47 protein-coding genes (1 of these 47 running past the window's edge) are annotated in these 57,671 nt (G+C 41.7%); 30 read left to right on the top strand and 17 right to left on the bottom strand.

Annotation, left to right across the window (positions count from 1 at the left end):
• From LF817_RS15580 to LF817_RS15550, 7 genes are all read left to right on the top strand, one after another.
• Nucleotides 1-716, top strand: partial view of an aspartate aminotransferase family protein gene (locus LF817_RS15580; RefSeq protein ID WP_253936729.1) — the 3' portion only. It extends 634 nt beyond the left edge of the window; 716 of the gene's 1,350 nt are visible here — the last part of the coding sequence; the start codon falls outside the window, past its left edge; the stop codon is at nt 714-716.
• A gap of 4 nt (nt 717-720) precedes the next feature.
• Nucleotides 721-2,232, top strand: a complete 1,512-nt coding sequence (locus LF817_RS15575) for a pyridoxal phosphate-dependent decarboxylase family protein (RefSeq protein WP_253936728.1) — start codon at nt 721-723, stop codon at nt 2,230-2,232.
• Nucleotides 2,229-3,992 carry an IucA/IucC family protein gene (locus tag LF817_RS15570; protein WP_253936727.1) on the top strand — a complete coding sequence of 588 codons (1,764 nt, stop codon included), beginning with the start codon at nt 2,229-2,231 and terminating at the stop codon, nt 3,990-3,992. The genes LF817_RS15575 and LF817_RS15570 overlap by 4 nt, the downstream gene beginning before the upstream one ends.
• A 29-nt stretch (nt 3,993-4,021) precedes the next feature.
• Nucleotides 4,022-4,570, top strand: coding sequence for a GNAT family N-acetyltransferase (locus LF817_RS15565; RefSeq protein ID WP_253936745.1), 549 nt, complete (start codon nt 4,022-4,024; stop codon nt 4,568-4,570).
• Nucleotides 4,545-5,876 carry a lysine N(6)-hydroxylase/L-ornithine N(5)-oxygenase family protein gene (locus LF817_RS15560; protein WP_253936726.1) on the top strand — a complete coding sequence of 444 codons (1,332 nt, stop codon included), beginning with the start codon at nt 4,545-4,547 and terminating at the stop codon, nt 5,874-5,876. Before LF817_RS15565 ends, LF817_RS15560 begins: the two co-directional genes overlap by 26 nt.
• A 617-nt stretch (nt 5,877-6,493) precedes the next feature.
• Entirely contained in the window at nt 6,494-8,311 is a 1,818-nt protein-coding gene (locus tag LF817_RS15555; protein WP_253936725.1) for an IucA/IucC family protein, read from the top strand.
• Nucleotides 8,312-8,846: 535 nt separating this feature from the next.
• On the top strand, nt 8,847-9,869 hold the full coding sequence (locus tag LF817_RS15550; protein WP_253936724.1) for an N-acetylmuramoyl-L-alanine amidase: 1,023 nt from the start codon (nt 8,847-8,849) through the stop codon (nt 9,867-9,869).
• A gap of 184 nt (nt 9,870-10,053) precedes the next feature.
• On the opposite strand, the gene ppdK is transcribed toward LF817_RS15550, so the two are convergent.
• The 3 genes from ppdK to LF817_RS15535 all read right to left on the bottom strand — a co-directional run bounded on the left by ppdK (nt 10,054) and on the right by LF817_RS15535 (nt 14,764).
• Nucleotides 10,054-12,729, bottom strand: coding sequence for a pyruvate, phosphate dikinase (ppdK, locus tag LF817_RS15545; RefSeq protein ID WP_253936744.1), 2,676 nt, complete (start codon nt 12,727-12,729; stop codon nt 10,054-10,056).
• Nucleotides 12,729-13,547 carry a pyruvate, water dikinase regulatory protein gene (locus LF817_RS15540; RefSeq protein WP_253936723.1) on the bottom strand — a complete coding sequence of 273 codons (819 nt, stop codon included), beginning with the start codon at nt 13,545-13,547 and terminating at the stop codon, nt 12,729-12,731. Before LF817_RS15540 ends, ppdK begins: the two co-directional genes overlap by 1 nt.
• Before the next feature lie 491 nt (nt 13,548-14,038).
• The gene (locus tag LF817_RS15535; protein ID WP_253936722.1) at nt 14,039-14,764 is read right to left on the bottom strand and encodes a glycosyltransferase; all 726 of its coding nucleotides are present in this window, start codon (nt 14,762-14,764) and stop codon (nt 14,039-14,041) included.
• A gap of 1,038 nt (nt 14,765-15,802) precedes the next feature.
• Between LF817_RS15535 and LF817_RS15530 the strand changes: the two genes are divergently transcribed.
• Entirely contained in the window at nt 15,803-17,209 is a 1,407-nt protein-coding gene (locus tag LF817_RS15530) for a hemolysin family protein (protein WP_253936721.1), read from the top strand.
• Complete coding sequence (locus tag LF817_RS15525) at nt 17,202-18,224, top strand: CNNM domain-containing protein (RefSeq protein ID WP_253936720.1); 1,023 nt, start codon at nt 17,202-17,204, stop codon at nt 18,222-18,224. The genes LF817_RS15530 and LF817_RS15525 overlap by 8 nt, the downstream gene beginning before the upstream one ends.
• Nucleotides 18,225-18,378: 154 nt before the next feature.
• Here the strand turns inward: LF817_RS15525 and LF817_RS15520 are convergent, their stop codons facing one another.
• On the bottom strand, nt 18,379-18,570 hold the full coding sequence (locus LF817_RS15520; RefSeq protein ID WP_253936719.1) for a hypothetical protein: 192 nt from the start codon (nt 18,568-18,570) through the stop codon (nt 18,379-18,381).
• 105 nt (nt 18,571-18,675) lie between these two features.
• Nucleotides 18,676-20,481: an asparagine synthase-related protein gene (locus LF817_RS15515; protein ID WP_253936718.1), complete on the bottom strand. Its 1,806-nt coding sequence runs from the start codon at nt 20,479-20,481 to the stop codon at nt 18,676-18,678.
• Between the two features lie 469 nt (nt 20,482-20,950).
• Between LF817_RS15515 and LF817_RS15510 the strand changes: the two genes are divergently transcribed.
• The 3 genes from LF817_RS15510 to LF817_RS15500 all read left to right on the top strand — a co-directional run bounded on the left by LF817_RS15510 (nt 20,951) and on the right by LF817_RS15500 (nt 24,142).
• Nucleotides 20,951-22,111, top strand: coding sequence for an acylneuraminate cytidylyltransferase (locus tag LF817_RS15510; RefSeq protein WP_253936717.1), 1,161 nt, complete (start codon nt 20,951-20,953; stop codon nt 22,109-22,111).
• Nucleotides 22,112-22,173: 62 nt separating this feature from the next.
• On the top strand, nt 22,174-23,004 hold the full coding sequence (locus LF817_RS15505; protein WP_253936716.1) for an N-acetylneuraminate synthase family protein: 831 nt from the start codon (nt 22,174-22,176) through the stop codon (nt 23,002-23,004).
• Between the two features lie 13 nt (nt 23,005-23,017).
• The gene (locus tag LF817_RS15500; protein WP_253936715.1) at nt 23,018-24,142 is read left to right on the top strand and encodes a polysaccharide pyruvyl transferase family protein; all 1,125 of its coding nucleotides are present in this window, start codon (nt 23,018-23,020) and stop codon (nt 24,140-24,142) included.
• Nucleotides 24,143-24,298: 156 nt separating this feature from the next.
• On the opposite strand, the gene LF817_RS15495 is transcribed toward LF817_RS15500, so the two are convergent.
• Both LF817_RS15495 and LF817_RS15490 read right to left on the bottom strand, forming a co-directional pair.
• Nucleotides 24,299-25,513 (bottom strand): hypothetical protein, encoded by a 1,215-nt coding sequence (locus LF817_RS15495; RefSeq protein WP_253936714.1) that lies wholly within the window; start codon nt 25,511-25,513, stop codon nt 24,299-24,301.
• A gap of 672 nt (nt 25,514-26,185) precedes the next feature.
• Nucleotides 26,186-26,890 (bottom strand): DUF421 domain-containing protein, encoded by a 705-nt coding sequence (locus LF817_RS15490; protein ID WP_253936713.1) that lies wholly within the window; start codon nt 26,888-26,890, stop codon nt 26,186-26,188.
• Nucleotides 26,891-27,104: 214 nt separating this feature from the next.
• Here LF817_RS15490 and LF817_RS15485 point away from each other — a divergent pair, with 214 nt between their 5' ends.
• From LF817_RS15485 to LF817_RS15470, 4 genes are all read left to right on the top strand, one after another.
• Nucleotides 27,105-28,283: a YecA family protein gene (locus tag LF817_RS15485; RefSeq protein ID WP_253936712.1), complete on the top strand. Its 1,179-nt coding sequence runs from the start codon at nt 27,105-27,107 to the stop codon at nt 28,281-28,283.
• Nucleotides 28,284-28,312: 29 nt separating this feature from the next.
• Complete coding sequence (locus tag LF817_RS15480; RefSeq protein WP_253936711.1) at nt 28,313-28,777, top strand: UPF0158 family protein; 465 nt, start codon at nt 28,313-28,315, stop codon at nt 28,775-28,777.
• A 447-nt stretch (nt 28,778-29,224) separates the two neighbouring features.
• Nucleotides 29,225-29,734, top strand: coding sequence for a pyridoxamine 5'-phosphate oxidase family protein (locus LF817_RS15475; RefSeq protein WP_253936710.1), 510 nt, complete (start codon nt 29,225-29,227; stop codon nt 29,732-29,734).
• A 242-nt stretch (nt 29,735-29,976) separates the two neighbouring features.
• Nucleotides 29,977-30,828, top strand: a complete 852-nt coding sequence (locus LF817_RS15470) for a DegV family protein (RefSeq protein ID WP_253936709.1) — start codon at nt 29,977-29,979, stop codon at nt 30,826-30,828.
• Nucleotides 30,829-31,113: 285 nt separating this feature from the next.
• Here LF817_RS15470 and LF817_RS15465 read toward each other — a convergent pair whose 3' ends face one another.
• Genes LF817_RS15465 through LF817_RS15455 form a run of 3 tightly spaced genes read right to left on the bottom strand, consistent with a single transcriptional unit; the run spans nt 31,114 to nt 33,945 of the window.
• The gene (locus LF817_RS15465; RefSeq protein ID WP_253936708.1) at nt 31,114-31,929 is read right to left on the bottom strand and encodes an ABC transporter ATP-binding protein; all 816 of its coding nucleotides are present in this window, start codon (nt 31,927-31,929) and stop codon (nt 31,114-31,116) included.
• 13 nt (nt 31,930-31,942) lie between these two features.
• The gene (locus tag LF817_RS15460; protein ID WP_253936707.1) at nt 31,943-32,962 is read right to left on the bottom strand and encodes a FecCD family ABC transporter permease; all 1,020 of its coding nucleotides are present in this window, start codon (nt 32,960-32,962) and stop codon (nt 31,943-31,945) included.
• Complete coding sequence (locus tag LF817_RS15455; protein WP_253936743.1) at nt 32,962-33,945, bottom strand: FecCD family ABC transporter permease; 984 nt, start codon at nt 33,943-33,945, stop codon at nt 32,962-32,964. Before LF817_RS15455 ends, LF817_RS15460 begins: the two co-directional genes overlap by 1 nt.
• 214 nt (nt 33,946-34,159) lie before the next feature.
• On the opposite strand from LF817_RS15455, the gene LF817_RS15450 reads away from it, so the two are divergent.
• Nucleotides 34,160-34,921 (top strand): hypothetical protein, encoded by a 762-nt coding sequence (locus tag LF817_RS15450; protein WP_253936706.1) that lies wholly within the window; start codon nt 34,160-34,162, stop codon nt 34,919-34,921.
• Nucleotides 34,922-34,949: 28 nt separating this feature from the next.
• Here the strand turns inward: LF817_RS15450 and LF817_RS15445 are convergent, their stop codons facing one another.
• Together LF817_RS15445 and LF817_RS15440 are read right to left on the bottom strand one after the other, a co-directional pair.
• On the bottom strand, nt 34,950-35,765 hold the full coding sequence (locus LF817_RS15445) for an ABC transporter substrate-binding protein (RefSeq protein WP_371925072.1): 816 nt from the start codon (nt 35,763-35,765) through the stop codon (nt 34,950-34,952).
• On the bottom strand, nt 35,766-35,936 hold the full coding sequence (locus LF817_RS15440) for a hypothetical protein (protein WP_253936705.1): 171 nt from the start codon (nt 35,934-35,936) through the stop codon (nt 35,766-35,768).
• Nucleotides 35,937-36,209: 273 nt separating this feature from the next.
• Between LF817_RS15440 and LF817_RS15435 the strand changes: the two genes are divergently transcribed.
• On the top strand, nt 36,210-36,893 hold the full coding sequence (locus tag LF817_RS15435) for a class I SAM-dependent methyltransferase (RefSeq protein ID WP_253936704.1): 684 nt from the start codon (nt 36,210-36,212) through the stop codon (nt 36,891-36,893).
• An 11-nt stretch (nt 36,894-36,904) separates the two neighbouring features.
• A complete protein-coding gene (locus tag LF817_RS15430; RefSeq protein ID WP_253936703.1) occupies nt 36,905-37,864 on the top strand; it encodes an ABC transporter substrate-binding protein in 960 nt (319 codons plus the stop codon).
• A 490-nt stretch (nt 37,865-38,354) separates the two neighbouring features.
• Here the strand turns inward: LF817_RS15430 and LF817_RS15425 are convergent, their stop codons facing one another.
• The 3 genes from LF817_RS15425 to LF817_RS15415 all read right to left on the bottom strand — a co-directional run bounded on the left by LF817_RS15425 (nt 38,355) and on the right by LF817_RS15415 (nt 41,810).
• Nucleotides 38,355-39,308 (bottom strand): calcium/sodium antiporter, encoded by a 954-nt coding sequence (locus LF817_RS15425; protein ID WP_253936702.1) that lies wholly within the window; start codon nt 39,306-39,308, stop codon nt 38,355-38,357.
• Nucleotides 39,309-39,760: 452 nt separating this feature from the next.
• Nucleotides 39,761-40,888 (bottom strand): toxic anion resistance protein, encoded by a 1,128-nt coding sequence (locus LF817_RS15420; RefSeq protein ID WP_253936701.1) that lies wholly within the window; start codon nt 40,886-40,888, stop codon nt 39,761-39,763.
• 67 nt (nt 40,889-40,955) lie between these two features.
• Nucleotides 40,956-41,810, bottom strand: a complete 855-nt coding sequence (locus LF817_RS15415; RefSeq protein WP_253936700.1) for a hypothetical protein — start codon at nt 41,808-41,810, stop codon at nt 40,956-40,958.
• Nucleotides 41,811-42,188: 378 nt separating this feature from the next.
• Between LF817_RS15415 and LF817_RS15410 the strand changes: the two genes are divergently transcribed.
• The 3 genes from LF817_RS15410 to LF817_RS15400 all read left to right on the top strand — a co-directional run bounded on the left by LF817_RS15410 (nt 42,189) and on the right by LF817_RS15400 (nt 46,617).
• Nucleotides 42,189-44,105, top strand: coding sequence for a heavy metal translocating P-type ATPase (locus LF817_RS15410; protein ID WP_253936741.1), 1,917 nt, complete (start codon nt 42,189-42,191; stop codon nt 44,103-44,105).
• Nucleotides 44,106-44,575: 470 nt separating this feature from the next.
• Complete coding sequence (locus LF817_RS15405) at nt 44,576-45,877, top strand: BMQ_0737 family morphogenetic spore coat protein (RefSeq protein ID WP_253936699.1); 1,302 nt, start codon at nt 44,576-44,578, stop codon at nt 45,875-45,877.
• Nucleotides 45,868-46,617: a hypothetical protein gene (locus tag LF817_RS15400; protein ID WP_253936698.1), complete on the top strand. Its 750-nt coding sequence runs from the start codon at nt 45,868-45,870 to the stop codon at nt 46,615-46,617. Before LF817_RS15405 ends, LF817_RS15400 begins: the two co-directional genes overlap by 10 nt.
• Nucleotides 46,618-46,853: 236 nt before the next feature.
• On the opposite strand, the gene LF817_RS15395 is transcribed toward LF817_RS15400, so the two are convergent.
• Entirely contained in the window at nt 46,854-47,195 is a 342-nt protein-coding gene (locus LF817_RS15395; protein WP_253936697.1) for a winged helix-turn-helix transcriptional regulator, read from the bottom strand.
• Between the two features lie 121 nt (nt 47,196-47,316).
• Here LF817_RS15395 and LF817_RS15390 point away from each other — a divergent pair, with 121 nt between their 5' ends.
• The 4 genes from LF817_RS15390 to LF817_RS15375 all read left to right on the top strand — a co-directional run bounded on the left by LF817_RS15390 (nt 47,317) and on the right by LF817_RS15375 (nt 50,485).
• Nucleotides 47,317-47,811, top strand: a complete 495-nt coding sequence (locus tag LF817_RS15390) for a lactoylglutathione lyase family protein (RefSeq protein ID WP_253936696.1) — start codon at nt 47,317-47,319, stop codon at nt 47,809-47,811.
• A 112-nt stretch (nt 47,812-47,923) separates the two neighbouring features.
• Nucleotides 47,924-48,076 carry a hypothetical protein gene (locus LF817_RS15385; RefSeq protein ID WP_253936695.1) on the top strand — a complete coding sequence of 51 codons (153 nt, stop codon included), beginning with the start codon at nt 47,924-47,926 and terminating at the stop codon, nt 48,074-48,076.
• 155 nt (nt 48,077-48,231) lie between these two features.
• Nucleotides 48,232-49,617 carry an aspartate aminotransferase family protein gene (locus LF817_RS15380; protein WP_253936694.1) on the top strand — a complete coding sequence of 462 codons (1,386 nt, stop codon included), beginning with the start codon at nt 48,232-48,234 and terminating at the stop codon, nt 49,615-49,617.
• A gap of 19 nt (nt 49,618-49,636) precedes the next feature.
• On the top strand, nt 49,637-50,485 hold the full coding sequence (locus LF817_RS15375) for a MurR/RpiR family transcriptional regulator (protein WP_253936740.1): 849 nt from the start codon (nt 49,637-49,639) through the stop codon (nt 50,483-50,485).
• A gap of 296 nt (nt 50,486-50,781) precedes the next feature.
• On the opposite strand, the gene LF817_RS15370 is transcribed toward LF817_RS15375, so the two are convergent.
• Entirely contained in the window at nt 50,782-52,521 is a 1,740-nt protein-coding gene (locus LF817_RS15370) for a glycoside hydrolase family 13 protein (RefSeq protein ID WP_253936693.1), read from the bottom strand.
• 263 nt (nt 52,522-52,784) lie between these two features.
• Here LF817_RS15370 and LF817_RS15365 point away from each other — a divergent pair, with 263 nt between their 5' ends.
• The 4 genes from LF817_RS15365 (at nt 52,785) to LF817_RS15350 (ending at nt 57,547) form a co-directional block, all read left to right on the top strand.
• Complete coding sequence (locus tag LF817_RS15365; RefSeq protein ID WP_253936692.1) at nt 52,785-54,080, top strand: extracellular solute-binding protein; 1,296 nt, start codon at nt 52,785-52,787, stop codon at nt 54,078-54,080.
• A 147-nt stretch (nt 54,081-54,227) separates the two neighbouring features.
• Nucleotides 54,228-55,517, top strand: a complete 1,290-nt coding sequence (locus LF817_RS15360) for a carbohydrate ABC transporter permease (RefSeq protein ID WP_253936691.1) — start codon at nt 54,228-54,230, stop codon at nt 55,515-55,517.
• A 1-nt stretch (nt 55,518) separates the two neighbouring features.
• Nucleotides 55,519-56,358, top strand: a complete 840-nt coding sequence (locus tag LF817_RS15355; RefSeq protein WP_253936690.1) for a sugar ABC transporter permease — start codon at nt 55,519-55,521, stop codon at nt 56,356-56,358.
• 121 nt (nt 56,359-56,479) lie between these two features.
• Entirely contained in the window at nt 56,480-57,547 is a 1,068-nt protein-coding gene (locus tag LF817_RS15350) for a LacI family DNA-binding transcriptional regulator (RefSeq protein WP_253936689.1), read from the top strand.
• Nucleotides 57,548-57,671: the final 124 nt, after the last annotated feature.

The raw sequence follows: 57,671 nt of genomic DNA, 5'->3' as shown, positions 1-57,671 counted from the left end.
GCGGCATTCTTCCTCCGGCAGCGATGATTTTCGAAACCGTGCAGGGAGAAGGAGGAGCTATTCCAGCTTCGGTTAAGTGGTTGAAGGAGATGCGGAGAATTACCAAAGAGCGCGGCATTCCATTAATTATTGATGAAGTTCAGACAGGTATCGGCAGGACAGGAGCGATGTTCTCTTTTGAACATGTCGGAATTGTTCCCGATGCTTTCGTCCTATCGAAAGCGTTAGGCGGAAGTCTTCCGCTGTCAGTCGTGGTATATGACCGTGATCTGGATGCGTGGGAACCAGGAGCTCACATCGGCACCTTCCGCGGAAATCAGATGGCAATGGCTGCAGGAACTGCAACCCTTAAGTACGTGAAAGAGCATCAGCTCGCGTCTCATGCTTCCGATATTGGGCAGAAGCTTTTACAGGCATTGAGAGACATGCAGCAGCATTACCCCGAGCTTGGAGATGTTCGCGGCCGCGGGCTGATGATTGGAGTGGAGATGGTTGATCCATCTGGAAAGGCTTCGCCAGGAGGAGCATATCCAGCAGATGGAGCGCTTGCGAGCCGCATTCAGAAAGAGTGCTTTGACCGCGGGCTGATCATTGAAGTCGGAGGCAGACACGGAGCGGTCGTGCGGTTTTTACCTCCCCTTATTATTACAGACGAACAGGCAGAGGAAGTCATTTCGATTTTTCGTGAAGCGGTAACGGCCGCTCTTTCGGAGTAAGCCTATGGTGACGACAACTAAAAATCATAAAGCCAATTTGTTCGATCTGTTTGTCCTTCAGCAGGGGGAAGAGGGGGCGGAGGCTTTTCGCAAACAAACCGATCTGGTGGCGGATACAGTCGCTGAAGTTTTAAGGGAAACCGACCAGCCTTTTATTGGACGGTCGGTGGAGGAAATTAAACAGCAGCTGCTCCCAGTGATGAGTGTTCCTGAATCGGCCCAGTCGCTCAATGAAGTGCTGCAGGAGATGAAAGGACCCATTTTAGAAAACAGTCTGTATGTGTCTCATGCAAAGAGTATGGCTCATCTCCACTGCCCGCCCCTTTTACCAGGGGTGCTGGCTGAATTAATCATTGGAGCTCTTAATCAGTCGATGGATTCCTGGGATCAGAGTCCTGCCGCTACCTATGTGGAAGAAGAACTCATTCGCTATGTGACAGAGACCGTGAATTATCCGGAAACTGCGGATGGAGTTTTCACAAGCGGCGGTACCCAGTCGAATTATATGGGCATGCTGCTCGCGCGTGATGCCTTTTGCCTGTCGCAATGGAACCATCGTGTCCAAACGGACGGGCTGCCGGAAAACTTTAGGAAAATGAGAGTGCTCTGCTCAGAGAATGCTCATTTCTCTGTTAAAAAATCTATTTCTCAGCTTGGACTTGGGGAACAGGCGGTCATCCCGGTTCCCGTGGATGAGCATCACCAAATGGATCCAAACGAAGCGGTCCGTATCGTTGAAGAGCTGGAATCAAATGGTCTGCTTCCATTTGCCATCGCTGCCACATGCGGAACTACGGATTATGGAAGCGTGGATCCCTTAGAGGACCTTGCCGATGTTTGTAAGGATAAGGGGCTGTGGCTCCATGTAGATGCCGCCTATGGCGGAGGATTGCTGCTCAGTCATGAACACCGGAATAAGCTTGCCGGCTTAGAACGAGCGGATTCGATGGCGCTTGATTTTCATAAATGGCTGTTTCAGCCAATCAGCTGCGGTGTGTTTTTGTTAGAAGACCGGAAGCATCTGCGCCTCCTATCTCATCATGCAGACTATTTAAATCCTGTAGAAGACGAAGCGGACGGCATCCTGAACCTGGTGGATAAAAGTATCCAGACGACGCGGAGGTTTGATGCGCTCAAGGTGTTGATGACGTTGAAAACGATGGGAACCCGATTACTAGGAAGTATGATTGATCGAACGATGGAAGTGGCTCAATATGCGGCAAGTGAGCTTGAGAAACGCCCTTATTTTAAAGTGATTAATTCAAAGCCAGAAATGTCGACCGTCGTGTTCCAGTATCGCACGGAGGAAATCGAATCACCCGGAGAACTGAACCGGAAAATCCAGCAGAAGCTTTTTCAGGACGGCCGGGCGGTGATTGCAAAAACAGCGGTCGATGGAGAAACACACCTTAAATTTACATTGTTAAACCCATGTACGAGCGAAAAAGATGTGGACGAAGTAATCGATGAGATTGAAAAAACAGCAAATGCAATCTTAGGAGGGACTCCTCATTGATAAAAGCAAAAGAAATAGCAGAACAGGCAACCATGCAAAGCTTTCTCAATTGTTACTTAAGAGAAACAGAGAATTATGAATGGACAACAGCGTCTGATTCTCCATCAGGGGAAGACGGGCAAAGAATTTTGCGGATCCCTTTAACCCGGCAGAAGCTGGCCCTCTATGTACCTGTCCAGTATTGGTCTTTAACGGGAAGACATCTATTTGACTTTCCGATCTCTTATCGAGCTGAGGCCTATGATGATGTCCATACCCTCGATTATGTTACGATGACCAGTCTGCTCGTAAAAGAATGGTTGATTGGTCATGGACAGGAATTCTCTGAAGATGAACTGGTGTTGCGCGTGCTGCTCAGCTGCCAAAAGATGAAAGACTATGTCAGCGAGCGAGCAGAGGACCGCCATCGTTTACTAGAGGAAGAGTTTAGCTATATCGAGGCGGAGCAGTCGTTATTGTTCGGACATTTGATGCACCCGACGCCAAAAAGTAAACAGGGGCTGACGGAGGCTGAGGACCGGATGTATTCTCCGGAACATCAAGGCAGATTTCAGCTTCACTATTTTAGCGCGGACCCGGAACTCGTCGAACAGGATTCCAGTCTGGATCGTTCGGCGGCGGAGCTGATTTATGAAGATGCGGCCCAGGCACAAGATGCAGAGAAGTTAGAAGTGGAATGGAAGCAAGGACGCTATTTAATTCCCATGCATCCGCTCCAGGCAAAAGCGGTGCTGCAGGAGGAGGAAGTTCAGCGTCTGCTAACTTCAGGTGCACTTAGGAATGTTGGACCGACTGGTTTGTTTTTTACAGCGACGTCTTCGTTCAGGACGCTTTATAGTGAAGATTCCCGATTTATGTACAAGTTTTCGGTCCCGGTGAAAATCACCAACTCCCTTCGAACCAACCAGCCGAAAGAACTGGCGAGAGGAGTGGAGATTTCCAGGTTGCTAGATACAGAGCTTGGTCGCGAATTAAAAGCCCGTTACCCGCAGTTTCACATTATGCGCGATCCGGCATCGATCAATCTGAAATCTAGTAAAGAGGTATCCGGGTTTGAAGTGTCTATGAGAGAAAATCCATTCTATCCAAACAGCCGGCAGGCCAGCCTTGTGGCCGGACTCGTACAAGACCATGCTTACGGCGGGAAGTCCAGATTGTATGCGACGATCCAGGGCATAGCGGACCGGGAAAAACGGAACGTGGAAGCGGTCAGTCTGGACTGGTTCCAGCAGTATCTAACCATTAGTCTGGAGCCGATACTCTGGCTGTACACGACTTACGGAATTGCTCCGGAAGCTCACCAGCAGAACTCGGTCGTACGGTTAGAGAATGGCTATCCCAAAGAATTCTACTACCGGGATAATCAAGGGTACTACTTCAGCCAATCGAAGGCGGAACAGTTGAAAGCTTTACTGCCTTCTTTAAATGAAAAAAGTGACACCATTTGTGCAGACGAGGTGGCCGATGAGCGGCTCCGCTATTACTTTTTCTTCAATCACTTGTTTGGGTTGATTAATGGGTTTGGTGCTAGCGGACTGATTGAAGAGGAGAGACTGATGGACCATCTACGCCTGCGCCTGAAGGAATACCTTCCTTCTCCACTCATTCGTAGTTTATTGGAAGAAAGCAAACTACCATGTAAAGCGAATCTATTGACGCGTTTGTATGACATGGATGAACTGGTGGGCCCGATGGAGGCACAGTCCGTTTATACGGCGGTGGATAATCCACTCGCGTCAAAGGCAGGGGTTCGTGCATGACGCTTGCATTTGAATGGTACGACGAAACCATACAGCGAACCATCGGTTTCCGCCAAGCTTCCTATAAGGATGTAGAATTGGTGCACCGGTGGATGAACGAAGAGCATGTGCATCCCTTCTGGAATTTAAATATTTCACTCGATCGTTTTAACCTTCACTTTCAAAAGGCACTTGCTGACACTCATCAGACCCTTTACCTCGGCACGATCGACGGGGAAGTGATGAGCTACTGGGAAGCCTACTGGGTGAAAGGAGATGTGATCGACAGCTATTACACAGCGAAAGCCTGGGATCAGGGCGTGCATCTCTTGATTGGAGAGAAGGAATTTCTCGGTTCAGGCTATGCTCTTCCCCTGCTCCGGGCCATGGTTCGCTTTCAGTTCCAGCAAGAAGCTACTACCCGGGTTGTGGCAGAACCGGATATTCGTAATGAAAAAATGATTCATGTTTTTAAAAAGTGCGGCTTCTCACCTATTACTCCAGTAAAGCTGCCTGATAAGGAAGGATTGCTCATGTTTTGTGAACGTGAAGAATTTGAAGCGAGGTGGAAGGATGAACACAGAGAAACAGGTGTATGACGTCATCGGTATCGGACTCGGGCCGTTCAATCTGGGGATGGCTGCGCTGCTCGATCCGGTAGAGGAGATTTCGGCATTATTTCTGGAAAAAGAAGAGGAATTCAATTGGCATCCTCATATGCTGATCGAAGGAACCACGCTGCAGGTCCCATTTTTCGCGGACCTGGTCAGCATGGCTGATGTAACGAGTAAACACAGCTTTTTGAATTATTTGCAGCAGCATAACCGGCTGTATCACTTTTATTTTCTTGAAAAATTCCATATTCCAAGGAAGGAATACAATCACTATTGCCGCTGGGTCAGTGAGCGGCTGGACTCCTGCCGGTTTGGCAGTGAAGTGACTCAGGTAACGACGGTTCCGGTCGCAGGAGAGACGGTTTATCAGGTAACAGCGGAAGACCAGCAAACTGGTCGTGTGTATCGTTATTTCGCTAAACACGTCGTGATGGGGATAGGAACGGAGCCGCGGGTACCGGAAGCCTTCCAGGACGCGCTCGGAGAATCCGTGTTTCACACGTCCGCTTACCTCGCAAGAAAACAGGACTGCAAGCTGGGGCAGTCGGTTGCGGTAATCGGATCGGGACAGAGTGCAGCTGAGGTGTTTTTAGATGTAGCGAAGCGTCAGGAAGAATCAGGCGGATCACTGGAGTGGTACACGAGATCCCCAGGTTTTTTCCCGATGGAGTATTCCAAGCTCGGTCTTGAATATTTTTCACCGGACTATATTGACTTCTTTTATAAACTTCCGCAAGCCCAAAAGGATCAGCTGCTGAACGAACAGGATCTTCTTTATAAAGGAATTAGTGCGGACACGATCGCGGAGATCTACGATCATTTATACGAACGAACTGTAGGCAATATGGATCCTGGCATTCATCTCCAGGCTATGACGGAATTGATAGAAATCGACCAGCAGGGCGAGAGCATTAGATTAAGCGGATATCAGAAGATGACCGGGGAGCCTGTGGAGGTGGAAGCGGATCTAGTTATTTTAGGGACGGGTTATCAGCCGCGTGTGCCGGCTTTTTTCAAAGAAATGAAAGAAGCGATCATTTGGGATGAACAGGGCAGGCTTGTCGTAAACAAAGGCTATGATTTGGCGACTCGTTTACAAACAGCGGGAGAGATTTTTATACAAAATGGAGAGCTCCACACGCACGGAGTCGGAACTCCTGATCTTGGTTTAGGTGCCCATCGGAATGCCGTTATTATTAACCAAATCGCTGGTCGTGAGGTGTATTCTATAGATGAGAAGCACGTGTTTCAGACCTTTGGCACAAAAAAGCAGCCAGTGCCGCTATCTTAATTAGTCTTACACATAAGCTCCGGATTGCGTAAGGATTAGTTTCGAGATGTTGGTAATAAGTGATGGTGGTTGGGAAACCGACTCGCTTTCCGGCTCTGCACGACGCAGGGTCGTTCGACGTTGCCACAGGACGTGGCGATCTTAGTCGAACATCTCTTGTGCTGAGCTTCCTCGGGCTTTTCAAGCCCTGCGGGATCTCACCGATCATGTTTATCCCATAGGAGAGGAGTCTCGCCGTTTTCCCAACCCCCATACGTTAAGTAGAGGCTCGAAACGATATCCATGGTGTAGAGCTTTTAAACGAAGAAAGCTTGATTTGCAGCTTTATTATACAAGTGATCCGCATAATGACAGCTTGCGTTTACCTATGATGATTTCGAGCCTTTTATATCGTAAGGGTCGTTGGGGAAGGGGGAGACTCCCGTGGGAGAAGGGGGTAGGCGAGATCCCACAGGGCGCAGCCCGAGGAAGCTTGCCGGTTCCCCCACAGGAAAGCGAGTCCTTCCCCAACGACCCTAAATTGCTACAAACATCTCGAAATTCAGTCTTACATCATGATAAAAAATCAATAACTACTTGTAACATAACCATTATTTATATAGAAAGAAGGGATCGTCTTGTTGTTTCAAAATGAAATTCATGAACAGTTAAACGCACAGGATTGGAAAGAAGCTAATCAGCAGCTGATCGCAAAGATGTTAGCCGAATATATGTATGAGGATATGATCCAACCGGAAGTTCTTCATTCAGACGGGAAAAAGAGGACATTTGAACTGAGCGTCCCCAGCGGTAAAGCGTACCAGTTTGATGCGGAACAGCGTCTGTTCGATAGCTATGACGTCAGCAAAGAATCTATCGTACAAATCGACCAGGGGGTGGAAAAAGAAGCCGAAAGTGCGATTGAACTACTTGTCGATCTGAAGGAAATCATTGGTATGTCGGCCGAAACGACAGGCCACTTAATTAAAGAACTCAATGCAACCTTAATAGCTGATGTCCATCTGCTGCAGAAGACAGACCGCACGTCAGAGCAACTTTTATCGGCCGATTATGCCGACCTGGAAGGATATATGAAAGGTCATCCATGGATTACATACAACAAAGGAAGAATTGGCTTTGGTTATGACGAATACTTGCGGTTTGCTCCCGAACACCAGCAGGAAGTGCAGCTTTCCTGGATCGCTGTTCATAACGAATTAGCCAGCTTCCAATCGGTCGAGGGGGTCACCTATGAACGTCTCCTGGAGCAGGAGTTAAGTAAAGAGGAAAGAAGAGCTTTCGCTCAAGAAGTGGAGAAAGAAGGCCATAACCCTGAGGATTATTACTTTTTCCCGGTGCATGAATGGCAGTGGAAGAACCAGCTGATCCAGCATTTTCCTGAGGAAATAGCGAAAAAGCAAATCATTGCCATGGGTGAAGGCAACGACGTTTACCTTCCACAGCAGTCGATTCGCACATTTGTGAATAAAAGCTCTACAGATAAGCACCATGTGAAGCTGCCGATGAGTATTTTAAATACGCTGGTTTTTCGGGGCCTCCCATCAGAGCGTACGCTCATTGCCCCGAAGGTAACGGAACTGATTAAAGGAATGTATGAAAAGGATGATTTCTTGAAAAAGGAGTGCCGCGTCATTCTTCCCGGTGAAAATGCCAGCATCAATGTGGACCATAAACATTATTCCGCGGTTAAGGATACCCCGTATCAATACCTGGAAATGTTAGGGGCGATTTGGCGGGAAAGCATTTATACGTATGTAGAAGAAGGGGAGCAAGCAATCACGCTCGCCGCTCTCTTGCACGAAGATCACAAAGGGACGCCTTTCATTCAGGCAATGATGGAGGCGTCGGGACTTGAACCGGAAGAATGGATGAAGAAATTTTATCAAGTGGTAATGGATCCGCTGCTGCATTACCTATATCAGTACGGTACTGTTTTTTCACCACATGGGCAGAACACCATTCTTGTGGTAAAAAATAACCAGCCGCATCGACTGGCAATTAAAGACTTCGTCGATGATGTGAACGTTACCGATCAGCAGTTTCCTGAGCTCGCTGATTTATCAGATGAGATGAAAACGGTTCTGCGTACAGAACCACCGGAAGGTTTGACGCAGTTTATCTTTACAGGACTATTTATCTGTCATCTGCGTTATTTAAGTCATTTATTAGAAAAACAAAATCTACTGAGTGAGAAGACTTTCTGGCAGCTGCTTGCAGAATCCATCCATCATTACCAGGAAAGATTTCCCGAATTGGAAGACCGTTTTAAACTATTTGATTTCTTCAAACCGGAAATGACCAAGCTTTGTCTCAACCGTAACCGCATGGTTGATTATGGCTACGCAGATGGAGATGACCGTCCGCACGCATCGGAATACGGCTGCGTGACGAATGCTCTGGCTTCCTTTAAGAAACCATCAAAACTTACTACGTAGAGAGGAATGACTGTCGGCAAGGGTCGTACAAAAATATGGAGGAACTTCTTTACAACGTTTCTTCATATAATTCCTTCTCTTCATCTTCAACGTCTTTCTCTAACTCATAAGCATACTCAGTTGATTATGGTTTTAAAATCGTTACTAATATCTACAACCCTCTCAAGAGTTCATAAACTTTAGAGAGGTCTTTCTTTTATTCCTAAATTTATAAGGGTCAGATGTAGCAAAGGGGGATTTTGAAATGACTGTTAGCATGTGACAGGATAATGATCTCGAAACTGAGTCTTCAAGTATAGGTCCGAATGGAAGGTTCAGATCAAACAACAATCTTTTATGATGCTAGTAAAACGCTTTATAACCTCCTCAGTTCTTATGAAATTCTGTAAGTCTCTCATTATAAAGAATCGTTTCTCTTATATATGTCACCCCCGTTACAACTTCATGTCTCAATATAATTGGGCCAGGAGGTATATTGGTAGTCTACATTGGTAAAACTGCTAATATATCAGACTAGTAATCGGGGGCATTCTTTATGAAAAATACACTTATAATAATTGTCGGAGTTCTTATCTGCCTATTTATTTTCCAACCAACAGTTGATGCGGATAGTGGGCAATTATATAAAGTCAATGTAGAAACGTTAACGTTGCGGGATGCACCAAACCAAAGTGCAACCGTTCTTGGTTATTTGAAAATCGGCGCAAAAGTCACGGTTTTTCTGCAATCAGATGGTTGGGGGAGTACATATTATAATGGAAAAGAGGCGTGGGTTTCTCTAAACATGCTGGAAGAAAAAAATGGTTTCCCAGATGCCGCAGTGTCAGGAGAGAGTGGGAAAGGGGATCCGCAACTAATAACGGAAGAAAATGAAGAAGAGGAGCCGAAGGCAGAAACTATTCAACAATATAAGGATGAGAAACTCGAAGAACTTGATGAAAAAGAACATACGACTGCCGGAATTACGCATAAGGATAAAAATCTAGAGGGACAAAGGAAGCAAAGTGGTGAAAAGACTTTGGCTGGGTATCACTTTATTATTGACCCAGGCCACGGGGGAAAAGATCCAGGGGCAGTTCGATCAGAGCTATACGAAAAAACAATAACACTATCTACAGCGAAAAAGGTTGATGAACTGTTGCGTGATAAAGGGGCTTCCGTTACATTGACTCGAACAGACGATACGTTTATTCCTGTGGAAGAGCGGGTTCAACTCAGTAATTCGACTACCGCAGATGCATTTATTAGTCTGCATTATAATACATTTAAAGACCAATCTATAAGCGGAATCGACACCTTCTATAATAATGTGGATGAGAGTCAACAGCTTGCAGTAGCCATTCAGAGATCTTTGGTCAATCATGTAAAATTCACTAATCGAGGTTCTAAGCAAGCTTCTTATCAAGTGTTGAGAGAAAACAAACATCCGGCTTTATTAATTGAACTCGGTTTCATTTCCAATCCTGAGGAACGAAAGCTTGTTCGAACAGATACGTATCAAGAAAAAGCTGCAAAGGGAATTGTATCTGGGTTGGAAAACTATTTTAATAATGACTGATTTTTTTATTTAGAGAAATAGAACAGTTAATCCATTGAATGAACGTAGGGAAAATTTTTTCTTTTTATTAATGATCTTATAAATAAATGATCTTTTATAAACATACAAAAGCGCCTCTCTAATGATAGCAATCATAAGAGAGGCGCTTTTTACGTTTAAGGTCCATTATTATGTGAGCTGCATATTAATTATGTTGAGGCACTTTTAGACATTGATTTTGCTCATGCCGTATAGTTGCTTGAGCTGCGGCAAGCCTTGCAGAAGGAACACGGAAAGGGGAGCAGCTTACATAATCCATCCCTAAATCAAAACAGAATTGTATCGATTCTTTTTCACCGCCATGTTCCCCGCAAATCCCTGTTTTAAGAGCAGGTTTTGTTCCCCTTCCCAGTTTCACACCACGTTCTACAAGCTTCCCTACACCTTCTTGGTCTAACGAAACAAATGGATTTCTTTTGAGTACATCATTTTCTACATAATGTTGAAGAAACTTGCCCTCTGCATCGTCTCGGCTGAATCCAAATGTTGTCTGAGTTAAATCGTTGGTTCCAAAAGAGAAGAAGTCTGCCTCTTCGGCAATTTGATCGGCTGTCAGGGCTGCACGAGGTGTTTCAATCATCGTTCCAATCAGGTAATCGAATGCCTTTCCTGTTTCTCCCTGCACTTGTTCAGCAATAGAAATTACCAGTTGACGCATTTCTTTCAATTCATTCACATGGCTGACTAAAGGAATCATGATCTCGGATGTTACATCCATTCCTTTGTCCATCACGTTGGACATCGCATGAAAAATGGCCTTGACTTGCATTTCGTAAATTTCAGGATGCATCATACCTAAGCGACAGCCCCGATGGCCTAACATAGGATTTGATTCTTCTAATAGCTTTACTTTCCGTAAAAGGTTCTGCTTTTCGTGCAGCTTAGATGAATGAGGGTCTGTCAGTTGCAGCGTTGTTACATCAACGAGCAATTCTTCTTTGTCCGGTAAAAACTCGTGGAGTGGTGGATCTAATAAGCGAACGGTGATCGGATGTCCTTGCATCGTTTCAAAAATTTGCTCGAAATCCTGCTGCTGTATAGGCAGGAGTTGATCGAGAGCGTCTTTTCGTTCCTCGATCGTTTCAGAAAGAATCATGCTTTGGACCGTAGGGATGCGTGAGGCATCCATAAACATATGCTCTGTACGGCAAAGTCCAATACCTCCTGCTCCAAATCCCAGGGCTTTCTCCGCATCGACTGGATTATCAGCATTTGCCCTGACGCCCATTTTTGCTTCTTCATCCGCCCAGCGAAGCAGGATCTGGAATTCGTCTGAAAGCTCGGGTTCAATCATTGGAATTTCGCCTAAAAAAATTTCTCCTGTTGAACCATCAATTGTAATGGTATCCCCGTGGTTTACGGTCGCAGTCCCTGCAATAAATTGTTTGGACTCTAAGTGAATCTTTATGGAGTCGCAACCGCATATACAAGCTTTTCCCATACCTCTAGCTACAACGGCGGCATGACTTGTCATTCCACCGCGACTCGTAACGGTAGCCTGGGCAGCAACAATGCCATGGATGTCATCAGGTGTAGTCTCAGGTCGGACAAGGATCACCTTCTTTCCATCCTTGGCTAAGGCTTCCGCTTCATCCGCATCAAAAACAACTTGTCCGGTGGCGGCTCCAGGGGAAGCGGGCAAACCAGCAGCTAGTTGTTCCCTTTTATGTGCAGGATCGATTCGGTGATGGAGCAGCTGATCCAGTTGATCTGGATCCACACGTAAAAGAGCTTCCCGTTGATCCATAATCTTTTCTTTTACCATTTCAACAGCGATTCGAATGGCTGCCTGGGCGGTTCGTTTACCTGTCCGCGTTTGGAGGATAAACAGTTTCCCGCGTTCAACCGTAAATTCAATATCCTGCATATCCTTGTAATGGTTTTCTAACAGCTCGCATGTCTCAACTAATTGTTGATAGAGATCCGGCATTTCGTTCTTGAGGCTGGCAATCGGCTGAGGCGTACGAATACCTGCCACCACGTCTTCTCCTTGAGCATTAATCAAATATTCTCCATAAAGCTTAGACTCACCAGTGGATGGGTTTCGTGTAAAAGCCACACCTGTACCCGAATCGTCTCCCATATTTCCAAATACCATGCTCTGTATATTGACGGCCGTGCCAAGGTGGCCAGGGATATTGTGCAGGCGGCGATATAAAACAGCCCGCTGATTATTCCATGAATCAAACACGGCATTGATGGTAAGGAAAAGTTGCTCTTTTGGATCCTCAGGAAATGTTCGTTTCACGTGCTTAAGCACAATCGATTTGAATGCTTCGATGACCTTTTTCCAATCTTCGGCGGTTAGCTCGGTATCGGAATGGTAGCCTTTTTCTTCACGGAAATCTTCTAACCTTTGTTCAAAAAAGTAGTTGTCGACCTTCAGGACCACATTACTGAACATTTGAATAAACCTGCGATAGGAGTCATAAGAAAATCGAGGGTTATTTGTAAGCTCTGCCATTCCTTCTACCGTGTCGTCATTCATTCCAAGGTTCAAGACGGTATCCATCATTCCCGGCATCGAATGTACTGCACCTGAGCGGACAGAAACGAGAAGCGGATTGGCTGGATCACCTAATCGTTTGTCTGTGTTAGCTTCAAGGGTGTGAAGGGCTTCTAATACTTGGGACTCGACTTCTGGCGAGATGACCTGGCCTGCATCGTAATAGGCACGACAAGCTGCTGTTGTAATAGTAAAGCCATAAGGAACGGGTAAACCAATCCGGGTCATTTCAGCTAAATTAGCGCCTTTTCCGCCCAGGAGTTCCTTCTTGCCGTTTTCCGCTCGATCAAATAAGAATACAAATTGGTTATTCATCATGCAAAACTCCCCTTTTTATTAAACATGGCCAAAATGACGTCAGCTGTCTCTTCTATAGCTTTATTAGACACATCAATGATCGGACAGCCGATTTTTTTCATGATCTTTTCCGCACAATCTATTTCTTCAAAGATTCTCTCTAAAGATGCATAATTTGCTGCGTTTGTTAAACCGAGACTTTTTAATCGCTCTCTACGGATGTCATTTAATTTTTCAGGTGAGATGATGAGTCCAATGCACTTTTTTCTTGGAATCGTAAAAAGTTCTTGAGGAGGTGGGAGCTCTGGGATGAGAGGTACATTGGCTACTTTATATTGTTTGTTGGCTAGATACATAGAAAGCGGGGTTTTGGATGTTCGTGATACTCCTATGAGGACGATGTCTGCTTGTTTTAATCCACGTACTTCCTGCCCGTCATCATATTTCACAGCAAACTCAATCGCTTCCACTCTTTTAAAATAGTTTTCATCCAACTTTCTCATTTGCCCGGGTTGTCGATTGGGCTGCATATCGAATGTTTGAGTGAACGCATTCATGAGAGGATACATTAAATCGACAGCCAAAATCCCTTCTTCTTCAGCTCTGAGGTCAAGATATTGCTTTAAATCCTGAAGTACAATGGTGTAAGCGATGATGGAAGGACTATATTTCGCATTCGTAATGACATTATTGATATCCTGGTTGTCCTCAACATAAGAAAAGTGTTTAATTTCGACATCCTGTCCAAAAAATTGGCTTATTACAGCCTTTACCATGAGTTCAGCTGTTTCCCCGATCGAATCTGACACGACGAAAACCGTTTCTTTTTTAGTCACTATCAATCTCCTTATTTATAAAGTAATAGAATCAGCCGAATGAAACGGCCTGTGTAAGTATAGAACCCATATATTTCTTTTTACTTCCCTCCCTTTATGGAAGTGTTTAGTGATTAATGTGTCATACTATTAGTGGATTTCATTGTAATGTGACACACTATTTGATGAATAGTATAGTATCACTGTTTGTGATTGGTTACAACAGAAATCTATCTTTTTGTTTGAAAAAATTTTCTGCAGATTGAAGAAGTGAAGTTTAATAGTATGTTTCTGGAGAAAGTGACCAGCGTAGAGTGCTAGGGGAAGTGGAGAAGGAAAATCCATCAAACAAAAGACGCACATTTGCTATAATGGGACACAAAAGTGGAACGTACATGATGGGATGTTCTGCAGGTTTACGGGAGCAAATTTTAGAACAATGCAATGAACAAGTCGTCAATGAAAATGCGTGTGTTTACTTATTCGGGTCTTAATCGGGCAAATCAAAGAGTCTACCAATCCTTGCAGGGGAGATGTAGTGGATGTACATGATGCCAAAGGAGCTCTAGTTCTTCAAGTGAAAGAGGAGGGGGTATGAAAGCGAGATCTTTTTCAGGTGCCAGCCGACCGACATAGGTTAATAGAAATGGCTGTTCAATACCATACCATTTTTTGATGTCTACCTCATTTGAACATGGATGGAATTTAGTACAGTCTACTCCTCTGCTCCAAATAGAAATATTCTGGAATCCATGATGAAGAAGTTCGGCTTTCGTTTGATAAGAAGGAACGAAAGTCTTTTCGAAAGATTGATAAAACCACTTCATGTATTTCCACGTCCATTTCGAGAAGTATTGAAGGTTATAATACTCCAAATAGCGATCGAAATGTTTGTGGTAAGAGCCTACGGTTGGAATGCCTAATTTCTTTGCGTAATAAAGTCCAGTCAGCCCCACATTGAATGGAGTCGCAATATGGACAATATCAGGCTTGAAAGCTTCGAGCTCTTTTTTCACACCAGGGGCGTAGGGGACTGATAAACGGCATTCAGGATACATAAAGAACGGAATACTAATGATAGGGTGGATACAGCCAGAAGAGAAGGAACCTTTTAATTGAGGAGCAAACAAGCGATAATCAATTTTTTCTTTTTCCAAATGGGTAATTAATCTTTCAAGTGTCAGAGATACCCCATTGACCTGCGGAGTGAATGTGTCACTGAAAATAGCAATTTTCATATTATCTTCCCTCCCTTGAACCATATCCTCTGGGCGATTAAGGGCAAATAAGTGAAAACCCATCCCACCGCTATTATGTATTCCGTCTTTTCATAAGATATGACAGGAGAGAACAAAAGCAAGGATTTCTTAATATAAACCTAACCAACAACCTATTTTGTGAAGTAGGTTTTTCTGAAATTTGCGGGGGCGGTAAGTTAGAGAACAAAAATATTCCCAAAAAAATAATCACTAATGGTGGCTCAGATTCAACCTGCGGAAGTAAAAACGCCCGTGGAGACCAGAGTAAAGGGGTTGTTGGAGGAGGTTTTAAAGTTCAGTTCGGTGGTTTCAGCAGACGGAATTAGAGGTCTATATTTAATAAACTAGGAAACAATATGGAGAATACAAGTAAAAACCTGTGGGAAAAGAGTTTCATGATGAAGTCATAAGAGAGGGATTATCTTGATAAACGTACATGCTGGGTTGGGATTGAATAATCTACTATTTCCCATAAATGTTTAAAAGCCATTGATAAAGGTATATTAAACCATTACCTCATAAGCTGCTTCTGACGATGAATTCAGGTAATAATATACTCTAACTATTCGAATGAATTTACGTGCGGCTTACTATAGAAGTTTTAGGGAAGGTATCCTAATGAACTTTTAAAAGATAGTGTGCTAGTAGGGTAGTTAACTTCACTTCAAAACTCAGGTGTTCTTGGAACAAGACAACGTGTTTTACTAAATGATAAATCCCCTGGAATCAAAGGACGTAAAGATAATATGATCACGATTTTTTAAAGGCCCTCCCTGTGCAGGATCAGGCCGGTTTCCTATGAAGCCACATCTTAATTTATTGCTTTTATATTTAGTTTTATATACTATGGAAAAAGAATTACGTACACAACGGAGGATGAAAATTAATGAGCAAGAAATATATGTCGTCAACTAAGAGCGAAGCCGGTGCCTCTGAACCAAGTAGTTACAGTCTATTTACTCAGGATCCAGGTCATTGCAGCCAGCCAATCTACGTAGATAAGGCGGTAGATTGCGTATGTTAATAGCAACGTTGACTTTACTGCTTGGCATCATCGTGATTCTCGCTATCATTGCCGCAAATGGTTATTTTGTCGCCCAGGAGTTTGCGTACATGTCTGTTGATCGCTCCCGGTTGGGCGTACTGGCCGATGAAGGCAATAGTGCAGCTAAACGTGCACTGGCGGTGACGAAGCGGACATCCTTCATGCTTTCTGGCGCTCAACTTGGTATCACTGTTACAGGCCTACTCATCGGGTACGTTGCCGAGCCTCTAGTGGGTGAAAGTCTGGGCGTGCTGCTCGACGGGGCCGGTGTGCCTGCCGCGGTGAGCATCTCGGTCGGTACTGTGCTGGCTTTGGCTGTGTCGACGGTTGTGCAGATGATCTTTGGTGAGTTGTATCCTAAGAACCTTGCGATTGCCAATTCCGAACCATTGGCTCTCAAGCTTGCTCGTTCAACGAATATTTACCTTGCGATTTTTGGATGGTTGATTAAGGTTTTTGATCAGGCAGCCAATGGATTTCTAAGGCTTCTGAAAATCGAGCCAGTCCATGATCTCGACAGCAGTGCCACCGCTCGTGACCTTGAGCATATCGTGGCTGACTCCCGAGAAAGCGGTGATTTGCCAAAAAATCTTTCCATCGTACTAGATCGAATTCTGGACTTCCCTCAGCGCGACGTCGAGCACGCAATGACACCGCGTTCTCGCGCAGATACTGTGGAGCCGGACATAACCATTGGTGAGGTGCGGTCCTTGATGGCTAAGGAACATACCCGTTATCCAGTCATTAATTCCGATGATGAACCAATTGGTGTTGTGCATCTTGTCGATGTACTGGCGACAACTTCGACTTACGATGAACCTGTCTCTTCGATTATGAGGCCTCCTCTGGTCGTCCCTACTTTAATGTCGCTGCCGGAGGCACGAATGCGTATGAGTGAGTCAAAAAATGACCTCGCTTGTGTCATCGACGAGTATGGCGGCTTTACTGGAGTCTTGACATTGGAAGACTTGGCTGAAGAAGTGGTTGGTGAAATTTCAGATGAGCACGACAGCGAACTGCCTGCGGTCTTCGAACCTGAAGGAGAGGACTCATGGCAAATGAGCGGAGATGTGCACGTCGATGAGGCCGAACGCGAAATCGGTTACCAACTGCCGCGTGGGGATTATGAAACGGTAGCTGGAATGATTATTGCCCATTGTGGTAATCTCCCAGCCGTCAATGAAACCATCACGGTCGAGCTCCCTGAAGATCCGGCTGACCTCGTTCATGATGACCCCGTCCGCCGTTACTTAGTAGCGCGGATAATTGAGGTGGACAGATGGGTTCCCACCTTGATCTATTTGGAAATAGATGAACCAGAAAAGAATGTTGATCCTAATTCGGTTCAGGAACAGGCAAGGAGGGGAGATAATGTCTAACCCCTTGATTATAATACTAGTGACAACAGCAATCATTTCACTAAGCGCGTTTTTCGTTATCATTGAATTTGCGCTAATCGGAGCCCGTCGCCATCGGCTCGAAGAGGAAGCGGTCAACAGCCGTGGCGCCCGAGCTGCATTGCGATCAGTGAATGAACTTACAGTCATGCTGGCAGGAGCCCAGCTGGGCATTACGGTATGTACGTTCGCTCTCGGTGCGGTGACTAAACCAGCGGTCGATGATTGGTTTTCACCGATACTCGCTGAGGTGGGGCTTCCATACTGGCTGAGCGATGGAACTTCTTTCTTTTTATCATTGCTGATTGTGACGTTCCTCCATCTCGTCGTTGGCGAGATGGCACCGAAATCGTGGGCGATCGCCCACCCTGAAGCCTCGGCAATCATGGTCGGCTTGCCTTCCCGTATATTCATATGGCTGTTTCGGCCCATGCTTCTTTGGATTAATAATATAGCCAATCGTCTCGTGAAGGCTTCGGGCGTGGAACCCGTCGATTCGGCTGCAATTGGTGGTCAGGATGCTGCGACCATCCGACACCTTGTGGAATACTCGGCCAATGTCGGTGCCCTGGACGCGTCCATCCGCAGGCCGATTTCAGGCGCTCTTGATTTGGAAACTTTAAAGGTCTCTGACTTATTTCCGAAAGAAATAGCTCCAACAGCGGTGGGTTCAGATGCCACGGCACATGATGTCCAGGAAGCAACAGAACGTACCGGTCACAAACGCGTCCTCGTTATGGCAGAGGGTGAAGGGCCCCCGAGAGTCCTTCATGTTCGTGATACGCTGCTTGAGCCGGCGGACCGGCCGGCGAGGGAACTTGCGCGCCCGTCATTCGTCCTGCATCCGAACACACTCTTACATGAAGCATTTACGAACATGCGACGGTCCAGTGAGCAGCTGGCCGTGGTTATGGACGGTTCTAAGTTCCTGGGCGTCATCACAATGAACGATGTCTTTAACAATATGCTGCCTCGCCAGAACGACAATGATTTATAAAAGAAGCGGTATCAAAAAGTTATGAAAAATGACTTTTTGACAGCTCCTTTTTCCTGTTCTTTATACAAAAATAGATAAAGCCCCAGGCGTTAGCAACTCCGCCTGGGGCTTTGTCTATAGAAGTTTGGCTTTATGAATTTTAGTTCGCGAGTCTTTAACGATAATAAAACACCTGCAGCTGATCTTTCCCATCGATCGTAGCAAGCAGCACATCCTTCAGCTCGGTCTGTAACTGTGCGTCCAGCTCCGATTTTACCCAGCCCTCCTGTTTCCCGAGTTGGAGGTCTTCTATCGTAACGGGTTCAAGTGCCATTAAGGAAAAATAGAAGTCGTTAGGTGGTTCCAATGAAAAAAAGTACGAGGACGAGGGTGGTAATAAGAGCCCATTTTAAGCCGACGTCGTGGTCCGCCAGCGTGTTGGCGATACTATTGGAGGCAGACATCGATAAATCTAGAAAGTGTATCCCATCTTCTTAAGGGATAAGCCCAACCAGGCCACTCTCATTTTTATTCCAATATCTTTTTCGATAACGCTGTTTAATTTTTCAATATTAACCATACCGGATTCTTCCATTGCTTTTTTTGCATGCACTATACACTCCCCAAAATCCAGGTTGTGATAAAGTATATTGTAAATGATTTTCCATATTTGAGAAGCATTGACCGTATTCTCTGAACTCTTTTCTTTATTTATCGCTTCCCTTACCTGTAGTAGGCCATGTTTTTTAACTTCTCTATAAGTCTTATATTTAGGTCGGAATATATCTTTAATACCGATCCGTAAGTTACTATATTGAGGAAGTACCGGTGCACTTGTATATATTTGGAGACTGCTAATGCCGTTTAGTCTGCAACATTCAGTGATTGCACGCAGGTCTTCTCCCTGACAATAGCCTAATAATTTTGTCATCAATAATAATTCACGACCCGTTTTATACGTTTTTTTATCATATAGGTCGATCATCTTTCCAAATTCGCTTGTCAACATTCCTTCATAGAATTTTTTTCCGTTTGCATTCGCAGCTTCTGAAACATATAATCCAATAGTTTTTGGGTATCCATTTCCTTTAACAGCATAGGTAGCCATGTAGTTCTCTCTTGTAAGGGGCAAATCCATGTTGATATATTTCCAGATTCGCTTGAAACCTTTAGAGTAGTGATTGTGATCTAACACCTTTTGGAGGAATTTATCTGTACTATATAGACGCATAATATATTCATTTAAGCCTGTTTTTTGAAGGCGTTCGGAGAAATTCATTCTTCCAGGCTTTAAATAGGTTTTTATCAACTTTTTATATACTTCTTTTATAGAAGTATCATTCGTATAACTATAATTATAGATCGCATCCGCATTTTGGCCACTCATAAGAATTTCATACCCGTTTTCCCGGGCATGAGAAGCCATATAAATCCATAGTCTGCCATCTTTATACTCGAATGGAAGTACATCGCCGAGTTTTCCCTGCCACTTATCGTAGAAATTCTTTATCTTAACTTCTACATGATTTACGTCTAGATTATACAGTTCAGCAATTTTTCGAACTCCTAATTGATCTTTAATGTTATCGTCGAGCACTACATCTTTAATTTCACCCGTTACATAGTCGAGGTTTATTTCATTGTTCTTCGCAATACTCGCAATATGCATAGAATCTAGTCCTCCAGAGAGCATCATTAATGGAGCCTTTTCATCACTTCTACTTGAAATGGCTGATAAAACCTCAATTATAGAATCTTTTACGCTTATATTTTTCAGTTTTGGCATTTTCAGATATTCTTCAGTTACCTCATTAGTTGCGAGTTTGTATGCTTTAGTAGGTGCTAATAAATGAATCTGCTTATAAAACGTACCCCCATTCCACGTATGGTCCCAGTTCAAGAAGTAAAAAATTTGAAACCAATCTAACTCCAGATCTGTGTTCTGGGGAAGTGAATATAAGTCATTACTAATGAAAATGTCCTCCCCAATTTCATTCATATACATTCGACAGTGGCCATAAAAATCAACCGCAAAATTAGTGATTTGTCCATTTTTTGTTTCCACACAAAAATAATCACCAGTCAATCGAGGAATCAGTTCGTTAAACTTGATGTTTTTTAAATCTCTTAATTTTTCCGGTGAAAATGCTGAGGAGTCTAGTAGCAGTGGTGTTCCATAAAACAACAGCAAGGATTCATGATGTGTTACATCTATGATATAACTTGGTTTTATATTTGCATCCCATATACCAGTTGTCTTATTGATTGTGATTTTCATACTCCTCCTCCTCATATAAATATATCGCTCGAAAGTATTTAGGTAATCTTTAATTTAGTTAAAGAAGCAGCCCTTATCTCGGGTATCCCATATCATAGAGATTATTTTTGACAATCTCAGGTGCAGCGGAAAAAAGAACACAGAAAGAATCTTCTGAGTCCTCGGACAAGTTTTTGTTTGACAATTGGTTCACCAATCCCAAGATATTTCACACAACTATCGTTTGAACACGTTATATTATGCTTTCCCTCCGCTCAATAGAAGAGTCGACGATCGGCAAACGCTTCTGTTTTTGCTGCGATGAACTGGAAAATACGAAATATACGGAAGCTCTTTAGATTGTACTGAACCTTTTCTGGGAAGCTCTGGCTTCTGGATGCCTGCTTATGGAAAGGGATAATGATGGTTTCAAGTAATATTTACAAGGGAGATGAGTAGTTATAAGTGAAATGGTCAGGAGGTATCTATCTTGAAAACAACTGCTATCATCCCTCTAAGAAAAGGTTCTAAAAGTATAGTGAACAAAAATAAAAAGAAAATATTGGGGAGACCATTATTCACATGGGTGTTAGGGGAAGCAATTGCTAGTAATCTTGATGAAATATACATTTACACAGATGATGAATCTATCATAAATTTTGTTAAAAATGAGTATAAATGGACGACTAAGGTGTATGTGATGGTTAGAAGTGAAAAAAGTGCGACAGATGAAGCCAGCACGGAATTTGCTATGAAGGAATTTTCTGCAAAAATACAATATAATTTTGACGTATTATGTCTTCTGCAGGCCACTTCTCCATTGACAACTAAGGAGGATATTAATAAATCACTGGAAAAATTAGTGAATAATAAGTATGATTCATGTTTATCCGTTGTGGAATATAAAAGATTCTTCTGGAATGAAGAAGGTGTCAGTATAAACTATGATTACAATAATAGAGCGAGAAGACAAGATTTTAAGGGGACTTTAGTAGAAAATGGAGCCGTGTATGTTACTACTAAATCTCAATTTATTCATTCAGGTAATAGACTGGGCGGTAATATAGGGATAGTCAAAATGCCTGAAGATACATTTACGGAAGTAGATGAACCAGATGATTTAGTCGTGGTTGAAAAATTATTATTACGTCGTTTAAAACACAAGAAAAAAACACCTACCTCCATTAAAGCAGTAGTTCTTGACGTTGATGGAGTTTTTACGAATGGGAACATAACTTATTCCATCGATGGGGAGTTTTCTAAAGAATATAATATGCAGGATGGAATGGGAATTGAGCTGCTTAGAGAAAGTAACTTACCGATAGTTGTAATGACTTCAGAAAAAAGTGACATAGTAGGTCACAGAATGAATAAATTAAATATTGAGCATGTTTACTCGGGTGTAAAAGATAAATACTCTTTGTTGGACCATTTATTGAAAGATCTCAATCTCAAAAGAAATGATGTAGCATATGTAGGTGATGATGTTAATGATTTAGCTAACCTATGTTCAGTAGGGTGGGGGTTCTGTCCTGCTAATGCAATGGACGAAGTTAAGATGGAAAGTGATGTAATTCTAACAAATAGAGGAGGGTTAAAAGCAATTAGAGAAGTGGTGAGATTCATATTAAATTACAACCAAAGATTTTAGGAGGAATCATCCTGAAAAAGTCTAAAGTCATCGCTGAAATTGGGGGAAATCATAAAGGGGATATGGAAGTTGCGAAAAAATTAATAAAAATAGCGAAAATTTTTTGCAATGCTGAGATTGTAAAATTCCAAAAAAGAAACATAAAAGTATGGGCGGATAGAATGCCTGGAATGTATCACGCTCCCCACCCCAATCCAAATCATTCCTACGGTGAAACTTACAATAAACATAGAGAATTCCTTGAATTTTCTATAGAGCAGCATGCACAGCTTAAAAGATATTGCGAGGAGATAGGGATTACTTATAGTACCTCTGTTTGGGATATTGACTCGGCAAAAGGGATAGCTGCCCTGAACCCTGAATTAATAAAGATTCCATCTGCTTGTAATACAGATTACGAGATGTTGGCATGGTTGTGTGACAATTATTCGGGAGATATTCATGTCTCTACTGGTATGACCGACAAAAAAGAGATGGATCAAATAGTGAATTTGTTTATTCATAAAAAAAGAAATAAAGATGTAGTTTTATATAATTGTACCTCAGGCTATCCAGTTCCGTTTGAAAATGTGGCTTTGTTAGAAATAAATGACCTTAAAAAAAAGTATGCAAACAAAGTAAAAGCTATTGGTTTTTCCGGTCACCATAGAGGAATTGCAGTAGATATTGCGGCATATACTTTGGGTGCTGAATATATTGAAAGGCATTATACGCTTGATCGAACATCGCCAGGTACAGATCATGCAGCTTCTTTAGAGCCTGAAGGAGTAAGAAGGTTAGTCAGAGATTTAGAAAGTGTTAGAAAAGCGCTTAATTATAAAGAAAAAGAGATTTTAGATATTGAACAAGTTCAAAGAAAGAAGTTAAAATATGTGGGAAAATATAAATGGTAAAGGTTGGTACTAGGTGAATGTGCTTCACATCGCAAGTTTTAATGGAAATATAGGAGATATAATCAATCATTCTGGGTTTGAAGCGGAATTCAAAAAGAAAGTTATTAATAATGTAGAGTTTGTAAGGGAAGAGATTCGAGATTATTATAAAGTTAGAAATTTCAAAAGTTTTAATACGGAAAAATTCATCAAATTGGCTAACAGCTTTGATTTAATAGTGATTGGCGGAGGCAATTTTTTATCTCCATGGTTAGAAATATCTAACAATGGTACAACGTTTGACATATCGGTTGAAAATTTTAAAAAAATCACCACGCCCATTTTATTTAATGCAGTCGGTTGTGAAGGAAGCTTAGGATATAGTGAAAAAACACTTCATAAAATAAGAAAGTTTTTCGATCATATCCTCTTATCTGAAGCAAGTGATAAATATTTTTTTACTGTAAGAAATGATGGATCGTATTCTTTTATAAAAGATGTTATTGGCAAGAGTTACTCAAGTAAAGTTTTTGAAGTACCTGACAATGGCTTCTTTTGCCCAATAGAGAATTTGCATCCAAGTAGTAACAGAGAAAAAACGTTAGGTCTATCAATTTCAGAAGATAGATTGAAGGCAAAGCTTTCCCCGAATGAATACAAAGCTTTTATTCAAAAACTCGCATCAATAATTTCCCTCTATGTTAAAGAATCCTATCATATTAAATTTATCCCTCACACCTTTAACGATTATAAAGTTTTAGTAGACTTGTTTGATTGTCTAAAAGATGATGTTGTTAGAAATCATATGGTTGTAAGTCAATTACAGGCCAATAGCAAAAGTGGCAGAGAAGTAATGGGCTCTTATGTTAATTGCGATCAAGCTCTTGTGATGAGGTTTCATGCAAGTATTGCGTGTATAAAGCTGAATATACCTTTTGTTACTTTGACTTTGGACCAAAGGCTTTTATCATTATTTGATAATCTAGAATTAGAAAACATTGTGAATATTAATAAGAGTTGCAGTGTACGTGATATTAAGAAACTTTTTATAAATAGTTCACACAATTATGATGATGTATTGAATCAACTTGACACATCACAATCCATTGTTTTTAACAGGATAAAGAGGTGGGTAAATACCAACAAACTCTTAGAGTAAGATTAATAATTTTAAAGAGGATCACCAGCATGGCATTAATATAGTTCTTAAAAAAAGAGCACCCTCCAAATGGTTCATGGGGATACTTTAATCGATTACTCTTTTACTAGACCTGGGGGAATTGCTTCTTTTTTGGTCTTGAATTATGCAATTCTTTTAGTCTTTCATTAAAAATGGATGTACATAAATCTCTTCCATTAGATCCATATATTTTTCTGGAGTCAATCCTAGTACGGCCTCTAATGTTTCGTCAGCTTCAAATAATTTTACATTCCAAAGATTTTTTATAAAATTAAATTGTGTAATTAGCTCATGAGCTGCAAAAGAATTCCAAGTTTTGGTTTTCTCTCTTTTTCTCCTGAAATAACCTTCATAATAAGGTGTATGGGAGAGAAATAAATTACTGTGGAAAACTTTAACATATCCAGGGTTAAAATGAAGGATGTCGAATAAGGCATTGGGAAGGGCATTGGGACTTCCACTAAACATAAATTCTGCAGGTAAACGAAAAGCTCTTCCTTCCTGCTTAGATATTTTTTCTATCTGAAATTTATATCGAATACTTTTAAAGCACGAAAATTTTATATCATTCAGGAAAGGGGGATCTACATTATTAAGATATTTTGCAGTCCCGCCATTATAGTAAGAAACATCTATTTTACTACCAAAACCGTGAATAGGTAATTCTCCCTTATAATTGAACCTGACTACAACATCAAAGGAGTTGATTTCTTTTGATAAATCTTCTTCTAGTGGTGCAGGCCCCACAATGGCTACGGTTTTCCCGTTTATATAATTAAAAAATGACCAATCCGCTTTTGAAAAATAATTTTTACATAAACTATTCGTCTTTATTTTATCACCTTGCAGCAGGGTGTAGAATATTTCCAGTCTATCCAATACTGATTTATCAAAGTCATTAGCCCTTATCCTTGCAATAATTTCATTTAAACTTTTGATGTCACCTTGATCACCATAGGCTTTAAAGGATTGTAGTAAAGTATTATAAGTGGATTCTCTAAACGAATTATACGTTGCACTTTCAATTGCTTTTGCTCTAGCAATATGAGCCACTTTAAAAAGGCCATTTGATATAAATAAAAACACTAAATCATTCCACTTGATAGTCGGTAATAATTTTGCTTTGAGGTTAGACGTATGCTTAATAAGCCATTCGGAATAATTATTTGCGTAGTTTTTTAAATTGTGTCTTTGTTCTATAGATCTCACTACCAACTCTAAATAATCACTAGATAACCCTTCATAATTCTCAAAGTTACCATTATATAATGTGTTTAACGTTGATAACCCATTTTGAAAAGCGTGACTATCTCCAACTTTCAATATTTTTAATAGCTCATTTGATTCCATTTTTCATTTAACCCTATGTCACTATCTTTATCTAATAATGTGTTTTTTTTGGTGTTTGCCTGTATTTCTCTTTTCAAAACTTTTCTCTCCTTGATATTTGGTAATCCGCATATAATAATCATGAATTTGACTAAGTGCTAATCTACAATGAAGTACACTATTTTTATAGAATTTAGGGTTTAATGTATTTTCCGGTTTTACCATTATCTATCATAATATGATAAGGCTGTTGGTTTGGTTACTTTTACATATTTAATACATCGAAATTTATAATCCGGCAGTGTCGGTCGTGGTTCATTAGATATGATAGAGAAGAAGCTGCATGTAAATTGACCACATCTACTTTGTAAGGAATGGGGGACTCTTCCATTTGCTAGATTATTATAGTTTACTTATCTGTGTTTAAACACTTTTCATTAAATAAAAAATAAAGTGCTCGATAGATTAACGTACCGGGGGTCTGACCCCAAAATTCTTAGAAAAGAAACGAATGATTGTAAAAGAAGAGGTATCCAGTAATAAGATGAGTTGTATGATCAAGGAAGAATTTCCCGCATGGAATGGTAAGTTGATGGAATAACCATTAAAAGATAAAGCCCCAGGCGTTAGAAACTCCGCCTGGGGTGTTGTTTATAAAGAAGTTTGGCTGTATGATCGCTAGTTCGCGGATATCTAACGATAATAAAACACCTGCAGCTGATCTTTCCCATCGATTGTAGCGAGCAGTACATCCTTCAGCTCGGTCTGGAACTGGGCGTTCAGCTCTGCTTTCACCCAACCCTCCTGTTTTCCTGTTGCCAGCAGTTCTTCCTTTATGAGCTTTCCTTCTTTAATAATCGTTCTCGGCAGGTCAAACGGCTTTACGGTCAGCTGGAGATCGCCCGGCGTAACGGGTTCATGTTCCGGTTTAAGGTAAACGGAAAGCTGGCCGCTGGTTTCCCATGTAGCCAGTCCAATGTTTTCGACAGACTTGACTTGCAGCATCCGCATTTCTTCTAAAAGGAGATCCATCGATAATCGGGCTTTTTTCATTCCATCATAAAGAATCTCCCCGTTACGGATGATGGGAATTGGTGAGTTATTGACAAGCTTGTTGAACGTGTTCCATTTTAACGTTCCATAGATTGTTCCAACGTAAAAAAGGATGAGGGCTAGGGTGGTAATAAGAGCACCTTTTAAGCCGACGTCGTGGTCCGCCAGCGGGTTGGCGATAATGTTTCCTATGATTAACGCCAGCACAAAGTCGATCATCCTTAATTGTGAGATGACCCGCTGGCCGAACATGCGGGCGACCACGACTAGAAAAAGATAGGCGACAGCAGCTCTGAGTATCCACTCGATGGCTGTCAGGCTGTGCTGGGGTTGAAAGAAATCCATACGTTCACGTCCTTTTTATGTAAGCTTTTCTTAGTTTGTACGGCTCTTCTTTTCTTAAACAAGGAAGCACGTTTTATAAAAGAACAACCCTCTTCCATGATTCATTTTCTCTTACCATTTGATAGAATGAATATAACAGTGAACGGAAATAAAGGAGTCCAGCAGGCTCTTTGTATGAGAAGATATTCAGTTAACAGGCGAGGAGGACGAATAAATGAACAAAAAACAATTGGAGAAAAACTTAAGGAAGGGTTTGGAGCGTGAACAGGAGATGCAAAGAAAACGGGAGGAGAAATCCTGGAATCATTCCGACAATTCGGACAAGCTGGAAACTGTTTTAATGCGGCTGACAAAGATTGAGCTGGATGAAATCAGAATGACATTTGATTTCCCGGGGATCAGTGCGTTGAATAAAGGGCAGTTAGTTCAGGAATTCGTCAGATTACTTCCTGAGCACTTTGATCGTTCCGTTTATTTTCTCGATCAGGATCGCTACAAGCTTGTAAAAAGGATTGCGGAGCATGGCCACGTAAGCGGACAAACCTACAATTACTATAAAGCCCGCAACCTGGCACGCTACTGTCTCGCTTTTCCTGCGATGCGCGAGGGAAAACGTGTACTTATTCTGCCGGAGGAATTAATACAGGCTTTTCAGCAGCTTAAAGGGGAAAGACTTGACCAAATTGTTAAAGAGAATACCGAATGGATTCAGCTGACCAGAGGGATGCTGCATTATTATGGTTACCTGAATCATTCGGACCTCCTCTCCCTTCTGGAGAAATATACCGGTACGGAGGTTGAGAGTCTTCGCTACTTCCGTGTCATACGTGCTTATCAAAGCTTCCACCGGGGGATTGTCAAAGCGCATGACGGCTATGCCGATTTCGAGGTCGATGATATTACTATGATAAAGGAAGAGCAAGAGAAACGATCGGATCTTTCTTTTTATCCTTTTACGAAAAAACAGTTGTTACAAGCGGGTTCTGGAAGGATAGGCCCTTCTGAAGCTATGGATCCTTTTCTTCAAATTATCCGGGCGAATTATGATACAGAGAGAGAAGAACGGGAGGAAATCGCCGGTATATATGAAAGCATGATGAAGGAAGGCTATGGCCTGAATGGGCTGATGGAAGATGTACAGGAAACATTTGAAGTTCCATCCATTGAAGTCTTTAAAGAAATTACTGATTCTCTTGTATTCGCACACAATCATACGCGGCTTTGGATGCTGAAAGGGTATAAACCAACTGAACTCTCAAGAGGAAACAAATCAGAATCTACAGTGGAAAAGAAAAGCAACGTGCTTCCGTTTCAAAAGCCGAATAAAACTGGGCGGAATGATCCCTGTCCTTGTGGAAGCGGAAAAAAATATAAAAAATGCTGTGGAAAATAGACCAAAAGAGGAGAGTAGTGTGAAGAACTATGGAAATAAAGCTGGATAACATAATCGAACTCTTAGAAATGGATAACCCTGACTGGGCTATATATTTTGATAAACAGACCTATGATTTTGTGACCTTCAGTCAGGAAATCGCTGGCGACGCCGAAGTTGGCGAACCGTACGATCATTTACCGGAATGGCAGCAAGATGAACGAAAAGCAGCAGATATGGTCATGGGCGATGAATCAGACCGATTCATACGTCTATCAAAGGAAGAGCATGTGGATGAATATAGGATGATCGAAGACTTCTCCTACTCAATAAAGAATGAATCGAAGAGAGCCACCCTGTTAAAAGCCATCCGCGGGCGCGGGGCCTTTCGTCGTTTTAGGGAGCACGTGGAGTCGGCGGGGCTGCTTGATGAGTGGTATGACTTTCGGGAAGAAGGGTATAAGCAAGCGGCCAGAGAATGGTGTGAACAAAATGATATTGCATATGAAGACTAAAATGTCCCACTTGTTTTGTGGGAGAAATCAGGTGCTCAGAGCTGCAGACAGGCTCTGGGCTTTTTTTGTGAACTATATGAAGGGTAGGCGAACTTTTATAAGGATGGAAAAAACAACACGCCCTTATATATGAATCATAAAAAATATTCCACATTATCAACACAACTTTAAAACTATTTACTTTTCTCTCAAAATTACCACGTTGGTGATTGTCCTCTATAGTAAGAGTTGTCAAAACGCCTCTTTTATTGACTATGATGAGGGGGGAAGTATATTTCCAGGCTTGTAAATTTGAACCTCCATATCTTAGAAATTACTGGAATCGTTAACTTGGAAAAGTGTAATGTTGTATCTACCCGGGAAAAGGAAGAAGAAGATCTGATAATTGAACAATTCTCTAAAAAAGGAGAAAAGCAATTGTTGAGAATTCTAAGGAGGGAAGCATAAATGGCTGATCAACACACTGAAAACCAGGAAACCATCAAGAACATTAAAGATTTGATTAAAGATGAGAAGGTGGCGATGCTGACCACGTTATCTCAAGAGGGCAGGCTGATGTCCAGGCCAATGCATACGCAGGAAGTACAAATGGATAAGGGAGAAGTCTGGTTCATTACAAAAAAAGATACGGATAAATATGAAGATATCAAACGTAACCCTGCCATTAATCTGGCATATGCAGGCAGTTCCTATGTATCGATCAGCGGAAATGCTGAATTTGTCCAGGATGATCATAAGAAGAAAGACTACTGGAATAAGATTATCGAAAAAGTGCTGAATGCATCCGCCGATGACCCGAATGTTGTACTGGTCAAAGTAACCCCTGAAATCGCTGAATACTGGGAATCCGGGATGAGTGTCAAAGTAGTTAAGGAATTTGTGAAAAAAATGACAAGCAGTAAATCAATAGACGAAGGTAATAATCTAAAAGATACTGTTCATTTTAATGAACATTAAAGGTAAATGAGGGGTAGGTTCTTAGCAAAACTGAGCGACGTCCCTTTATTTCTTTTGATACCACTAAAATAATTCTTCCAGCGGTTTGAAGGAATATAATATTTGATAATGCCTGGCCCCGTCCTGCAAAACACTAACGCAGTGGGGTCAGGCATTTTCACTAATAAGGTTTTCTCATGTATAGTTAAAGCATAAAGCAGGAAGAGTGACTCGGACCTAAATATAACCAAGGGGGAAATAGTATGCGGAGGATCATCTTATCGACCGAAAGCGGTGCTGACTTACCAGGTGATTTAGCGGAAGAGTACGATATTCAAGTCGTTCCCATGCACATCATTATGGATGGTAAGGATTATTTAGACGGTTCTTTGCCGGTCCAGGATATCTATGACTACTATGAACGTACGAAGAAAATACCCTCCACTACTGCAACAAATACTCATGAGTATCAAGAATTTTTTTCAGCGATAAGAGAGAACTTCCCAGATTGCATCATTATCCATATTGGTTATACATCAAAAGCGTCGTCTTCTTTTCAAAATGCTGTTATTGCTGCGGAAGAATTTGGAGACATTTTTCTCATTGATGCTTTGAACGTTACGGGAGGATTAGCTGCGATTGTATTGTATGCCGCTGATTTATTAGAAAAAGAACCTGACATTGAACCGGGACGCTTAGTTGAGAAAATAGAGGCAGTCGTTCCTAAAGCAAGGCTGGCTTTCATCCCAGGCAGCCTGGAATTCCTTAAAGCGGGAGGACGGGTAAGCAATATGGCTTCTCTGATTGGAACGCTGTTGAAAGTAAAGCCTTGCATAGAGTTGAAAGATGGAAAGTTGATGTCTACAAAGAAGTACCGCGGGAAAATGAATAGAGCTACTGAAAAACTCTTGAATGATTACTTGAATGATTTCAACATCGATAGAGAGCAGCTTTATTTTATATACTCCATTGGACTCGACGAAGAAATCAAGCAGCGGATGGATGAGGTGGCGAAAGAAAGTGGATTCCAAAATATAAGATGGATCCAGGCGGGCGGTATGATTTCGACTCATTCTGGAGCCGGGGGATTTGGGGTAGCAGGGTTAGAGGAATAGACTGGCTAGACTAGGATGGAGTGGAATGCAGCTTTTCATGTACAAAGAATTTTTAAAAACTAAGACCTCCTAAGTTGTACTTAACTTAGGAGGTCTTTAGCGATTATGTTTTTATAGCTTCTCAAATAGTTTCAGTTGATGAGGGGTTCTGCAACACTTGAATTTGGAGGAGATTCGCTATATAGGTACTTACAGTGCTGTGAGAGGAAAGAGGTGACCCGCCTCCTCTTGCTCAATTCCTTTTTAGGGAGGAAGGTATGTTTTTTTTATTCACCAATTTAAATGTTAAACAAAAACATTCGATCCTACTTGTGCATCTCTCAAAAGGTTGTAGGTTAAAAGCGCCGGGCGTCCAGTTTGAGGATCTTTAGCAAGTTGAGCATCAATTTGAAACACCTCGCCCAATACTTCTTTTGTCATGACATCTTTAGACTCACCTTCTTGAACAATTTTCCCGTTCTTGATCGCCACCATATGATCAGCAAAGCGGGCGGCATGGTTTAAATCGTGGAGTACCATTGCAATTGTCCGATTTTCCTCGCGGTTTAATCGATCAAGTAGTTGCAAGACTTCCAGTTGGTGAGCCAGATCTAAATAAGTAGTAGGCTCATCTAAAAGCAGCAATTCGGTCTCTTGAGCTAATGCCATTGCAATCCAAACCTTTTGTCTCTGTCCTCCTGAAAGTGAATCGATTGGCCGCTCCGCAAAGTCAGATATGCCAGTCACCTCAAGCGCCCATTCAATAAGGTCACGATCTTCATCTGTTAAGCGGCCGAATCCTCTCTGGTGGGGGAAACGGCCATACGTGACCAGCTCGTAAACGGTGAGCCCGCTGGGAGCTTCCGGCGTTTGAGGAAGGACAGCCATTTTTGTGGCAATCTCCCTGGTTGAAGATCTGTGAATGGCTTTTCCATCTAAATAGACCGAGCCTTTTTTAGGTTTTATGAGGCGCGACATGGTTTGTAAAATGGTTGATTTCCCGCATCCATTAGGTCCGATGATGGTTGTAATTTTTCCTTCGGGTAAATGAAGATTCAAATCTTCTACTACCGTCACTTCTCCGTATCCAATTTTCAGTTGTTCAGTTAATAACGAAGTCATATCTATTCCTCCTTTAGTTCGTTTTCATCAGCAGGTAAATAAAGTAGGGAGCACCAAGTGCTGAAACGACAATACCTACAGGAATCTCGGAAGGAGCTAATAAGTTGCGCCCAATCATGTCAGCTACTAGCAGAAGTAACGCGCCTATGAGAGCTGAAGCCGGAATTAACATCTCATGTTTTGGTCCTATGAGTCGTCTCGCAAGATGAGGAGCGACCAAGCCTAAGAAGGCAATACTTCCTGCAACCGCCACGCTGGCTCCAGCTAACCCGACGGCTGCGAATAATAATATCCGTCTCTCCCATTCCACTTTCGTACCAAGTCCAGTTGCCATACGATCCCCCAGACTTAAGACATTCAAAAATCTCGCTTTGTATATAGCAAATGGAATTAACAGCACAATCCATGGTAAGGTCGCAAGGACATACTTCCAATTCGTTCCCCAGATACTGCCCGAAAGCCAGATGGTAGCTTGCATGAAATCATCCGGGTTCATTTTTAGCTGGAAGATGATAAGCACCGCGCCGAACGCAGCGTTCACGCCAATCCCAACAAGAATTAACCGGACTGGAGTAACTCCATTTTTCCAAGCTAATACATAAATAAGAAATGCGGCCATTGAAGCACCTATCAGGGCCATGAATGGCATAATAAAAATGGATAAGCTTCCAAAAGTCGAGCTGAAATCTTGCGAAAAATAGATATAGAGAACTACGGCAAGACCTGCACCTGCATTGATTCCAAGTATACCTGGGTCTGCTAGACCGTTTTGAGAAACACCTTGTAATATAGCTCCTGAAACAGCTAGTCCCGCTCCGACTAACACAGCTATAATGAGCCTTGGAAGCCTGAAGTCAAATAAAACAAGTTCTTGGCGTTCTGTACCTAACCCAAGCACAGTCCTGACCACATCCAGCGGGCCCATCGGCAGCACTCCCGTGTGCAGACTCACTAATAAACTGATGATAATTAGTACAGCCAATAAACCCATCGTCAAGTAGGATCGTCTGTTTCTTTTATGAATCCAATCCATTAGAATCCTCTCCCTTCACGTCGTGCTAAATAGAGGAAGAATGGAACACCAACCATTGCCGTGATTGCACCAATAGGGGTTTCGTAAGGCGGGTTCACCATACGTGCACCAATATCAGCTAGAACAAGCAGTAAACTGCCTAATATGGCTGAACATGGGAGAATCCATTTGTAATCAAGTCCCACTAGAAAACGTGTAATATGAGGAATCACTAATCCGACAAAGCCAACATTTCCTGCCACGGATACCGCTGCACCTGTCATGAGAAGAACGACGACTGTGCCCAACACTTTTACCATGGTCGTCCGCTGGCCCAGTCCTTTCGCAACTCGTTCTCCAAGGCTCAATACAGTGACCGACCGAGCGATGAATAGGGCAATAAAACCTCCAATGATGACAACCGGCAGGATAAATTGAACTTGAAGCCACTGGGAACCTGCTACTCCTCCTGCGTACCAAAAACTCATGTCCTGAGCGACTTCAAAATGAATAGCAATACCAGAAGAAAATGAACTTAATAATGCTCCGACAGCTGTTCCGGCAAGCGCAAGTTTTACAGGGGAGAGGCCGCCTTTTGAGAACGAGCCGATAAGAAACACAACTCCCGCTGCGAGGCCTGCTCCGATAAACGAAAAAATCATTAGGCCAATGTGCGACGTGCCCGGGAAGAAAGCAAACGCTACCGCAATCATTAAAGCCGATCCATCGGTTACGCCCATAATGGAAGGGGAGGCAAGCGGATTCCGTGTCATCCCCTGCATGATAGCTCCGGAAACTGCCAGAAATGCACCAACGATTGCTGCTACTATCGCTCTTGGCATCCGCAATTCCTGGATAATCTGGTGAGAGGTGAGATTCTGATTGTAATGGAAGACACCATCCCAGACGGTTGTTAAGTTAATATCTGCTGCGCCCAGCGTTACGGAAAAACCGATACTTAATATCATCAGGGCGGTCCCGACGGTTAGAATAACCATAGCCATAAGAGGGCGGCTTTTATATTCTCTTTGATTGGATTGTTTTCTAGGATTTCTAGGAACTTTGGATATTCCTTCCTTTGGTACTGCCATGTTTTTCTCCACCTTTATTTCTTGTCACCGTTAGTGGAAACTGTAATTGTATTTTCCACAACTAGCATTTATAATTGATAATGATTCTCATAATCACTATAACATAGACTGAGCCAGGAGGTTACCTATGATTACAGAAGACAGAAAACAACTTTATGATGATTTAGCTCAACATGCATTCATTCATATTGAGTCGGATTTTGACGATAAAATAGATTTTAGAATTAGTGACATCATCGAGAACGACCAACATGCCAAGGATTTTATCGCAATGCAAAAACCTCATCGAGGAACAGAAAATTCAACGATTGTTGGAACGCTGCTCGGTAAACGATACTCCGTATTAGCTATGGGCATATTTTCGCTTCTTATAAGAAGAGGTATCATCATCGATACAGCACCTCATCTAATCGGAATTAAGCTTGAAGAGGGAGAACCGAATCGTTATTTTATCGAAGAAAAAGCCGTGAAAGAAGTATCTGATTCAGGCGTGGATCAAATCAACGAACTTATTCGCACTTTCTTAAAGAGTCACTTAGAACCTTTCTTTAGTGCCGTTGCTAAGGCTGCCCGCTGTAAAGCTGACCACCTTCACTCGCTTGTTGCTCATAACCTGTTTCAGCGTCGTTTATTAATGAAGCGAAAGCAGCTTGGCGATGACCAAACGATTGACGATTATTTCCACCTTTTCACCACAAATGAGTTATTTGATAAGGAAGAAAGCAACCCATTAGCTTTTACATTCGAACGGCATCAGCCTGAGGAAGGCGACCCATTCTATATTCGTAAGCACTGCTGCCTTTCTTACTTATTACACGACCGGGAGCTAGACCATTGCTGCGGAACGTGTTCGCATCTTTTCAAGACGCAAGCAAAAATAGAAGGCTAAACTCAACAAAGAAGTTTAGCTTTTTTTATTACTGGTTTACATACTCCTTGGCTTCTTCCACCATTTGTGTACGGCCAATGGCTCCCCATGCCTTATAAATCCAGAAGTCCGTCTTCAATACGTTCTCATTTTCAACCGCGTCTAAGTCTTTCCACAAATTACTGTCCTGAATAGAGGAGTAGTTTTCTGGTCCCCCAGAGGAATCTACTTGCAGGAAGATATGATCGGCTCCCATTTCTGGAATAACTTCCATTGATAGGTCCCCGCGTTCTTCTGGGTCGGTTAGTGCAGAAGGTTCAAAACCGAGGTCGTTATATAACATAGACACCATGGGGTGGGTAGTTTCCGGGTAAATTTGAATGATTTTTTCACGAATACGAAGGAATGCTAGTTTATTATTTTCCATATCTGAGATGGTTTCATTGGCTGATGCCACTTTTTCTTCCAACTCAGAAATCTTTTCTTCGGCCACATCTTCTTTGTCAAAGATTTTTGCAATTTTCATGAGGTCTTGCTGCCAAAAGTCCGGGTCATTTCGCTCTTCATCAGAAGATGCGCCTAAAACTATAGTTGGAGCAATCTTCTCTAAGTCATCATAAACCTCAGAAGCTGTGTAATCATCTACTAAAATAACATCAGGGTTAATCTCCAGAATTTTTTCCAAATTGACTTCAGATGATGAACCAACAATTTCGGCTCCTTCCAGCTGGTCTTCCAGGTAAGGTATGTAGTCACCACCATATTGATCCTGTGCGGTAACCCCAGCTGGTTTAACACCAATAGTTAACAGATGATCAAAATAACTCGGGCGAAGCGCTACGACTTTCTCCGCATTTTCAGGTATTTAGGTTTCACCTTTCAAGTGTGAAATGGTCTTTGATTCCGTTTCAGTCTCTTGTTCTCCATCATTTGTTTCTTCACCTTGTGAGTCCGTTGACTCTTGTGTATCCGAACAGCCGACCAGTAACAGCACACCAGCGAGTAAAGCAAAAATAATATAAGTATGTATTTTCATTTTAGTTATCTCCTCACCTAAGTTTAATCAGTGATAATGATAACCATTTTCAATTAACAAATCAACCCTTGTTTTAAGCATTATTTTTTCACTAGAAAATTTTATTAGAAAGAGGAGGAATCATTACTTAGGCCTACATAGAAAGGTGCTAAAGGAACTAACATGACTTTCATCGATTAAATTTAAGGAACTTCCAAGATTGTACATTGACTTCATTTTCTTAAGACCATACACTGATAATGATTATCATTATCTTTTATTGGAGGAAATAGAATGGAAGCAAACATTAAAGGGATTCTAGCTAAACGATGGGAAGTCGGCGCAGAGCACTATGCAAAGGGCATTAAAAATAAAGGAATCAATCAATATGATGAATGGTTGGAATTGATTCAAGACCTTGTACCTAATGAGCCCAAGTTACATGTGTTGGATGTCGGTACAGGTCCCGGAATCATGGCGCTATTATTCTCCAAGCTAGGGCATAAGACAACGGGACTAGACCTTTCAGAATCTATGCTTAATATTGCAAGAGAAAATGCGCAAACGTCGAACATCGATTGTGAGTTTATTCAAGGAGATGCGGAAGACCTTTCATTCGAGGACGAAAGCTTTGATCTAGTGGTCAACCGTTTAAATCTATGGACGTTACCAAATCCAGGTAGAGGGGTATACCACTGGGCGCGAGTGTTAAAGCCACAAGGCAAACTATATATTATTGCTAATGACTATGAGACACCAATACCCGAGGACCCAGCAGCAAGAGAAAATGATGAAATTTTCACTAAGGAATACTATGAAAGCTTTGCTAGTTTACCTTTCCGACATGCGACAGCTGCTCAGATTAAGGCGTTGCTGGAAGCGGCTGGGTTAGTAAACGTGGATGTAACCCCTATACACAATATAGAAAACAAAAAGCGGGACGTACCGTTCTGTATCATTACAGGAGAAAAGAATTAGGAGGAACAGTAATGTTAACTTACAAGAAAAGCATAAGTATTATAGTAGGATGTTTTGTACTTATATTCCTGGCTGCTTGCAGTAGTGATGAAGGAGACCAGGCAGAAGAGAATAGCGAGCCAGAAGAGTCAGAGAAGGTAGAGACGTTTGAACACACCGCAGGTGAAACTGAGATTGAAGGAGTACCAGAAGATGTTGTTGTACTCGCGGAGCCTCTGCTTGACCATACCTTAGCATTAGGTGTGACACCCGTTGGGTCTGCAGCACAAGAAGAAGGGTTCGTTCCTTACTTAGAAGATGAAGCGGAAAACGTTACGGTTATAGGTGGCACGAATGATCCAAACCTTGAATCTATAGTAGAACTCTCACCTGACTTAATCTTAGGTTTTGGTGGACAGCATGATGAGGTGTACGATCAATTGGAAGCTATCGCTCCAACAGTATTAGTGGATCCAAACCAAACCGCCCAGGAAAATTTGAAGTATATCTCATCGATTCTGGATAAAGAAGAAGAGGCGGACGAATTTTTAGCGGAATATGATGAAAAAGCTGAGCAAGTTCAAGCTTCTTTAGAAGAGTCAGTAGGAGATGAAACGGTTGCTTTTATTCGTATTAGAGAGAAAGAGGTTAGAGTTTACGGTGGCACTAGAAATGCCGGTTCCATCCTATATGATGATTTAGGACTCACTCCGTCAGATATTGTTCCTCTTGATAAATGGGCTGAAGCTGTATCTATTGAGGCATTGCCCGAAGACGATCCAGATCATATCTTCTTATTAGTAGATGAAAACGCAGAAGATAAATACGAAGAAATCCAACAGTACAGTATTTTTGAAGAACTTGAGGCTGTTCAAAAAGATCAAGTTTACTCCGTCGGCTTTTCTCCATGGGTTAGTGGGTATGCGCCGCTAGGAAATATGGAGGCTATAAATATAGTTGATGAACATTTAAATGAAGGAGCTGGCAATTAAAAATAACTCATTTCAAGGGGTTAATTTCATTAGAACCAAAGTCAGTTTTATATATTTATAGGTGAGAGGAGCAATTTCGCTCACTTTTTAACTAGAGAATGCTATTAATAAGGTTTCTTTAGAATTCTTATCGTTCCTATAGTTTACTAACTAACAAGAGAAATCATCGGTGGCGGATAAGGATAAACATTGATGTATCTAGATTTTTGGGTCTATACTTTTGTGGTTCATTTTGAAAACTCCTATTGTAGAAGAAGTGTTTATTGGGAAACAAGTTTTTTACCATAGGAGTTTATGGCATTTCGTAAATCTATTTGTAAGTTAACATCAAAACTTTACAATTAGTGTAACTCCAGTGGTGCTGCCCCTTCCTGCTATAGGACTAACACAGTGGGGGCAGGCACTTTCAGTATAGGCGCTACAGTTTTATTTATAAGGTATTCGTTGTTGCTTTAATTTCTATGTTTCTGTTTAAAAACAAAATAAAATCTCAGTTTCTCAAAATAATGTAAATAAGATAAATTATATACATAGTTATAAGGATGAAACCCTCTCTTTTTCCAATTTTATAATGGGTCCTCGAAAATAAGAGCAATAACAAGCTCAATGCAATCATAATCATCACATCGGTAAATATCTTTCCATTCACAGGTAAAGGCGTAATGACCGCTGAAGCCCCAAGAACAAATAAGATATTGAAAATATTGCTGCCTACAACATTCCCTAGTGCAATTCCACTTTCTTTCTTCAATGCAGCGGATATAGAGGTTACTAGTTCAGGAAGCGATGTACCAATCGCAATGATGGTTAACCCTACTAATGTATTACTCATTCCGAGGTCATAGGCAATCGCTGTACCGTTGTCTACCACCATGTCGCCGCCAAAAATAATAGCGGCTAAACCTGCAAACGTTAAACCCGTGTTTTTGCCCCACTTAATGTTTGAAGGAATTGGTTCATGTGTGGATTCTTTTCGGCTTTTCAAGCCCACTTCAATCACATAGTACATAAAAATAGATAAAAACAATAAAAAGATGATGCCATCCCCGCGTGTTAGCAAGTTTTCGCTTAACCCCTGTAATTGTGTATCACTGATAAGTACGAGTAAAGCTCCACTAGCCAGCAGTATGAATGGGATTTCTTTTTTGGTGGTTTCACTCTCTACCATTAATGGATAGAGGAAGGCTGCAATACCTACCACTAAAGTGATATTAAAAATATTACTCCCAACTACATTTCCCAATGAAACTTCAGCATTTCCTTGTAAAGCTGCAATGATGCTGACGGTTGCCTCAGGTGAGCTTGTGCCAAAAGCTACAATCGTTAACCCTATCAAAATAGGCGGGACACGGAGCAGCCTGGCAATGTTGGAAGATCCATCAACGAATAAATCGGCCCCTTTAATTAATAAACCGAAGCCGACAATTAATAATATGTAAGCCATAGTTACTCTTCAAACTCCTTTTATTTTGGCTATGTTAAAGGTGATTGTTGATATTGATAAGTGAGTTATTCAACAATATGGAATCATAGTGGAAGACTCGATTCCAAGACATTTAATGAGTGGGTCAGGACGGCGGGGAATGGCTCGCTTTCCGCGGGAGCTCACCGTACGCCCATGGAAAGCGGGTGATTTCCCGGCCCTTCAACCACTATTTTTGGGACGGAAACGGCCTGAATGTCTCGAAACAGAGTTTTCCACTAAAAGGAGCTTATATGAATATCAACATGGAACTTTAACAAAACCTTTATTTATAATCTTTTACCCATACCCTCTTTTGTCACTTAAAAAGCATAGGGGTACAACTTTTTCGTGCTAGTTAGTATGTATTTTTGCGGCAGTGGAAGGTACCGGCCCACGGTTTTTTCCAAAATCGTCATTTATAAAAGAGCGCTTCAATCACGAAGCGCTCTTTGTGTATGACTACCCGTCTGGGATAATTTCTTCCGGACATTTTCGTTTAAAGCATCCATATCTTCAATGAACTGTTCACTCGAAGCGATGATCCGCTCGGACGACTGCTCTGTCGTTTTCAGAGCTTCGAATACGTTATCGAAAGACTCCTGAAGAGCTTCCATACTGATGGCCGGGTTCTCCATCATCTGTGTCGTCTCTTCCGCGTTCTCCTTCAGGTTCCTGGAGTTCGAGACTAGCATCTGCTCGGTCGCTTTATTGACGCCGTTCACCGTATCGATCACTTTCCGCTGATTATTCAAAGCCAGCTGAATCGAAGCGGAAACGGTAATAATATTTTTCGTCAGTGTAACTGCATTACGAATCGATTCCTTTAGTTTTTCATTATTTTTTTTAATAATATCCACAGAAGAAATACTCTGATGCAGCACGCTCTTCATCTGGGTCATGTTTCTCGTACGTGTAATGATTTTCTCTTTTCCTTCTGTGAGCAGTGCCAGGTCGTATTCACCCTCAGCTTCTTTTTCTTTCAAAAGCTCAAACAGCTTCTTCCCAAGATAGATTTGCTTGTCCAGGTCATAAATACGCTTCTGGGCGTTTTCTTTGATAATCTGCAATTCAACACTGTCTTCCTCGAGGCGGTCTTTTCCCGCCAGCAGACTGCGGACCACCGTATCAATCTTTGAGTCGACGGTTTCATACTTCTTCATGTAGCGGTCGATGGGCTGCTGTTTGCTCAGTTTATAAAAGAATTTCTGAAAGCCGTTGCCTTCGGTGCGCTTCGGATCAAGGTCCGACACGATAACTTCGAGTTCACTTAACGTTTCAGGAATGTCGTTATTGCCTTTGGTCATGAGCTCGTTTACCGGGCGCTTCAACGTTTCCATCGTCTCCCCGGCGACGCGCTGTTCTTTTTCTCCGAGGTCGCCGAGCTCTCTCATCACTTCTGAAAGGGAGTCGTCCCTGGAAGATTTGAACCTTTCCGCGTAGGCTTCGGCCTCTTCATTCAGGCGGTCGAGGTCTTCTTTTTCAATAAGAGTCATCGCTTCTCTTAAGTCCTGATGGTTCATTTCAGCTTCTTTGTCTCTAGGAAAAGAATTTTCACTCATGTTCATATCTCCTATCTGCCATGAATTGTTTCGAGTAAAATAAACGTCCGTTAGCTTGAACATCTTTTTACTTCTGCGAGAAGAAGTTCTTTTCTTCTTTATTATACTTGGAAGTAATGATCCCCTTGCTTCTGGCAAAATTCTGCGCATAACTTTCTTCTTCTTTACGCTCAAGTGTTTCAATGAACTTACGCAAATCGTGCATCGTATCCATCAGTTCATCTTTCCGATTTTCCTTATTGACATCCGACAATCGCTGAAACGATTTGATGAAGTCAGGAACGTCTTTGTCCATCATCGTTTCAAGGGCGTATTGTTCTTCTATTTCAAGATCTTCCATTCGTTTGAATTGTTTCACTGTTCGTTTCTTTAGGGACGTCCATTCCTTTTGAAGATCAGGGTGGTTCTCGAGAAACGGGAAGTCCCAGCCTTCGAGAATCGCTTCTCCTGGATGTTCCAAAGTTGAGTCCTCTCCGAATGGTTCCCTTTTCTCCACGTAGGAATTCAAATACGTAAACAAAGCATTCGAAAAATCACGCAATGTGTCTTCGAGCCCTTTTCGTCTCGTGAATTCTTCTTTCAATAACGTAGTGACCAGTGTGTTTTCTTCTTCTCTCGTTTCAAAACGGCCAAGCAGCATTTGCGGCGGCTTACCGTACACTTCGATCATACCCTTGAATGTGTTGGTAGTTGGAATAACTACGGTGAAAAAGACACCGTTCCAATAGACATCCAATATATATCTCATGTTCATCTCTACCAGCTCTTTTACTTGCAGGTCGAAATAAACAGGGAGTTTCCCTTTGATGACCTGCTTCATCTCTCTCATCGTATGAAAATCGATGTAGTGCTGGTATTCGGAGGTATGCGGCATGAATGCTCTTTCCAAATTCTCAAGCGTAGAAGAGTAGAAGTTTTCCATACTTCATCACCCCCTTTTGATTCCTTCGTTTTCCGCGACAAATGGTTTCTATAATACTTCAAGAATACCACAAAACGGAGTTTGATATGAAGAAATGACTATGTACTCTCTGCCTGAAAAGGAGGGTGGTTTCACTTTTGCTTATTTCTTTACTAAACCTCGATAAAATGGACTTATATGAGGGTTCCATACTCTTGACTAAGCACATCTATATGGTAATATAATAATATATATTAAATTATAATTATTTTAGTTTAAGGCCAAGTGCTGTCATACAAAAGTGTGGCAGCAAATTGAATTTTATGGGGTAAATGAAGTTGATTACCATTCTCATTTAAAATGAAGGGGTTGAGAAAATTGACTGCAGACGTGAGAAATATCCCTCGAAAAACTGCACAAAAACCTTTTAGAAATAATTTCTTAATCAGCGGATTCAAGATAAAGGAACATATGGAGTTAATAGCTGCTATTCTCAGCGGAATAATGATATTAACTGCTTGGCTATGGGGAAATCAATTGCCATATTCCATATTTGTTACTTTGCATATTCTGGCATTTGTAATAGGCGGGTTTGCTAAGGCTAAGGAAGGCATCCAAAAGACGATGGCCGAACGGGAATTGAACGTAGAAATGCTGATGATTTTCGCTGCCATTGGCTCTGCTTTAATTGGATACTGGACAGAAGGTGCTATTTTAATCTTCATTTTTGCATTAAGTGGAGCATTAGAAACATACACGATGAACAAGAGTCAGCGGGAAATTTCCTCACTGATGGATTTACAACCTCAAGAAGCTTTGCGTATGAAGAACGGGGAAGAAGAGTTAGTCTCTATAAATCAATTGCATATCGGTGATCAAATATTTATTAAAGCAGGGGAAAGAGTTCCATCTGATGGCACAATTATCAAAGGAAAAACGACGATCGATGAAAGTGCTATAACCGGGGAATCCTTCCCTGTCTCTAAAGAAATGCAAGAAGAAGTGTTTGCCGGGACCGTCAATATTAATGGAAGCATAACGGTAGAGATCACCAAACCAGCCAATGAAACACTTTTTCAAAAAATCATTACACTCGTACAATCGGCACAAAGTGAAAAGTCTCCTTCCCAACTGTTTATTGAACGTTTTGAAGGAACTTATGTAAAAGCCGTGCTGGTTGTTGTGACAATTATGATGTTCTTCCCACATTTTGTTTTTGGTTGGAGCTGGACGGATACTATTTATCGAGCAATGATCCTATTGGTAGTAGCTTCCCCTTGTGCTTTAGTAGCCTCTATCATGCCTGCCACCCTATCGGCTATTTCGACAGGGGCTCGTAATGGCGTTCTATTCAAAGGAGGCGTTCATTTAGAAAAACTTTCTCATTTGCAGGCAATCGCATTTGATAAGACAGGTACATTGACCAATGGGAAGCCTGAAGTTACAGACCTAATAACTCGTTCAGACAAAGAAGTGGCTGAAATACTATCCATCCTTTCATCCATAGAACGTGAGTCTAATCACCCTATAGCTCAAGCAATAGTCAATTATACAAACACGCTGCCTGACGTTGAACGTCTAGAGGTCCAACATATGCAAGATATTCCCGGGAGTGGTGTAACAGCTGAAATTGCTGGAGTGACCTGGAAAATTGGAAAGCCGGGATTTTTAGGGAAAGAAGCTGCGGAATCTTTTCAAAATGGCGTGTTAAAAAAGTTAGCCGAACAAGGTAAAACAGTTGTATTTATTGGGGATGAATACGGTATAGCGGGGGTAGTAGCGCTTAAAGATACCGTTCGTGAAGAAACAAAAGATGCTATCCAAGTTTTGCGAAAACATGGAGTCTATACCGTTATGCTGACGGGGGACAACGAAACTACCGCTGAAGCAATCGCAAAAGAAGCAGGAATGGATAATTATGTGGCCGAGTGTTTGCCGGAAGAAAAAGTGCAAGAAGTTAGACTTTTACGTAAAGCTTATGAGAATGTAGGGATGGTCGGGGATGGGATCAACGATGCCCCTGCATTAGCTACCGCCAACGTAGGAATAGCTATGGGAGCAGGTACAGACGTGGCATTGGAAACTGCAGATGTTGTTTTAATGAAGAATGATCTTCCTAAAATTGCGGAAGCCATTCAATTATCTGAACGGATGAACAAAGTCATAAAACAGAACGTCGTTTTTTCCCTCCTTGTCATCATGCTGTTGATTATCTCCAACTTTCTTCAGGTGCTTGACCTGCCACTTGGAGTCATTGGGCATGAAGGCAGTACGATCTTAGTCATATTGAACGGGCTGCGTTTGCTTAAAACATAGAAGCCATGTATAAACCGGGTTAACTCAAATGGTTGGTCGAATACTTCGCCAGCCATTTGCTCGTAAGCCTAAAAACATTATTAAGCGTCCTTTATAAAGAAAATAGATTTCCCTTTATCATTTATGGATCCTAACCTTTCAAGTAATAATAGATTTACAAAGTTAATCCAGAGAAATTCCCCCTTCCTTTTGCTCGCTAGGAAATGAAAGGGCTCTGTAAGCCTCTCAGTGTTTCATTGGAGGCTTTTTTGTATTCTCAAGAAACAGTCTCGGGTTACATACAAAAATCAAACGTGGAATTCTTTGCATTAACGGTTTTCTCGTAACTTGTATAAACCTAAAGTCATACAATATTATAATCTTTGCGTCATAATGACTTTGGTGGAGTGCAGCCTGCTCTTCTTATTTTATAGGAGCAGGCTCGGCAAGCAAAGAACTCGTAGATTTCTTGGAAAGGAGCAAGGAAAGTTGTGAATCCAGATTTATGTGAATTATTAGCGAATGCTGGGTTTGTGCGTTGTTATTTAACCAATGCAGCAGGCAGCCCTGTTGATGAGATTACCTGTGAAGAACAAGGGAATCGAGAAGATATTTCCCTTCAATTGCCTGATGGGGAACAAGTAACTCTTCAAAAGATAACGATTGGTAAACAAGGATATGTTGTAGTCGAAGTGGGGGATGAAGATACCTTATGTGTGTCTGATCCAATTCCCTTTTGCTTTAATGAACATGTGATTTTGTGCGCACCTGCAGGTACAGAAGTGGTTTGCAGCGTGACGGATTTTGATTGTCAAGCCAGTGTGAATTGTCTGGACGAAACCTTTGAATCTTTGGATATTCATTTCACCGTTTGCCAAAGCATTCAAACAGTCGCGGAGGCGGTGATTGAACAGGAAGTTGGTTTTTGCGTGGAAAGGGACGTCATCATTCCTGATCGTTGTTCTTTTACTATGCCAACCCAATGTCCAGTTATTTTCCCAAGCGAAATGACAGACTTAGAGGTTAAATCAAAAAAGACGTCAGAAAAGGAATATTTCACATCACCAAATTCAAAGCAGCTTCAAGAGGTGGCTTGTCTATCGATTACGAGAGTATATGACTGGATCGTCCAGCAAAGTGATTTTCAAAGGACCATCCCTGCTGGGAGTGTTGAATTCACCTGTTCTCCGTGTGACATCCATGTGTTTGTTCCGGCAGTAATTATTTGCGATCGGTTTCTTTCAGGTAAAGTGATTTGTGGCGATATCGATCCTGTTGAAGGCGCTGAGGTAACCTTCCGTGCCGAACCGGCGATTGTAGATTTCACGCCGGATTCCGTTATCACAGATGAGTTTGGTAATTTTGAAGTGGAAACTAGTCTCCCAGCCGTCACGGAGCCTACAGAAGTAGTGATTACAGCTGAAACCACGGTAAATGGGCAAGAAGTTTCCACCTCCCTGCCAACGATCGTCCAGTGCTTGGCTGATCCATGTATCATCGAGCTGTTCGCGGAAGAAGAAATTGTTTGTGATGGTTTCGTGGACGGAAGGGTGCGCTGTAATGGAAGAGTTATTGAAGGAGCTGTGGTGACATTAGAAAGCAATGACCCTGCGGTCACCTTTGATCCAAATCCTGTTTTAACAGGGAGTCATGGCAACTATTTCTCGGGTGTAACAGTGGCTGATGGAACACTGTCTACTCTTGTTACCCTTACAGCTTCCACTACTGTAGAAGGTCAAATGATTTCAGATTCAGTAGAAGTCCTTGTGGAGTGTGAAGACCCATGCCCTTAATTATTAATGTTCCTCAACTGATCACTTGTGACGCAGTCATTACCGGAAATATAAATTGCGGAGGAGTTCCTGTGCAGGGAGCTGAAATCTTCTTCGATCATTTCCCTGATAATGTCGTATTTTATGACCCGAATCCAGCCATTTCAGATGTGAACGGAGATTTTTCAACGAATGTAACCGTCCTTCCTGGAACACCGCTTTTGTCGATTGATGTACATGCGACAACAGAAGTAGAAGGGGAGATTCTTGAAGCTCATGTAGGGGCCCAAGCGGAGTGTCCAACGGTTGAATGTCCATGTAAATTTAGGATCGGTGTTCGAAGAAACCGTGCACACGCAAATGTTGAAATTACGAATCAAGGAGTGGCATCGACCTTGCGAGGCACGATTAATGTGACAGCGATACAATGCTTCACTGCCAAACCTGGCTGTGATCCTGATGTGGATAACTTCCATGTGACATTTAAATCGGGAGCATCGACCATCAATTTTATTCTAGGGCGAAGAATAGAAATCGAGTGTATTGACGATACGTTTGCCAGAGTGCGAGGTACGGCTTTAGCTATAGGTAATGTATTCCAAGGATTGTTTGAAGTATTGATCGAGGTGTCCATTGGCCCAGGTAATATAGGAACATGGACGGTCTTGGCAAACGACAATATGGGGCACACGTTCTCTACAACATTCACCGCTCGGATGAGTCCGATTACTTCTATTGGTGAATGCGACGTACAGTTTTAAAAAAATAGGCAGGTTTTTCAAGAATAGAAAATAGATTTATTTCGCCCCTTTTGCTGTAATTAAAATTTAAAAATTCAGCGTTGGAACGAACTTTGCTTAGCGGTTAATAACTCACTACTTCGTTAATTTATTATTACTAGTGACCGTGTCCATGTTCCGGGAGCCTTATTTTAAACGTATTACTACTACGATTTAAGAGCTGTTAATATTAAACAGCTCTTTTTTTAATTCACTTTTTAAGGTTTTTTATACTGGTCCGTTCCCCATTTGTGCATCTCTTCTAAAACAGGTTGTAACGTCATACCTTTCTTGGTCATTGAATATTCAACCTTTGGAGGTATTTCATTATATTGCTTTCTTTTGATCAATCCATCTTCTCCTAATTCTTTTAGCTGCTGACTTAGTACTTTATGTGTAACTCCTGGCAGCAGACGGCGTAATTCATTATAACGGTAGGTGCCTTCCACACATAGATGCCATAGGATAACGGTTTTCCACTTACCTCCGATTTTGTTTAATGTATATTCAATTGCACATTTCAGTTTGCCTTTGTCATCAATTTGAACGTTATTCTCCAAGCGTTTACTCACTCCTTACTTACTTTTAAGTTAGTGTCTCACAAAAAAGTGCGCTCTTACATAATCAAATCTTAAGGATTTATAATAAGGATTGTCAAAAGATAAACAGGAGGAATACAAGATGCAGCCATATCCAAGAACATTTTCACATATCGGACTTTCCGTGCCTGATTTAGAAAGAGCTGTAAAATTCTATAAGGAAGTATTCGGGTGGTATGTCATTATGGAACCGTCTGAAGTGCAGAATGACGATTCTCCAATTGGACAAATGTGCCGTGATGTATTTGGAGATGATTGGGAACGTTTTAGAATCGCGCATTTATCAACGGGGGACAAAATAGGAATCGAACTTTTTGAATTTCCTGAGAATGAACAACCCGAAAATAATTTTGAGTATTGGAAAACAGGTATATTCCACTTCTGTGTGCAAGATCCTGACATCGAAGGAATTGTAGAGAAGATCAAAGAATACGGTGGTAAACAGCGTATGCCTATTCGGGAGTATTATCCGGATGAAAAACCGTTCAAAATGGTCTATGTCGAAGATCCTTTTGGAAATATATTTGAAATCTATACCCACAGCTATGAGTTGACCTATTCTGCAGGAGCTTATTAATGAAAAGTATGCTATAAGTAATGTTTTAAATCCTGCTATAGTGGAATTTATTATGTCTAAATCCAAAACCCCTCTTAAGAGTTCATTAAACTTAAGAGGGGTTTTTTATTAGTTGTCCGAAAGTGAAGGTGTGTATACCGCTTCAGAGTTCAGATCCATTACTGAAACCTATTCAAAAGTCGAGAACTCACGGATTAAATATGTTACAAAAGATTATTTAGATGGATTGGTGAAAGATCAGCAATACAGAAGAGGAAAAACTTAGTTTCAGTTACTTGATCTTGGTCATCCAAATACATTGGTTCGTTAAAACTAATTTTTTCAAACTATTTACTTACAGTAGTTCCATGTCTATAATGAAACATAAATTTCATATTTAATTATAATTTGAATTATTAATTTCATAAGGAGCGAATATCTATGAACAAAGAAGACGGTTTAAATCGTGCTATAAAAAATTACTTAGATATAACCCCTGATTCTAAGGATTTTTTTAGTCAGGCTAAAGAAATAATGCCTGGTGGAGTAACTGCTAATATTAAGTCATTTGATCCCTATCCTGTTATTATGAAGAAAGGTAAGGGTGCTTATTTATATGATGTTGATGGAAACGAATATATTGATTACCTTCTTTCTTATGGTGCGTTAATGCATGGACACGGACACCCTGAAATTAATAAGGCAATCCATAACCAAATTGAAGAAGAGGGTACTAGTTTATTTGGAACCCCACATTTACTTGAAGTAGAGATGGGGAAGAAAATTCAAGAATTGTATCCAAGTATGGAATTGCTTCGTTACACGAACTCAGGTACAGAAGCAACTCTCCTGGCAAATCGTATGGCCTATGCTTACACGGGGAAAAACAAAATAGCTAAGTTTGAAGGGCACTATCATGGTGGATATGATCAAGTTCTACTTAGCGTAAACCCCCCTATTGACGAAGCCGGACTTCCTCATAAACCGAATGCTGTCATTGAATCTAGTGGAGTAGACTCTTACCACCAGGAACATACAGTAATTTTGCCATTTAACGACCTGGATGCAACAGCTGAAATTTTGTCAAAAAGAAGAGATGAAATCGCTGCCGTTGTACTTGAGCCGGTTCAAGGTGGGTTTATCCCTGCTGAACAATCGTTTATGGATGGGCTGCGGAAAGTGACGGAAGAATTAGATATCCTGCTTATTTTTGATGAAGTGAAAACGGGATTTCGGCTGGGTCTTGGCGGTGCTCAGTCGCTCTATAAGATAAAGCCGGATATTACTGCTCTTGGTAAAGTGGTTGGCGGGGGATTCCCGGTAGGAATGATCGGTGGCAAAAAAGAAGTCATGATGGTAAGTTCACCTAAAGCTTCTTCCGATGTGTTCGACTCGAGTCAAAGTTTAAAATCGAGTGCGAAAGAAGTATTATTTCATAGTGGAACATATAATGGTCATCCATCAATTCTTGCTGCTGGACTAGCAACAATCAATCACTTAGAAAAGGAAATCAATCATGTGTTTGCAATTACTAATCAATTAAAAGAAGGAATTAACAAGTTGTTTGCGAAGCGTGGAGTTGCCATGCAATCAATCGGTTTGGGCTCCATCTTTAACGTAGTCATAACTGAGCAAGACAGTATTTTGAATTATCGACAGCTGCAGCAATCGAACTTTAGGATAAGGAAAGAAATCGATTTTCGGTTGTTGTGTGAGGGGATTTATACAAAACCATTAAATCGCTATAGTCTTTCTACCCTTCATGGTAAGAAGGAGATTAACCGCACCCTTGACGCTTATGATCGGGTATTAACGCAGGTATTTTAACAGAGGAAGGGTTTGAGTGATGGAAAACGTTTACCATAATATTGCTGGTAAAACTGCAAAGATGAGTAAGTCACAGTTAAAGATAGCGAAATATATGTTGGAAAACCCAAATGCAGTGTCATTTCTAACGGTAGGAAAACTGGCAAAAGTTACGGAGGTAAGCGAAGCAACCATTGTGCGGTTTGCAACCTTTCTTGGATATACCGGCTATACGGAATTACAACAAGAAGTTCAAGCCTCTCTAAAACACCAATTAACCACTTCCGAGAGGCTGAAGATATCCAAACAGGTCTATGACGAAAAAGAAAAGGGCGTAGATGAAGTTTTTCGTGATGATATGGAAAATATCAAAGCAACAATGGAAGAACTGGATTTAGATGACTTTCATAAAGCAGTAAATTATATATTGAATGCCAACAAGATCTATATTATTGCAAATCGCAGCGCGATGTCGTTAGGTGTATTCCTTCAGTATTACTTATCTATGATATTAGATAATGTGGAACTGCTTCATTCAGTTGAGAGCGCATCTGATTCACTTTATAAGGTAAATAAAGATGATGTTACTATAGGTATCAGCTTTGCCCGCTATACGAAAAGTACGACTGACCTTTTTTCCTACATGAAAGAAAAAGGAGGTAAGACGATTGCCATTACAGACAATTTGGTGTCACCTCTTATTCCGCACGCAGATGTTCCGCTCAAGGCAACGAGTCAAATGCCAACATTCATTGACTCATTTGTAGCCCCTTTGAGTTTGATAAACGCTTTAATAACCTTTGTTAGTAGAGAAAAGCAAGAAGATGTTCACGGGAGATTAGAAGGGTTGGAAGATATTTGGAGACATTTTGATGTGTTCTCAGAATGATAATTTACTGATATTTGATAGGGAGTCAGTAATCAAGTGTGTACTAAGTTTAACTGAGGGTTGATAAAGAGGGTTTGTACAGAAAATTATTATAATTTTTAAACAGCCTCTTAAAAGTTCAGTGTGAACTTTTAAGAGGCTTTTCATTTTAAGGCAAACTTACGTTGGTAGCTTACCTTTTGCTATCTCCAGAAATGTTATTGGATAGAACCAGGATATTGGAAGACTCAACTTCAAGGTATTATACCATTTGAACCAAAAATTCACTTATTTGTTACGTGTTTAATAGACGTACATTATCTTCTCTCCAATATGATGAAACCAGAAGGAGCCAGATGAATATTGTGGTCCTTCATGTTAGAACCTTCATCCACATCCACTACTTGCTTAATGTTTTCTTCAAACCGTAAATCGTAGGCTTTTGTCGTCGGATTGATCAAGAAAATCATGGACTGAGTTTCAGAGGTTTTTTCGTAAGCAAGCAGTTCGTCTCCGTAGTCCAAAAATGAAAACTCTCCATCGTTACCGAATGCTGGTGCGGTTTTTCTTAGTTTAATCATTTTTTTGATGAAAGCAAACAATTCAAAATCCTGGTCTTGTTTCTCCCAGACCATGCATTTGCGACAGCCTGGATCTTCTCCTCCTGTCATTCCGATTTCGTCTCCATAATAGATGCATGGTGTGCCCGAATAAGAAAGCTGGAATAGATACATGAGCTTTGCTGCTTTTTTGTCTCCCTTTGCATAAGTTAGAACACGCGGGGTATCATGACTGTCCAACAAGTTGAACGAAACTTCATTCACAGATTGAGGATACATATGCTGTACATGGGTCAGTTGATTCTTAAAGTGGGGGAGCGTGATGTTCTTTTTCGCAAAAAAATCGACGACTGCATTAGTAAAGGGGTAGTTCATGACTGCATCAAACTGATCCCCTTGCAGCCATGGCATGGAATCATGCCATATTTCCCCTAAGATATATGCGTCTGGTTTTGCGTCTTTGACAGTATGGCGGAACTCTCTCCAAAATGCGTGATCAACTTCATTGGCCACATCCAGACGCCAGCCATCAATATCGAACTCTTCAATCCAGTAGCGGGCAACCTTCAGCAGGTATGCTTTTACTTCAGGATCTTCTGTGTTCAATTTCGGCATGCTTGGGACAAACCCGAATGCGTCATAGTTTGGGAGCGGTTCTGTGACCACTTCGTTCTCTTTTAGATGGAACCATTGTGCGTATTTGGATTCTGTCCCTTTTTCAATCACATCCTGGAACGGTTCAAAGTAATACCCGCTGTGATTAAAAACAGCATCCAGCATGACTCGTATTCCACGGTCGTGGCATTTGGAAATCAAATTACGAAATGTCTTTTTGTCACCAAATTGTGGGTCGATCTCCATGTAATCAATCGTGTCGTATTTATGGTTGGAGTGAGCTTTGAAGATCGGGGTGAAATAGATTCCATTAACCCCAAGCTCCTCCAAGTAATCGAGATGGTCGATCACGCCCTGAAAGTCTCCTCCAAAGAAATTAGTTGGTGTCGGGTCTTTGCTTCCCCAGGCCACTGTACCTTCAGGATCCAAAGACGGGTCTCCATTGGCGAATCTCTCTGGGAAGATTTGATACCAAATCGTTTCCTTCACCCAATCAGGAGCTTCGAACGCATCGATTGGATTTAAAAAAGGAAAGCAGAAATGATAATCGATTCCTTCGATTGGGACTTCTTCATAGAATCCTTTTTCTGTATAGACGGTCTGTTCCGTTTCATCCTCTAGTAAAAAGGAATACCGAAGTCTGCGATAGAGAGGCTGGATGGAAGCAAACCAATAATCGAAAAGATCATCGCTTCCCGTTTTTTTCATCTCAGCTTGCTGGGTTTGCCATTCTCCTTTGTTCCAATCATAAGGATCTCCGTGGATGAGAGAGATCTTCTTGACATCATCTTTTTTTGTGTGCAGGCGGATATGGATGGTTTCTTTGTCGTACGCGTAAGCATAATTGTTTTTGGGGCGGTGGTAGACGGCTTCCTTTAACATGTATTTTCATCCTTTCTGTACAATCGGTTGCACAAATAGTTATATAAAAGTTTAGTTTACACTAACATAAAAATATAGATTATAACTCTGTAAGTCAATGAATACATGAAAGAGTTAACTATAATTTACCATAAATTCAAATAAAATTTAAGAAAACGCTTGCATTATATTGGGTGATTTGTATAATTAGAGTCAAGATGTGTGCAATCGGTTTCACTAGATTGCATGGCACGTCCTAGGAAACTATTAGGGGGAGATGGAGTATGAAAAAGTGGTTGAGTCTATTGTTTATCGCTTTTCTTACCGTTGCGATGCTGGCGGCTTGTTCGCCGGATCGTGAAGAAGAAAGCACAGGAGGAGACAGTGAAGGGGATTCTTCTGAGTCATCTGAAGACGGAATGCCTGAGAAGCCTGAGAAACTAGTCATCTGGGAAGACAAAGATAAAGCTGTGGGTCTTGAGCCTGCAATTGAAAGCTTTGAAGAAGAGCACGGTATTGAAGTCGAATTTAAAGAATTGGATATGTCAACGAAAATGGGAGAGCAGCTCCGTTTAGATGGACCTGCTGGGACAGGCCCGGACATTCTGACTTTGCCACATGACCAAATCGGTCAATTTGCTATTGAAGGTCTGCTATCTCCAATTGATGTAGATAGTTCTGTCACAGATATTTATACAGAAGCATCTATTCAAGCGCAAACGTATGAAGGAGAGCTTTATGGTTTGCCTAAATCAACAGAGACGCCTGTTTTCATTTACAACAAAGAACATATGGATGAGGTGCCCGAAGATTTCGATGAATTGTTCGAGTTTACAAAAGAATTTAATGATGGTGACCAATATGGATTCCTTGCTCTTTGGGATAACTTCTACTTTGGAAATTCGATTATGGCTGGATATGGCGGTTATGTTTTCGCTGAAGAAGAAGGGGCTTTAAATCCTCAGGATCTAGGGTTGAACAATGAAGGTTCTATTGAAGGGGCTGAATACATTCAACAATGGTATGAGGAAGTATTCCCATCCGGCATCGTCGGCGAAAGCGGTGGATCTGCTAAAGATGGACTTTTCGAAGATGGAAATGTTGCTTCTATGATGGATGGTCCCTGGGCTTACCAGGCGCTGAACGAAGCGGGAATCGACTATGGGGCTGCTCCACTTCCTAAATTACCTAATGGAGAGTATCCACAGACCTTTGTTGGAGTGAAAGGCTGGCACTTGTCTTCTGCTTCTGAAAACAAAGAGTGGGCGACTGAATTGATGACGTGGATCACAAACGAAGAAAATGCCAAGATTCGTTATGAAGAAACAAATGAAATTCCACCAGTAACTGCATTGATTGAAGATCCGATCATTGCTGATAACGAAAGAGCACGTGCAGTAGCTGTCCAATCTGAGCGCGCTGTTCCAATGCCGAACATTCCAGAAATGGGAGAAGTTTGGGAGCCGATGGCACAAGCGTTGCAAGTTATTGCAACAGGTAAGTCAGAACCAGAAGATGCTCTGAATGATGCACAAGAAACAATAGAACAACAAATTGAATCCAACCATTCAGGGAATTAATTGAAGGCAGAGCAGTTCCCGGCATTCGGGTGCTGCTCTCCTTATTAAAGTACATAATTGAAAAAATGACTAAAGTGTGAAGCATATGCGTTCATTGAATGACATTCTGACACTTTTGACTAGGTACATATAGGAAGGAGATTGAACATGGGGGAGCAAGAACGACAACCAACTACCAACCACCGAAAGATTGCATTAGCGCTCTCAGTCATTCCGGGTTTAGGTCAATTTTATAATAAGCAGTGGCTGAAAGGTGCCGGTTTTTTCATTTTAATAGCCTCTTTTTTCATTGCTTTTTCCGATTTGCTGCAATTTGGATTTTGGGGTCTGTTTACGCTTGGAACCGATCCCACATACGACCATTCCATCGTTTTGCTTGTAGAGGGGATCTTGACTTTGATCATTACCATCCTCGGTGCAGCTTTCTATGGTTTTAATTTAAGGGATGCTTTTAAAGTGGGAAAACAAAGGGATTTCAATGAAGCGCCTAACTCGATTCGAGCACAATATCAGAACCTAATCGGCGGCGGTTTCCCTTATTTGATGATGACCCCTGGCTTTTTACTGCTCGTGTTCGTTGTTATTTTTCCGATTTTGTTCGTTATCTTACTTTCTTTTACAAACTATGACTTGTACCACTCGCCTCCAGCGAGCCTTGTGGATTGGGTGGGTATTCAAAACTTCATCGATATTTTCCAAATTCCGATCTGGCGTGAAACATTCTTCAGTGTGTTGGCTTGGACGATCATTTGGACGTTCGGTGCGACTACTTTGCAAATTGCGCTCGGTATTTTCCTTGCTGTACTGATGAACCAAAAAGGAATCATTCTTCAAAAGACAATCCGTACGATTTTCATTCTTCCTTGGGCAGTGCCTGCTTTCGTATCGATTCTCGTCTTTGCAGGGATGTTTAATGAAACGTTCGGAACCATCAACCGTGATATCCTTGCTGTCTTTGGGCTTGGGGATATTCCATGGCTGACAAACCCGACTTACACAAAAATCGCGCTGATTCTGATCCAGACATGGCTCGGTTTCCCGTTCATTTTTGCGATGGTCACTGGTGTGCTCCAGTCTATACCGAACGAATTGTACGAGGCAGCAGATGTGGATGGAGCTTCGATTTTCCAAAAATTCAGGGGTATCACATTGCCGTTGGTTCTTTATGCAACAGCTCCGATACTGATCACTCAATACACGTTTAACTTCAACAACTTTAACGTTATCTTCCTTTTCAATGGGGGAGGGCCAGCTGTACCGGATCAAAATGCTGGAGGAACGGACATTTTGATTTCCTGGATCTACAGCTTGACCATGACTTCTGCCCAGTATGGAAAAGCAGCAGCCATAACGATGATCTTATCCTTGATCGTCATTTCTGTAGCCTTGTGGCAATTCAGAAGAACGAAATCATTCCAAGAAGAGGATATGATGTAATATGAGAAATAAAAACCGTATTATACAACTGACATTTTCGTACGCAGTGATTTTGGCTATGATCGTCATCATTTTATATCCGATCTTGTGGATCGTAGGGTCATCGTTCAACCCGGGAAACAGCTTATCCGGCTCTTCGATTATTCCGAAAGACGCCACCTTGAAGCATTACAAAGAGTTGTTCGATCCGCAACAAAGTGATTATTTGATTTGGTACTGGAACACGATCAAAATTTGTATTTTGACGATGGTTTTTTCCGTGGCTCTCGTATGTATGACCGCTTACTCTTTTTCCAGGTTTCGTTTTGTCGGACGTAAAAATGGGTTGATGACGTTCTTGATCTTGCAGATGATTCCGAACTTTGCTGCTTTGATCGCGATTTATGCGTTAGCCAATCTGACAGGACTACTGGATACACACCTGGCTTTGATTCTTGTTTATACAGGGGGAGCAATTCCAATGAATACCTACTTGATGAAGGGATATTTGGATACTATACCGAAAGAGTTAGATGAATCGGCACGTATGGATGGCGCAGGCAACTTACGAATTTTCTGGCAGATTGTCATGCCTCTCGCTAAACCGATGATTGCGGTCATATCGCTTTTCACATTCATCACACCTTTTACGGATTTCATTTTGGCACGAATTCTACTTCGGACTGAGGAGAAATTCACACTTGCGGTTGGTTTATATGAACTCATCGCCGACCAGTTCGGAAATGAATTCACACTCTTTGCCGCAGGCTCTGTATTAATTGCGTTACCGATTTCACTTCTTTTCTTATCTCTTCAGAAATATTTCGTGTCTGGTTTGACAGCAGGGGGTACGAAGGGATAATCTGAAAGACATATGAATGAAAGGGAGAAGCGGAGAAGCATACTTCGGTTCTCCTTTTTTATGATTTGATGAAGGCATCGACATGGTATAATACAGGAAGTAAATTATAGAAGGTGATCGTATGGGAGTGACCATTAAGGAAGTGGCAAAGGCAGCAGGAGTGGCACCATCGACGGTATCCCGTGTCATCGCGGACCACCCGAGGATCAGTCCGGCAACGAAGAAACGGGTGAAAAAAGCGATGAAGGAGATGGGATACCATCCAAACGCTAATGCGAGGAATTTAGCGAATCGCTCAACACAGTCGCTTGGGGTTGTCATGCCATCCAGTGCTGATAAAGCTTTACAAAATCCTTTCTTTCCAGAAGTGCTGCGCGGAATCAGTGCCGTTGCTCATGAATTGGACTATTCCATTTTGCTGTGTACGGGAGAGACAGATGAACAAATGTTAGAAGCGGTCGAGCGAATGGTCTACAGCAACCGAACAGATGGCATTATCTTGCTATATTCTCAAGTGAATGATCCAATCATGGCCTTTCTGATCGAGCAGAATTTTCCGTTTGTCGTTGTGGGGAAACCTTCAGAACGTGTGGATGAGATCACCCATGTGGATAACGACAATGTCCGTGCTGGGAAAGAAATTACGAATCACCTCATTGAGATAGGGCACGAATGTATTGCTTTTATCGGTGGCTCAACGGACCGTATTGTAACCATCGATCGGATGAAGGGATATGAATCAGCGTTAGAAGAAGCTGGATTACCTTATTTAGACGAGTACCGGATTCATACGGAATTTCTTAAATCAGGCGGTCGTCAAGCTGTCCATGAACTATTTTCTCTGCCTCAGCCGCCAACGGGACTTGTCATAGCGGATGATTTGATGAGTATCGGGGTGGTGAACATGCTCGAAGAATTGGGGATGCATGTGCCTGAGGATATTTCGATCGTAAGTTTTAATAACGTATACTTATCAGAAATCACGCGCCCACCTTTAACCACCGTCGATATCCATATTCATGGGCTCGGCAGTCAGGCAGCGAAATGTTTGATTGAGAAAGTGAAAAACAAAGAAGAACCTGCGAAGCGGATTATCGTTCCATTTGATATCAAATACCGTTCTTCTACACAAGAAAAAGAAGCACCAACTGAAGTGTTGAACTATCCCCCGAATAATGGACACGATTAAAAAAGTGCCCCTTATTCGGGGTTTTTGTGTTTCACGACCTCGAATATCCCTTTATAATCAAATTAACTATGAAGAGCGAGGTTAGAGACATGTCTAAAATTATGTTTACGGAAACACAAAGGAA

It is taken from the genome of Halobacillus sp. A1 (assembly GCF_024189295.1).
Lineage (GTDB): Bacteria > Bacillota > Bacilli > Bacillales > Halobacillaceae > Halobacillus_A.
The sequence above is the reverse complement of the archived record's forward strand: the minus strand, read 5'-3'. Positions and strand labels throughout refer to the sequence as shown.

What these genes read in the sequence shown, in the direction of transcription:
- ppdK (WP_253936744.1), bottom strand. Translation starts at nt 12,729, where the DNA reads ATGAATAACCAATTTGTATTCTTATTTGATCGAGCGGAAAACGGCAAG.
- LF817_RS15505 (WP_253936716.1), top strand. Translation starts at nt 22,174, where the DNA reads ATGGAAGTTGCGAAAAAATTAATAAAAATAGCGAAAATTTTTTGCAAT.
- LF817_RS15465 (WP_253936708.1), bottom strand. Translation starts at nt 31,929, where the DNA reads ATGACTTCGTTATTAACTGAACAACTGAAAATTGGATACGGAGAAGTG.
- LF817_RS15480 (WP_253936711.1), top strand. Translation starts at nt 28,313, where the DNA reads ATGGAAATAAAGCTGGATAACATAATCGAACTCTTAGAAATGGATAAC.
- LF817_RS15450 (WP_253936706.1), top strand. Translation starts at nt 34,160, where the DNA reads ATGATTACAGAAGACAGAAAACAACTTTATGATGATTTAGCTCAACAT.
- LF817_RS15485 (WP_253936712.1), top strand. Translation starts at nt 27,105, where the DNA reads ATGAACAAAAAACAATTGGAGAAAAACTTAAGGAAGGGTTTGGAGCGT.
- LF817_RS15575 (WP_253936728.1), top strand. Translation starts at nt 721, where the DNA reads ATGGTGACGACAACTAAAAATCATAAAGCCAATTTGTTCGATCTGTTT.
- LF817_RS15475 (WP_253936710.1), top strand. Translation starts at nt 29,225, where the DNA reads ATGGCTGATCAACACACTGAAAACCAGGAAACCATCAAGAACATTAAA.
- LF817_RS15375 (WP_253936740.1), top strand. Translation starts at nt 49,637, where the DNA reads ATGGAAAACGTTTACCATAATATTGCTGGTAAAACTGCAAAGATGAGT.
- LF817_RS15440 (WP_253936705.1), bottom strand. Translation starts at nt 35,936, where the DNA reads ATGAAAATACATACTTATATTATTTTTGCTTTACTCGCTGGTGTGCTG.
- LF817_RS15530 (WP_253936721.1), top strand. Translation starts at nt 15,803, where the DNA reads ATGTTAATAGCAACGTTGACTTTACTGCTTGGCATCATCGTGATTCTC.
- LF817_RS15360 (WP_253936691.1), top strand. Translation starts at nt 54,228, where the DNA reads ATGGGGGAGCAAGAACGACAACCAACTACCAACCACCGAAAGATTGCA.
- LF817_RS15495 (WP_253936714.1), bottom strand. Translation starts at nt 25,513, where the DNA reads ATGGAATCAAATGAGCTATTAAAAATATTGAAAGTTGGAGATAGTCAC.
- LF817_RS15420 (WP_253936701.1), bottom strand. Translation starts at nt 40,888, where the DNA reads ATGAGTGAAAATTCTTTTCCTAGAGACAAAGAAGCTGAAATGAACCAT.
- LF817_RS15415 (WP_253936700.1), bottom strand. Translation starts at nt 41,810, where the DNA reads ATGGAAAACTTCTACTCTTCTACGCTTGAGAATTTGGAAAGAGCATTC.
- LF817_RS15370 (WP_253936693.1), bottom strand. Translation starts at nt 52,521, where the DNA reads ATGTTAAAGGAAGCCGTCTACCACCGCCCCAAAAACAATTATGCTTAC.
- LF817_RS15560 (WP_253936726.1), top strand. Translation starts at nt 4,545, where the DNA reads ATGAACACAGAGAAACAGGTGTATGACGTCATCGGTATCGGACTCGGG.
- LF817_RS15425 (WP_253936702.1), bottom strand. Translation starts at nt 39,308, where the DNA reads ATGGCTTACATATTATTAATTGTCGGCTTCGGTTTATTAATTAAAGGG.
- LF817_RS15355 (WP_253936690.1), top strand. Translation starts at nt 55,519, where the DNA reads ATGAGAAATAAAAACCGTATTATACAACTGACATTTTCGTACGCAGTG.
- LF817_RS15400 (WP_253936698.1), top strand. Translation starts at nt 45,868, where the DNA reads ATGCCCTTAATTATTAATGTTCCTCAACTGATCACTTGTGACGCAGTC.
- LF817_RS15365 (WP_253936692.1), top strand. Translation starts at nt 52,785, where the DNA reads ATGAAAAAGTGGTTGAGTCTATTGTTTATCGCTTTTCTTACCGTTGCG.
- LF817_RS15470 (WP_253936709.1), top strand. Translation starts at nt 29,977, where the DNA reads ATGCGGAGGATCATCTTATCGACCGAAAGCGGTGCTGACTTACCAGGT.
- LF817_RS15515 (WP_253936718.1), bottom strand. Translation starts at nt 20,481, where the DNA reads ATGAAAATCACAATCAATAAGACAACTGGTATATGGGATGCAAATATA.
- LF817_RS15490 (WP_253936713.1), bottom strand. Translation starts at nt 26,890, where the DNA reads ATGGATTTCTTTCAACCCCAGCACAGCCTGACAGCCATCGAGTGGATA.
- LF817_RS15380 (WP_253936694.1), top strand. Translation starts at nt 48,232, where the DNA reads ATGAACAAAGAAGACGGTTTAAATCGTGCTATAAAAAATTACTTAGAT.
- LF817_RS15460 (WP_253936707.1), bottom strand. Translation starts at nt 32,962, where the DNA reads ATGGATTGGATTCATAAAAGAAACAGACGATCCTACTTGACGATGGGT.
- LF817_RS15525 (WP_253936720.1), top strand. Translation starts at nt 17,202, where the DNA reads ATGTCTAACCCCTTGATTATAATACTAGTGACAACAGCAATCATTTCA.
- LF817_RS15430 (WP_253936703.1), top strand. Translation starts at nt 36,905, where the DNA reads ATGTTAACTTACAAGAAAAGCATAAGTATTATAGTAGGATGTTTTGTA.
- LF817_RS15390 (WP_253936696.1), top strand. Translation starts at nt 47,317, where the DNA reads ATGCAGCCATATCCAAGAACATTTTCACATATCGGACTTTCCGTGCCT.
- LF817_RS15435 (WP_253936704.1), top strand. Translation starts at nt 36,210, where the DNA reads ATGGAAGCAAACATTAAAGGGATTCTAGCTAAACGATGGGAAGTCGGC.
- LF817_RS15535 (WP_253936722.1), bottom strand. Translation starts at nt 14,764, where the DNA reads ATGAAAATTGCTATTTTCAGTGACACATTCACTCCGCAGGTCAATGGG.
- LF817_RS15350 (WP_253936689.1), top strand. Translation starts at nt 56,480, where the DNA reads ATGGGAGTGACCATTAAGGAAGTGGCAAAGGCAGCAGGAGTGGCACCA.
- LF817_RS15455 (WP_253936743.1), bottom strand. Translation starts at nt 33,945, where the DNA reads ATGGCTATGGTTATTCTAACCGTCGGGACCGCCCTGATGATATTAAGT.
- LF817_RS15550 (WP_253936724.1), top strand. Translation starts at nt 8,847, where the DNA reads ATGAAAAATACACTTATAATAATTGTCGGAGTTCTTATCTGCCTATTT.